The following is a 55611-nucleotide window of genomic DNA, read 5'->3' as shown; positions in this document are numbered from 1 at the left end:
CCTGTGCCCCGATCATGTGTTCAACCATGGACGGCAGGAAGTTTTTGTAGCCGTTGACCAAGAACGGATCGAACGTTGAGTTCGGGAGTTTGCTGTCCCAGGTTTGGTTACGCAGGTCGTTGATGGTCAGTTCGTTTGAGGCTACGGCTTTGGCCAAGCCGTTGAGCATGCCCATGCCGATTTCCAGGTGATTGCCCTTGGGCTTTTCGAGCTCTACGACGTCGGGGGATGCGTAGATGACCTTGTAACCAGTGCCGTAGGTGTCGCCAATCTGGAAAGCGCGGTACTTGGGTTGGTCCGGTCGGCATAGGGTTTTGAACACGCCTGGGACGACGGTATAGCGGAGCTGGCCGTTGTCGTCGGTGTCGGCGCGTAGGCCTTCTACGAAGTCTTCGTAGCTGAAGCTTTGGTGGAAGGTGACGAAGCGGACGTCGCCTTGGGCTACCAGCTGATCGAAGCGGCTTTTCAAGGCTGCGCGGTTTTGGGCGTTGGCCTTGAGGTGAGCGGGGTCTAGGATTTCGAGAGTGCCCGCAATGGTCGCGTAGGTTTTCCCGGTGCCTGGTGGGCCGAAGAAAATTTGATTGAGCGGGGCCATTGCGGAACGTCCTTGTAGGAAAATTCCTAGCACGGTAGCCAAATCGCCAGTATTGGTAAAGACTGCTCGCCGCTACGAATGTCCAGCCCCCGAGGCTGGACCGCACCCGCGATATGAAATGGACTTTTGCCTTCGATGAAAAATGCAGAAACCTCTACGCTCCTGACCTTCACGTTTCAAAACTGGACCGTGGTCACCTCAATCCTAGGCGTGGTGATCGTGGTGATCGCAACGTTGTATGTGTACCGACGCTCGGGGTCTTTCTTCTTTTTGAGGGATCGAGTTTGGAGGTTTTTTGACGGCAAACAAACGTTCGACGATCCGCGTTTTGAGAAAATGCGCAAGCGCGCCAGAGAGCTTGAGTTCTTCCGATTTGAATTCAACATTCCAGTAAAAAGCTTCTCGGACGCTGAGCGGGCTGAAAAATGGATCACCCAGCATCAACTGCCTATCAACGATGTGTCCCTGTCGAGAAGCATCATTAATTGGGATGATTTCGCGGATATTCGGCTTAGGACCTACCTGACGACGCAGAACATATTTACCTTGCTGCGGGTGTGCGTGATCACGCTTTTTCTGCTGACCATCGCCTCAACGCTGCTTATTGCCAATCCTTTTGTGCTGATGCACTTCAAGCAGAACGGCCCCAGCTTTTATGTCGCAAAAAACCAGGTGTATCTGGAAATAGGGGCAGCACCCTTGACGGTAGCGGATTGCAGCTCCGCAGAGAAGCTTGCTCCCTTCACCACCAAGGACTTCACCAGCAATCGGCTGGATGTGTTGTGCCAGATCCTTCTGCCGCCGTTCAGCGATGGGCATGAAGGCAGAATTGCTGACCAGCGAGAGATTTCGGCCTTATTGACCGCAGAAATATTCGCCTGCCTTGTGTTCGCCATTCGCCTGCTTGCCAAGGTCAAGGCCGCGAGGAGACTTGAGCGGCAAATCAGCGTTAGAAATGGTTGTGTGGCTTGTGCGGTGCGTAGGCATGGCATTCCGGAGTATGAGGCGAAGAGGCTTCTGGGGCAGCATTCGTGAATGCGGTGCCACTCGGTTGGAGGGAGCTGGCTCGCGCCACTGTCACGATGACTCTGTAGCCGCTGCCGTCAGGCTGCGCTGGCCTTGATCCACGCTGCAGATCTTCAGTGTACTCAATGGCCAGCGCAGCCTATCGGCAGCGGCTACAGGTCGTTGGTGCCGACACGATCGTTGCAGTTATAGGTGATTTGCAGATTTGTTCGCTGCGGCCCTATTCCCGAGCTTCGCCCGGTCCCACAAGATCTGCGTGCCATCCACGACCCGGTTTGGACTCTTGCCGCAGCTCCAAGACTTTCGAAATCTGCAATGTGGGAGCGGGCTCTGCCCGCGAAATGGCCAACGCGCAGTGACTGACTAACTGCAGCAGAGACCACCCCCAGACAAGCCGGTTGCGGTTACAGATGGTTCTGCAAGCTGGCCTGCATGCCGCTACCGATCAACAGCCACATCACAATCCGAACCTTCCGCGCATCCAACTCACCCGCCATCAAAACACCCCGCGCCTGCAGGTCAATCTCCCCACCCACAAACCCATAACTCCCCCGAGCCGTAGCCCCCTCCCCCGTCCGCGTAGCCACCACTACCGGCATCACCTCGGCAATCTCCCCCAACCGCACCGCCCAATCCTGCGACACATGCCCTGCCCCAAACCCATTCACCACCAACCCCGCATACCCCAACCCCACGATCTGATCGAGCAGCAACGTATCCCCATCCAACGTCGCCTCCAGCAACGCCACCTTATGATCCGTGCGCACAGGCACCGGCAACGCCTGTCGCACCTGCAGCGCCTGGCGATACCGCACCTGCCCTTCCACCACCGAGCCCACCGCCCCATACCCCGGCGACGTAAATGCATGAATCGCCAGCGCATGGGTTTTACGCACATGCCGCGCCCCATGCACATCCTCGTTCATCACCACCAGCACCCCACGCCTGCGGCTGGCCGGGTCCAGCGCGGTGATGGCGGCATTGAGCAGGTTCCCCGGCCCGTCTGCGCTCACGTGGGAAGCCGGCCGCATCGCCCCGGTGACAATCAGCGGTGCATCGTGCGGCCACAGCAGGTCGAGGAACCACGCGCTTTCTTCAAGGGTATCGGTGCCCTGGGTGATGACCACGCCCTGCGCGCCCGCCTGCACCTGGGCGTCGGCCCAGTGCAGTACGTCGAGCAGTTGGGCAAAGGTGAGCGAGGCGCTGGGGATGAGGTGCAGGGTTTGCGCATGCACTTGGGCCAGGTCGGCGAGGGGCGGCACGGCCTGCAGCATGGCTTGTGCGTCGACGGCGGGCGTGACGCCTGCATCGGGTTGGCTGGCCTTCATGCTGAGCGTGCCGCCCAGGGCGCCGATGGCCAGGCGTGGCAGGGAGGGGGCTTGGGTCATGGGCGCTGTTTTCCTTAACGTGGGGCGGCGGGGTGGTGCCGGTAGCCGAGCATGCCATCGTACAGGTCGCAGCGGCGGTCGCGGTGCAGGTCGTTGAGGGTGTTCCAGATGGGGGCGCTGCGGGCGGACACCAGGTCGACGTCGGCGTAGAGGATGGTTTCTTCGTCGGGCGGGGCGACGTTGCCGATGGGCCAGCCGTTGGTGCCGGCGATCAGTGAACAGCCCAGGAAGCGTTCGCCGCGGTCGACGCCGATGCGGTTGGCGGCGGCGATGAAGACGTTGTTGACGTGGGCGGCGGTCATGGTGAGGTAGCTGGCCATGCATTTGCCGCTGGCGTCGAACAACGGTGGGGGCGTCCATACCCAGTTGTTGAGGCTGCAGATAATGTCGGCGCCTTGCTGGGCGAGCAGGCGGGGCACTTCCGGGAACCAGATGTCCCAGCAAATCAGCAGGCCGATGCGGCCGATGGGGGTGTCGAATACCGGGAAACCGAGGTTGCCGGGGGTGAACCAGAGTTTTTCCTGGTGCCAGAGGTGGGCCTTGCGGTATTTGCCGATGAGGCCGGTGGGGCCTAGCAGTACGGCGGTGTCGTAGAGGTGGGGGCCGTCGAGTTCGGCCAGGCCGGCCGCCAGGTAGATCTCGTGTTCGCGGGCGAAGGCGCGCAGGGCGGTGATGGTAGGGCCGGTTTCCAGGTTTTCGCCGTGGGCGAAGGCTTCGGCGCGGGTGGTGAAGGTGTAGCCGGTGGTGACGAGTTCGGGGAGGACGATGAGGGTGGCGCCGGCTTCGGCGGCTTTTTGGGCTAGGGCCAGGGTGTGGCAGAGGTTGGTTTCACAGTTGTTGAGGCCGACCTGGGGGTCGCATTGGATAACGGCGATTCGGACGGGGCTTACGGCTTGAGACACGGAGGACATGGGGGGCGCTTTCCTTGTTTTTGTCATTCGTATGGATACGTCCTATTATTAGAAGACATCCATTTGAATGTTCAAGTCAGCGCTTTCCCTAATTAGTGTGTGAAATTTCCGAGGCTTCAGGTGCGCCCTCCGGTACCGTAATACCGGAGGGCCAGGAGCTGATGTCAATAGCGATACTGAGGGTAGTCCGCCAAGCTAAACCCACCGTGAAAAGTAGCGCCTGTTCGGTCGCAGATATGAATCACTGCATCGATCGCTCCGCGCAAGGCAGGCTCTGTCCAACCGGCATCGACTGAAAATGACTCTCCAGAGAAATAGACCCCGGATGCGCCCGCGTACTCACGGTTGTAGGCCATTAAACTGACCGCATCCCCATATGCCCCCGCCCGATATAACTTGGCGCAACCGAGAGCGTTCTGGTCAGTCACCCATCGCTGAACGCGAGCGTGTTCAAGGTCCAGGTAAGGCGATATGGCGGTCTGAATGTTGCTGCAGCGCATCAACATTCGATCAAGCTCCGCCGCGCATTTGCGCACCAGCTCCACGTCATTGAACGTTGCCAACTTGGTGGCGTCGTCCTCCCAGGTGTAACTCAGCAGCAGACAGTCGTAGGCGTATGCTTCGTTGTAGCGATAGGCATAAACATCGTGAACGAAGCTGTCGGTCACGAGGATTTGCGGGATCGTCGTGTTTTTGCTGAGAAAGCTCTTTTTCAGCGGCACATAAACCTTGCAACTGGTTTCCCAGTGGGCCGTTTTATAGGCAGTGATAATCTTGTGGGGCAACATCTCCTGTGTGAAGCCCGAGAGCTGGATCCGTGTCTCGATGATCCATGATGGGAGCGTGACAATAACGGAATCGAAATCCTCGGTCCTGACCTGCGAAGCGTTCGGATTGGTCACGTGCCAGTCAAAATGCACACGGGTTTTTCCGTTTTCCAGCTTAGTCAGCCCCGTCACTCGGCTATCGGTCAACAGCCCTGCGCCACGCGCAAGGCAGTGGTCGTAGAACGAAAGCGCACCCTGCTCTGCCCCCATGAACATGAGGCATTCGTCCATGGCAACCAACCCGATGTAGGTGGGCCTTTCAAACTTTAGACCTTCGGTGTCATAAATCGAAGGCGTCCCCAAGTACGGCGCCGGTAACGGGACACCTTGCTCATTGACTCGACCATGAACCAATTGAAGGTGGCTGCTGAAGCCAAAAATTGCAGTGCGCAATGGATACAGGCAGCACACATCATAAAAGGCGCCCCAGCTTCCGTCGCCTATACCGATGGAGTAGAAAATCGCCGATTCGTCAGCCGACATTCCCAGACCACCGAAGTCACCTGGGGCCGTCTCAGCCCATGCCTCTATCGCTGGCTCAGTGACTAGTTGGCGGAAAGACATGTGTTCATAGCGGGCAACGATTGCCGCCCACAAGGCCTCCCAGCCCGACGTACCATAGATAGCGGCCACCTTGTCTGTCATACGTTTGGCGAATGCGTGCCACTTTTCATAGACGTTCTGAAGGGTTGCCGTCGGCGGCGGGCTAGTTCCTTCTGGATTCTTCCAGATGAGTAGGGTCGGCTCTCCCTCACCACTCACTTGGCCTTCTCGCAGGTATATTCCAGTGGAAGCAACCCACGGGGTGCCTGGGTTCGGGAAGTCAGAGAGCTTCAGATCGAACTGACTGGCGTAGTAGGCCATGAGCGATCGACCGTCCCTCGGGTGTTCCCCAACACGGTTGAAGAGGGGCATGCGCATGGCGCCCATCTCGAACGGCGTTGACGGAACCGAGCTGGATGGCTGGGTATCAAGTGTAAGGTGGCGACCGCCGATCCGTCTGGATTGCTCGATCAAGGTGATGTCCGTGAACCCGCAGCGCAGCAGTTCACGAGCGGCAGTCAGACCGGTAACCCCTGCACCAACGATGCAGATTTTATGCTCCTTCTGAGTGGCACTGGCGATTCCGCCTGGTTGCTCGACAAGACGGCGGTAATCAAAACACAAATCCGGTGGCCCAGGAAATCGGCCAGCCCATGGCGCTGGGGAATGTTTGAAAAGGGCTGGCGTTTTGGCAGGGTAATCGTAGGAAGATCCAATGGTCATGATCGACACTCCTTGTCGTTAAATGGGGCAAGCGCCCAGAGGGTTGGACGTGCCGAGCCATTTATGCCGAGCAGGGAAAGAATTTCAAAAGAGGAAGTTCGGCTGCATGTTTCAACGGCGACTAATCAGAGCTCTGGGATCCTGCTTGTCGCATCGAATGGACAATTTCGGTTTTGTAACGAGTGATAAATCCAAGCGCCACGAGAATCGACTTCGACATTTTCTGCCACTCAAAGCATACATCGCAGCTTTCCCAGCATCAGGGCTGGTTGCCCACAGCTTGAACGATCCATGTCGGCGGTCCCGTAGCCAGCCACCCGGCATCACGTAACCCAGCAGCACACACTCCCCGAACAAACTGCATAATACCCGTCTCTCCCGCCCACCGGATTTCCCCCCGTTGCCAGCCTTATCTTTCGAAATCAGCGACCTGGAAACCTTGGCAGGCCCAAAAGTCTTTGCTCGCGGCCACCAGTATTTCGTTTCCAATCGAGTTCAGCCGATTGCCATGTCCACTGAACGGGCGGTTGCTCACATCGCGGGATCAAGCCTTTACAAGACAACCCTGTATTTTGACCATGGTGAACTTGATGTCGACTGCACCTGCCCACACGCCGAGGACGGTTTCTTCTGCAAGCACGGGGTTGCTTTAGGCTTGACATGGTTGGCGGCGCCGCACCTGGAAGCGAGTGGCGACGAACCGGCGTTAATCCGCCGCTGGCTTGAAGAGCAACCCCACGCCGCATTGGTTGAGCTGCTGATGGGCTTCGCCGATCAAGATATCCATTTGTGGCGCAATTTACGCTCTGCCTCACAGGTATTGCAGCCGCATAGCGCATCTGACCTGCGCCGCCTCATTGATGACATTGCCCAACCACAGGGTTACCTGGACTGGGGTAGCGAAAGCAAATTGGCTGCCGATGTCACTCATCTCGTCGAGATTCTTCGAAATCAACTGAGCACCGACAACCTCCAAGCATTGCCAGCGTTGTGTGAGCATGCGATTCGCTGCGTGGTGTCGCTGACAGAGGAAATTGCCGAATCCAATGATGAGATTGAATTCAATTTGACCCAACTGCAAAGCCTGCATCATGAGGCCTGCACGTTGGTCAAGCCTGATCCTATGGCGCTGGCGGAGCAGTTGCTTGAACTGGCACTAGCGTCGGACATGTACGTTTTCCAGGATACCTTCGGCACCTATGCGGACGTTTTGGGCGAGCCCGGCAGACAGCATTTTCAGCTTTTGCTTCAACAGCGCTGGGCGCAATTGCCCGCCATTACGAAAAAAGAAAAAGACCATAAGGACCACAACTACGCGGTCCGCGAACGGCTAACGGCAATAATGAAAAAGACGGCTAGGCAAGCGGGTGACATCGAACAGCTTATAGCCATCGTGGGTAAAGATCTTTCTACTCCAAATCGCTACCTGGAACTGGCAGAACTGCACCTGGAAAACGGTGCTGCTGGTGTAGCGACTCAGTGGGCTGAAGAAGGGTTAGCGCAATTTTCCGGGCTACACGCCACACAACTGGAGGCGTTTGTGATTGAACGCTACGTGGAAAGTGACCGATGTGATGAAGCTCAAGACATGGCGTGGACACTGTTTTGCCGTAGCCCTTCGCTACGCAACTATCAACGTCTTCATGGTATTGGCTGTGCGTTGGGACGCTGGCCAGAGCGACGACTAGCCGCGCTGCACTGGCTCACAAAAAGGCCTGGGGATCGTTATGCCTCAGGTTCATTGCCCGACCCATCCATACGACTTGAAATCGCCTTGTGGGAGCAAGACTTGGCGGGGGCCTGGGATGCCTTTTGCGCAGGCCCCTGCCGAATTTCGTTGGCATTGCGCCTGGCAGATCTTCTGGAAGCAACCACGCCCGGCCAGGCCGTGGCCATCTACCAACGCATACTGGCCTCGCAGGTGGCGCTGACCTGCAACTCGGGCTATGAAGCAGGCATGCAGATGGTAGCCCGGCTGGCGCACGTGATGTCGGCCGAGGCGTTCGCGGAGCTTCGAGCGAATTTACACCGTCAGTACAAGGCGAAGCGAAACTTCATCAAGCTATTGGACGCTTTTGCATCTCCAAAGTAAGCATCGCTGCATACCCTACGATTGAGCGTAATGCCGGTGGTGATAATGGTCTGTCAATCGCCCCACCTTCTGGTGCAGCTGCGCATGGCCACCGCCCAGCGCAGCCTCAACCCCCACCTAAGGCGCCACCACCACCCCCTGCCCCACGTCCACCTCATCCAGCACCACAAACCCATCCACCTTCGCATGGGCAATCAACTTCGCCCTGACATTCCGTGCGTTGGCCTTCTTGCCGCTGGCCGTAATCGCCTCCCACCAAAGCGCCGCCACCCCAGCCACATGCGGGCAAGCCATGCTGGAACCGCTCAGGGTTTTAAGGCCGCCGCCCGGCCAGGCAGAGGTGATGCCTACGCCCGGGGCGCTGAGGGTGGCGTGGCAGTTGGAGAAGTCGGCCACTTTGAAGTAGGCGCCGTCGCGGCCCACGGCGGCCACGGACAGGACGTCGTCGGCGGCGGCCGGCAGGGAGGCTGCGATGCGGTATTCGGGGTCGGTTTGCCGGCGGCTTTCGTTGCCGGCGGCGGCGATGACCAGGGGGCTGGTGCCGAAGGCGGCGCGGGCTTTGGTCATGGCCATGATGGCGTCGAACATGCGCAGGTTGGCGCGGTAAGTTTCCAGGGCGTTGGAGGTGGCCAGCTGAATGGGCCAGCCATCGGCAGCCATGAGCTTGACCATGCCGGTGAAGTCGAAGCCCAACGACAGCGAGATGATGTCGGCGCGTTGGTCCAGGGCCCACAGCATGCCGTCGAAGACCATTTCCGAGCTGCCTTTGCCATCATCAGCCAGCACTTTACCGATCAGCGCGCGGCTGACCCCGGGCGCCACACCGATGCGTGCACCCAGGCCGCTGCCGAATATCGTGCCGGCGCAGTGGGTGCCGTGGCCTTGGGCATCACCGTTGCCAGAGCCGCTGAAGTCCTTTTCTATCAGCTCTATGCCGGCGAATGCCGGGTGGCTGGCGTCGATGCCGGTGTCGAGCACGGCCACGCTGACGCCGTCGCCGGTGTACTGGCTGTTGGTAGCGCCCACGGCTTCGGCGCCCCAGCAAGGGGCGGTTTGGCTGGGCCTGGCCGTTTTCGGCTTGATGAGGTGGGTGGGCATTTTCGGGGCCACCAGGGTCACGTCCGGTTCGGCGTTGAGTTCGGCCAGCGCGTGAGCCGGAAGGCGTTCCAAGGACAAGCTGGGTTCGGCGGCCTCTTCGCCGCCGGCCAGGCTGGCGAAGCCGTAGGTGGAGCTGGGCGCCTCGCGGCGCAACACGATGTACTCTCTCATGATGACGGTCCTTGTCATGACGGGTGGGATGCCTTCGGGACCATAGGCGTCACCCTCCTCGTACGGCAGAGGGAAAGCATTGATCAATTGCCGCGCCTACAGGAAGCCCTGGGTGCACGCACTGGCCACGATCAACAGGCCAATGAACGGCACGATCAGCACCGTGCTGATGGCCATGGCCACCACGTTGGCCACGAACGGGTGCATCCATGCTGGCAGCTTCTGCGCCAGGCCATCGGCCAGGGGTGGCGCCAACAGCGCGCCCAGCACCGCGCTCAAGGCCACCACCAACGCGCTGCCGCCGTGGGTGAGTATGGCGGCGGGCACCACGCAGACCATGGGGATGTAGGTGGGGTACCAGCCTTTGGTCATCCAGTGCCCACGCCACAGGTAAATGCCGATGGCCGACGTCAGCAATTGCCCGGCGATGATTGGTAGCAACAGGCCGGTGCCGTACACCGGGCTGTCCGGGTTGAGCGCCCAGGCCAGCAGTACGCCGGCGAGCAGCCCCAGGCTGGCCAGCTCATTGCCGAAGAACGGCGCTTCGGAGAAGTCGGCCAGCACCCGGCGCATGCCCCAAATCAGGCCGTAATGGCTGGGCGGTACGGGCGGTTGCGGCGCTATTGGGGGGTGGCAGGAAGTCATCAGGGCCGGGAACCACTTGCACGCCAGGAACACCACTGCGCTAGCCAGGGCCATGCCCGATACGGCGCCCACCACAGCAGGTATTTTCAGCGGCACGCAGACGTAATTGACCAGCAACAGGCTGGCAGGCGTGACCAGCAACGCACCGAATACCGCGCCATTGAGTGCCACTTTCCAGCCGGGGCCGTACAGCAGCACCAGGGCCGCGGGCAATGACACAAAGGCCACGAAGGTGGGTTGCCAGGTGTCGGCGTCCAGGGTCCAGCCCCACAGCAGGTTGCTCAGCAACAGGCTCAGCAGCGAACTGGTCACCAGCCACGGCCACAGGCCGCTGCCGTAGCTGATGGCAAAGCCCTGCCAGCGCTTGCCGGTGCTGTTGGCCCACCAGGCAAGGCCGGCGCCGGCCAGCAGGCCGATGCCGGCGAATTCGTGTTTGTAGAAGGCGAATTCGCTGATGTCACCCATGCCCCAGCGCAACCATGCGCCCGGTTGGTTCAGGTTGCCGACCATGTCGGCGTAGGTGGGCCAGTTGGCGTCCAGCACCAGGGCATGGGAGAGGAACAGGCCGGCAATGAAACTCAGGCCGGCCACGGCCAGCAGCAGGCAGAGCACCACCCGGGCCTGGATGGGCGGGGCGGGGCTAAAGGTATCGGTCGACATGGACGGTCCTTGGCAGATTGTTTTTATGGATGACAAAACCATGAAAACCCATTCAATCGAGTGTAATAAACCGGCTCTTTCCTGAACTGTTGTAAGACGTTTCCCAATAACCCGTTCGCCGACGTTCGGATGCATAAACCGCGCCTGCCACCGTATTCGTAGCGGTACACGCATTCATGTTGCAGACAGGTGAAATGGATTACTGTTGAGTCATGTCCTCGCTGGCGTGCTGGGGGCACGAGTGCCTTGCCATTGGGCGCTCGAGCGGCTTGTGCAGTGCACTTGGGCTATCATGAAGAGGGATGTACGGGTATTTTCCGGCCACCACGGCGACCGGATCTGCTGACTTGCAACGTCCATTCCCGTCACGGGAGCGAAGCTCAACCGCCCACGCGAACAACCGCCGTAGGACTTTTCATCGGGCAGGCATCATGAACATCAATCGGATCAAACGCAGTGTGCTTATCGGCGTACTCGCTGCCGCCACCGGGCTGTCGGCGCCGGCCTTTGCCGACCATGGCGGTGGCGGAGGTGGTGGCTGGCATGGCGGCGGGGGCGGTTGGCATGGCGGCGGCGGTGGGTGGCACGGTGGTGGCTGGGGCGGCTGGGGCTGGGGACTGGGCCTGGGGCTAGGCCTGGGTTACACCGCTGCGGTGGTGTCCAGTTCCTATTATTACCCCCCCAGCTATTACTACCCGGCCACGACGTATTACTACCCGGCCCCGACCTACTATGCCCCGGCGCCCGCCCCTGTCTATCAGGCCGTGCCGGTGCAGGCCTCGGCACCGCCCCCACCGGTACAGCAGGCGGCTTCGGACTGGTACTACTGCCGCACCAGCCAGGCGTACTACCCCAATGTACGTAGCTGCAACGTACCTTGGCAGCAAGTGCCGGCCACACCGCCTGGGCGTATCAACTGACGGCGTAGGGTGCAATCGATTCACCTGTAACCGCTGCCGGCAGGCGGCAGCGGTTACAGGCGTTTGGGCGGGAGGTGAATGTCGGCCAACAAAAAACCCGCCGAAGCGGGTTTAGTGTCCTGGCCATTCCAACATCCGTGTCGGGCTGCATCCTTTCAATGGCCAACCATCCCTGGCCCTGAAGCGCCTCCTTGGCTTCAGTTGTTGGATCCAGAATATCGATCCAAGGGCTGACTCGGAAGAGGAGATTGCTGTGCGCGCGTGTAAGCCTTTCGCTATACATCTCGTAACACGAGCCTGAATGGGATGGAGGAAGGGGGTGATTTCCATGTGGTCTGCTGCTGACAAATGGGCGGCAACCGTCTGGTAAGGGACGTGGCTATATTCCGCCGAAGCCTTGGAACCCTTGAAGTAGAGACCTGCGCGGGCTTCATGATGTGCGCACGCCTCACGAGAACCCGGCCATCGGCGTGCTGCTGTGCGCCAGCAGTGATGATGAGGTGGTGGGATAGGCGCTGAACCGTTCGCTGCCGCCCGCGCCTATCGCCGAATACCAGGCGCAGTGACGGGCCACACGCTTGCTGCAAGCCAAGCTGCAGGAGTTCTACCGCTTGGACAGCGGCCAATAAAAAACCCGCCGAAGCGGGTTCTTTTGTGGCCCTTCAACGTCCTGTCGAAGTGCATCCGTGCTGACCTGTCATCCGTGACTGAGGCGCTTCCTGCGCTTCACCTGTGTAGCTAGATTAAGCCTGTGGCCGCCATGGCAACAGAGGAGATCACCGGCAGCGCGTGTAAGCCTTTCGCCATGGCCAGCGTAAACACGCGGGTTCAGCGGCCGCAGCACTGCTTGTATTTCTTGCCGCTACCACAGGTGCAGGGGTCGTTACGGCCAATCTTCTGCTCGATGCGCACGGTGAGTGAATCGGCCGGCTCGTCGTCGGTGCGCTGTTCGGCCCAGTAGGTGTGCAGTTCGCGGGCCGCGTCGGCCAGGGCCTGGGGGAGATCGCCAGGGGCGTTGGCCGGGCTCTTGTCAGCGTCCAGCTGGCTGAAGATAAAGTTCAGCGCGGCGGTGGGTGCTTCAGGCATCTGGCTCCAGCCGCTGACCAGCGTGGTGGCGCCGCGCAGGTAGCCCACGCACCAGTCCAGGCAATCCAGGCCCTGGCCATCTTCGGTTTGGTTGAAGAGGGGGTGGTACTGCTCGGGGTGGTCGATGAGCATCAGCGCAATCTGATTCATGTGCTGAATCAGGGCGTCGAAAAAGGTCTGGTAGGTGTGCTCGCTTTTCCATTTTGGCAGGTCGCCGCCGCCCCAGAACGACAGGTACCAGGCGTCGAACCGAATCGCGTCCTTGTAGGACACCACCGCCGTGAAGAAGCCGTCCATTTCCGACACCGTGCGCACGCTGGACTCGATCGCGAACGCGTCCAGCTGGTCCTGGATGAAGTGAAATTGTTCGGCGGTCAACGGGTCGTTGCTGATGGTGTAAGCCATGGCGGGTGTCCTTTGGGGCGAAGAGGCACATTCAAGGTTATCAGGGTGAAACGGCAGGCAACAAAAACCAGGCAACAAAAAAGGGCGACCCTTTCGGATCGCCCTTTTCTCACCGCCCAGCAGAGCGGATTTTGTTTGGTAGGCGCGATTGGACTCGAACCAACGACCCCCACCATGTCAAGGTGGTGCTCTAACCAACTGAGCTACGTGCCTGCTGTGGGGCGGCATTCTACGGATTTACGGGAAGCTGTCAACACGGGCGTGCGCATTTGTGACAACGGCCCCAGACAGGGGGCTACACTGACTACCTGGAACGCTGACTCAGGGAGCTGTCTCGTGAAAAAAACCATAGCGTCACTTGCCCTTTGCTCTGCCTTTTTTGCGCTTTGCGCCTGCTCGCCCGACCCCAACGCCCCGAAAGTGGACTACCGCACGCTATTGACCACCGACCGCCAACTGGACGCCCCCAAGGTGCAGGAAGCGCGTGCCAAATGCGCCGCCATGCCGGCCGGCCAACAGAACGACAACGACTGGTGCGCGGCCGTGCGCAAGGCCGCCGACTGCGCCAAGGAAAACCTCTGCCCCGAGAACTGACGCAACCCTTGCGCCTTGGCCACGCTTCACGCACGCTTTGTTGCGCCGCGCCCGGCCCCTAGCGGCGCGGCTGCCCAGGAGTATTCGATGTTTCGCACGTTTTCCCACGCCGCGCTGATAGCTGCGGCCCTGGCGCTGGCCGCACCGGCCATGGCGCAAACCCACAGCCACGCCAGCAAGCACAGTGCACCGGCCAAGAAACCGGCCAGCGGGCCGAAGGTGACGATGCTCAAGGGCAGGTTCAGCTTCACCCTGCCGCCAGGCTACGTGGCCAGCGCCATGGACGCCGGCGACGAGCAGAGCGGCACCAGTGGCGCCAAGGGCACGATGTACCAGAGCGAAAAGGAAAAACGCGTGGTCATGGCCAGCGAAGGCCCAACGCCGGACCAGGCGAAGGTGGGCGACTACGACGCCGCATTCCTCGACGCCGCCGTGCAAGACTTCGTCAAGCAACAGAGCGCCGGCCTCACCGACTTCAAGAAGACCGGCGAGAAAGAATTCACCGTGAAAGGCCTGGCCGTGCGCGAAATCGACAGCACCGCCACCCAGGGCGGTGGCCCCACCCTGTCCACCACCTTTCTGGCGGGCTCAGGTAGCAGCATGTCGATCGTGCAGGTGATCTCGCGGGCGGATGACCAAAAAGGGCATGAGGCGCTGGTGAAGAGAATCGCCAGCGGTAAATGAGGCGTAGCTGCCGCAGGCTGCGAAGGCCCGCGCAGCGGGCCCACGATCGACAGTGCGCCGCCAAAGCTACTGCAAACCTTTTCGCAGCCTGACAACGGATGGCCGCCCCGCAACTCCGGGTGGCTAAATCACCTCAATGCAAGCAGCACTGCTTGAACTTCTTCCCGCTGCCACACGGGCAGGGGTCGTTACGGCCTACCTTCTCGCCCACGCGCACGGGTTCGCCAGGGGTGCGGTGGCCCAGCCAGTAGGCGTGCAGGGTGAGTGCGCCGATGCAAACCATGTCGGCCGCTTCTTCGACGTCAATTTCTTCGTCGGCTTCATCGTCGTAGGTGTGGATGAGGATGCCGGCCAGCAGTTCCTGTTCTTCTTCCGGCAGGCCAGGCCAGCCGTCGCCCATGACCACGCCACGCTCGTAGCCAAAGCACCAGTCTTCAACGCTGAGGGTGAAGTGGCCGTCTTCGTGTTCATCTTCCATGAAGATGGGCGAGAACTCTTCGGGGTTCTCGATCAGCTTGCCGGCAATTTCGTTCATGTGCTGGATGACCAGCCCGATGAAGCGCTCCACCTGCTGGTCGTTTTCCCACTTGGGCAGGAACTCTTCGCCACCCCACAAAGCCGCGAACCATTCCTCGAACGGGATCATGGTGGGGCCCGACACCAGGGCCGTCAGGTAACCGTCCAGCTCCGAGGTGTTCCACACCGAAGTTTCGCTTTTGTGCAGCTCAAGCATCGACTCGAGAAATTCCCATTGGGCGTCGGTCAGGGGTGCATCGCTTGGAGTATTCATTGAATTGGGCCGTGGAGAGATGAGTAACAGTGTAAGTCGATTTACCGCCCAACGTAGTCCGTTGGGCTAGGTGAAGCGCGCCATTATGACGGCTCAAGGTGTCAGGCTTGCCCAGGTTCACGGATTTATTTTGCGGAATCAACGAAGTGTCATAAAGCCATCACAGAGGGCTGCTACAACCGCTGGCGTAGTTTTCATAAGAGTCAGCCGCCGTGAATCTTCGTTTCGCTTTCCGCCGCACGCCCTCCCACCGCCCCGCGCTGCTGCGCCGCCTGAGCATTGGCAAGCGCCTGCTGGCCAGTTTCGGCCTGTGCGCCGTGTTGCTGGCAGCCGTTGGCGGCCTGTGTTTTACCGCGATTCAGCATATTCGCCATCAGGGCGAGTTGATCGAGCAAGGGCCGCTGTCGAGTATTGCCCAGGCCGATGCCATTGCTATTGACCTGGCCAAGATGCGCACCGAAGCGGCGCTGCTGCTGGTGTATGCCAACGACCCGGCGGAGTTGGTGAACCGCAAGATCAACCTGCAGCAACTGAGCGCCGAGGTGGACCAGGGTTTCACCCAGTACCTGGCCAAGGTGCCGGAAGGTACCGAGCGTGACTCGATCAAATTGCTGCAGGAGGCAGCCGGGCAGTTTGTCGGCCTGTTCAGGCAGGCCATCGACCTGGTGGAGCAGAAACAACTGAACGAGGCCACCAACCTGTCCAACAATGCCTTGGCCAACCAGGGCGCGCTGATGGACATGCAGGTGCAATTGCTGCGCGAACTGAACAAGCAAACCACCGCTCAGGCCTTGGAAAACACCGCCAGTACCTCGGCCAAGGTACAACTTGCCCTGCCGCTTGCCATCGGTGTGGCCCTGGCGCTGATGTTGCTGCAAGCCTGGCGCCTGAGCGTGAGCATCACCCGGCCGCTGCGTCAGGCACTGGACGTGGCCAAGACCGTGGCCGCCGGCGACCTCAGCCAGCCCGTGGTTGCCCACGGCCAGGACGAAGTGGCGCAGTTGCTGCAAATGCTCGGGCACATGCGCGATCAGTTGCACGCGGTGATCCAGCAAATTGGCGGGGCCGTGGGCCGGTTGAACTCGGCCACTCAGGAAATGGGCGCGATCATGCACGACAGCGCCCTGGGCCTGCAGCAGCAGTACAGCGAGATTGAACAGGCGGCTACCGCCGTCACCCAGATGAGCCAGGCCGTAGAGGAAGTAGCGGGCAACGCCGTGGAAACCTCTACCGAATCACGCAGTTCCAGCAGTGCCGTACGCCAGGGCCAGATGCAACTGGACGAAACCATGGCCGACATCGGCGCCCTGGCTGACCAGGTAGAGCAGGCCAGCCTGCGCGCCCAGTCCCTGGCCACCGAAACGCTGGGCATCAGCAAGGTGCTGGAAGTGATTCGCAACGTGGCCGACCAGACCAACCTGCTGGCGCTCAATGCCGCCATTGAAGCGGCGCGCGCCGGTGAGGCCGGACGCGGGTTTGCCGTGGTGGCCGACGAGGTGCGCGGCCTGGCGCACCGCACCGGCGCGTCAACGCGGGAAATCGAGCAGATGATGGACGGCATTCACCACGGTACCGGGCAAACCGTGCAGGCCTTGGCCGAAAGCGCTGCACAGGCGGGGCGTACACGCGAGCGTGCGCAGGTGGCCAAGGACGTGTTGGGCAGTATTTCGAAGTCGGTGGCCGGTATCGACGAGCGTAACCAGGTGATCGCCACCGCCGCCGAACAGCAGGCCCAGGTAGCGCGGGAAGTGGATCGCAACCTGGTGCGCATCCGCGACCTGTCTATGCAAACGGCCACGGGCGCTGCTCAGACCAGCACCGCCAGCCAGGAGCTGGGCCGTCTGGCTGTCGAGCTGGACGGCATGCTGGCGCGCTTTTCCTTATAGACCCCACTGCCCGCGTAGCCGCTGCCGACGGCTGCGCCTACAAAGGCAACGGTCAGTTGGCCGGCAACGCCAGCTTCACCCCACCCGGGTGCTGGGCAATCACGCTGTAAGGCAACACCGACCACTCCGTGCCTTCACACATGCGCGCCGCCCGGGCGAAGCTTGGGCCAAAGGCGATGCCCTTGTCGGTGAAGTGCCAGGTGGGGAAGTTCCACACCTCGGGGTCGGTATAGTCGCAGTCGTTTTCGTCAGTCGGCTTTTTCATCTCGTTGGGGTACAGCTGCTTGAGCTGCTCCACCAACCACGGCGCCAGAAACTTCTCGCGGTAGGCCGAGAACTTGTCAAAATCCACGTCAGCTTCTTCCGACTGTTGCGCGCCTTCGCGGTCGTCGTAGTGAAACGCCGGGCCCTCGCCTACCCACAACACGTCCTCCAACGACAACGGCTTGCCATGGGCCACATCAAAATTGATGGGCGCATCGCCGAAGTCCGGATGTGCGCCGCCGCAGTAATAGCTGGTGTAGACACTGACGCTCACCACCGCCGGTGACAGAAAAGTCGGCGTGACAGTCTGGTCGTATTCGCCCTCACCGAAGCGAGTGCTGCCCAGCATGCACTCGTGATAGCTGACCACTTCGCTCCACAGCCGCGCGCGCAGCATCTGGTTCACCTGGGTCAGCTGCGGCTCCGGGTAGCCGGAAGCCACTTCGAACAACTGGATCTTGGCGATCGGTTCGCCTCGCCACTGCAGGGGGTAGCCCATGAAGGTCTGGTGCTTGCCATTGACCAGCGGCAACTGCAACAAGCGCAGGAAATCATACGGCGCGTTGTCGTGCATCTGTACCCAGAAAGGGTCGGAACCGGCCGGGGTGTCCGGGACCTGCGCCGGTTTGAGCACGACCTTCAGCGCCTTGCCGTCCGCCTTTTGCCACTGGCCGTCCCAGCCATCGTCGGCCCGGTGCTGCAAGTGCAGTTGCGGGCGCGGGGTGTCGCTGTTGTCGTCCAGGCCTTCATTTAGGGTCAGTTGGTCATCGACCAGCGTGCCCGACAAGGCCAGGTCGCGGTGGTATTTCTCGTAGAAATAGCGGCCGCTGACCTGCTCAGGGTTGCTCATGTCCAGGTCGACCACAATCGGCATGGCCCCCAGGGTGCCGGTATACACGTCGGCCTGGACCGCACCGGCCAGCAAGCTCAGGGACAACACACACGGGCGCAGCCATCCATTGGTCATGGAGAAAATCCTTACAAGGCGATACGCCGATTATGGCTGAAGGCTGGCCGTACCGAACAGCTGCACCGCAATCAATTCGCCGCGTTCCTCCACCAGCTTCAACGGTGCGGTGCCACCGGGCATCTGCACGCGGACCTGGCCGGCCTGCACCAGCCCCACCTGCCAGGCAGCGCAGGCCACGGCGGTGGCGCTGGTGCCCGAAGACTCGGTGGCACCCTCACCACGCTCGAACACCCGCGCCGCCAACTGCTGAGGCCCAAGCCAGGCCGCCCATTGCAGGTTGATGCCCGCCGGGCAGGGCAACCCGTGCCCCTGCCCGCCGTCCTGTGCGAAGGCAATAGTGGTGAGCTGGGCATCAAGCACGGGGGCGCGCAATTGCGCCATGCTCGGCAAGGCCGCCGGGCTGTGGAGCCAGGTCACGCAGTGAGGGTTGCCGATGCGCACGAACACACTGTGCTGCCATTGGTCGTCAATGGCTACCAACGGCGGCACCGTATACGCCGGACGATCATTGAAGCGGCTGGCCTGCACACCCACGGCCGCCACGGCCTGGCCGCCGAACGCCGGCACACCCAGGGCCAGCCAGAAGCCCTGCACACCCTCTACCCGAGCCGGTTCAACGCTGACCGGTACTGGCGAGGGCGCGTCACTTTTGTCATGGTGCACGTTCAGGGTAAAGCCCTGCCCGACCGGCACCAGGGCCTGATCGCTCAAGGCCTGGGCGAAAATGGTCAGGCCATTGCCACTGCGCTCGGCCAGGGTACCGTCGGTATTGACGATCAACAGGTCGAACGCGTCCCCCTGGCCGAATGGCCCCACCAGCAAACCGTCGCTGCGGTGGGCCTTGGCGTGGGCTGGCCGGGCACCCGCAGGCCTGTCGCACAGCGCCGACACCGCTGCCGACGTCCACTGGCTGCGCTCACGGGCCGCCTGGGCGGCACTGGCCGGCACGGCGATACCCAAGCTGCGCAAATGTTCAGGTGAACTTACTACGTAGCGATTGCCACGCGCGTCATACAACATGGGACAGCCTCGCAATGACTGGAAATACACCGACATTACCGGGAAACGCACCCGCTGAGTACACTGGGTGTTGCGCAGCCACCATTGCCCGGGAGGCCCAATGTCTTCGCTGATCCGCCGTCGCTGGCGCTCACTGACTGCCTTGGTGCTGGTACTCGCCGCCCTGCCCTATGGCTGTTCGCGCCTGGCCTACAAGGAGCGCGAGCTGCTCTACAGCATCCAGCCCGGCACCGCCAGCTGGTTCAGCGGCCTCCCCGCCGGCGTGCAGCAGATGAACATCCCACTGGACAACACCCAGCACCTGCACGCCTGGTGGTGGCCGGCGGCGCAGAAGAATGCGCCCGCGGCGCTGTACCTGCATGGCACCCGCTGGAACCTCACCGCCCAGGTACGGCGCATTACCGAATTGCGCAGCCTGGGCTTCTCGGTGCTGGCCATCGATTACCGGGGTTTTGGCGACAGCCCCGGCGGCCTGCCCTCCGAGGCCAGCGTGTACGAAGACGCCCAGGTGGCCTGGCAACGCCTGGTGCAGTTGCAACCCGATGCCGGCAAGCGCTTTATCTACGGCCACTCACTGGGTGGCGCAATTGCCGTGGACCTGGCCCGGCGCCTGGCCGGGCAACAGGGGCCCCAGGCTGCCGGGCTGATCATTGAGTCCACCTTCACCGACCTGGGCGATGCCGCGGCCGCCGTGGCCCACACCTCGCTGCCGGTGCGCTGGATCATGTCCGAGAAATACGACTCCATCGACAAGATCGGCAACGTGGGCGTACCGGTGCTGATTGTCCACGGCACCGATGACCGCTACGTGCCGCCCCGCTTCAGCCAGGCCCTATACGACGCAGCCCACGGCCCCAAACAGCTGCTGCTGGTGCCCGGTGCCACGCACCTGAACAGCATGACCTTGGGCAGCGCCGACTACGCCCGTGCGCTGCACCAGTTGTTCGGTGTGAAGGCCACGCAAGGCGCGGGCTGAGGCAACTTTTCCGCTGCGCTAACGGTCACTGCTAAAGGCATATCCGCCGTTCACGTGAAGTGGCCCCATGGACAACCAGCACGGTAAGACCCCCGGCCTGTCGGCCGACGAAGAACAGGAAGTCCAGGAAAACCAGCCACCGCGCGCGGCGGTGCTGCATGAAATCATTCGCGCCCAGGGCGACCATGAACTGGAGCGCAATGTGGCGGCCCTGTGGTGGTCGGCCCTGGCGGCAGGGCTGACCATGGGCCTGTCGCTGATGGCCATGGGGCTGTTGAACTCCCGCCTGCCCGACACCGAGGCCAGCAAGGTCATCGCCAGCCTGGGTTACTCGGCAGGTTTTCTGGCAGTGATTCTGGCACGCCAGCAGTTGTTTACCGAAAATACCCTCACCGCCGTGCTGCCGCTGATGAGCCACCCAACGCTTGCCAACGTCGGGCGCCTGTTGCGGTTGTGGGGTGTGGTGCTGGCTGGCAACTTGGCCGGGACCCTGCTGGTGTCCTACGTGATGCTGCACCTGCCCATCTTCGACGCCAAGACCGACGTGGCCTTTCTGGACATCGGCCGCAAGGTGATGGAAAACGATGCCGCGCAGATGTTCGCCAAAGGCATCGTCTCCGGTTGGATGATCGCCACCATGGTATGGATGATCCCCTCCCAGGAAAGCGCGAAGATGTGGATCATCATCCTCATCACCTACCTGATGGCCCTGGGCGACTTTACCCACATTGTGGTGGGTACGGCGGAAGTGTCTTACCTGGTGTGGGCCGGGGAATTGGGCTGGAAGGATTTCCTGCTGACCTTTGCCGGGCCCACCCTGGCAGGCAACATCATTGGTGGCAGCTTTATCTTCGCGCTGATCAGCCACGCGCAGATTCGCAGCGACAGCAGCACGCCGCCGCCGTCCCGATCCGGGCCCTGAGGCCCCGGCTATCGTCGCCCTTGTGGCCTGGCGGCAGCGGCTACATCAAGACACGGAAACCGGGTCGCCCAACGCGGCTTCGCCCTGCCACCAGGCTCCGCCCTCTTGCGGCGCGCGCAGGTTGACCCGCTCGCCCATCTGCGGCGTGCTGACCGGCACGCCGCGGGCGTGGGCCAGGGCCACGATGCGCTGGAAGGGTTCTTCCCAATTGTGCGACGAGAGGTCGAAGGTGCCGTTGTGAATCGGCAACAGGCAACGCCCGCGCACGTCCAGGTGCGCTTGCAGGCTTTCTTCAGGCTGCATGTGCACGCTGGGCCAGTTGACGTTGTAGGCCCCGGTTTCCATCAACGTGAGGTCAAACGGCCCGTAGCGCTCGCCAATTTGCCGGAAGCCGTCGAAGTAGCCCGAATCACCGCTGAAGAAGATACGCAGGTTCGGCTCCATGATCACCCATGACGCCCACAGGGTACTGTTGCTGTCGAACAGGCTGCGCCCGGAAAAATGCTGGGTGGGCGTGGCAGCGAAACGGGTGCCGGCTACTTCGGTTTCCTGCCACCAGTCCAACTGCCGCACTTTGGCGGCCGGGATGCCCCACTCGATCAACCGGTCGCCCACGCCCAGGGTGGTGAGAAAATACTCGGCCTTATCGGCCAGTTGCCGTATGGCGCCTTCGTCCAAGTGATCGTAATGGTCATGGGACAGGATGACCGCGGTAATCGGCGGCAACTGCTCGATGCTCAGCGGCGGCGGGTGAAAGCGCTTTGGCCCGGCCCATTGCACCGGCGAGGCGCGCTCGGCGAACACTGGGTCGGTAATGAAGAACCGGCCGCGCAACTTCATCAGCAAGGTGGAATGGCCCAGGCGCCACAGGCTGTCGTCCGGGGCAGCCAGCAGTTGTTCACGGTCCAGGGGTTGCACCGCAATCTCCTGACGCGGCCGGGTGCCCGGCGGTTTGCGCAGCAGCAGGTACTTCACGCCGATGCGCAATTTCTTCAGGAAACCGTCCTTGGGCAATACCTTGAGGTTGCGATACTGACCGTCGACGCGTCGCGAAGCCTGGGACTCTTCGATTGCCGCAGCTTCACCGGCGCTCGCTGAAGATTGACTCATGTTCACTGGTACTCCGAGGATCAGGCCGCATGAATGCCGCCTGTTTTCAGGTGCTCACAAGCCATAGAGAATACCCCTACAGCCCCGTACGGAAAGCCCTTACATGTCGCAAGGCATGTCCTTACGCCATCGGCGGAACGAATAACCGCTGAAATGGCTTGCAAGGCCACTGCCAATCTCCACATTATTTATGCGATAAACCGCACAAACTGTACAAATAAGCCAACCCTGTACACGCACACGGCTGCCTTCAGCCTGGTAACTTGAGATTATGGAAAACCGAACGGGCAAAGGGCTGTCATTTGCCAAGCGCATTTATGCACCACGGGTACTGGGTACGGCCCTTTGTCTGATCAGTGTGCTGGCAGGGGTTTACCCCCTGTCGCCACCGGGCTGGCTGCTGGGGTTGCTGGCGGTGAACGGCCTGGTGTGGCCGCACATTGCCTACCAGTTGGCGCGCAGGTCCCCGGCGCCCTTTGAGGCGGAGCGGCGCAACCTGCTGTGCGACGCCCTGTTCTGTGGATTTTGGGTCGCAACTCTGCATTTCAACCCATTGCCCTCCATTACCCTGCTGTCCATGGTCACCATGAACAACGTGGCCGGCGGCGGCTTGCGCCTGTTTGTTCACGGCCTGGCCGCCCAGGTGCTGGGTATGCTGGTGGCCATCACGGTATTCGGCCTGGGCTGGGCGCCGCAGTCCAGCCCGGCACAGGTGCTGGCCTGCCTGCCCATGCTGACCCTCTACCCGCTGGCCGTGGGCTGGGTGTGCTACCGGCTGGCCATTCAACTGTCCGAACACAAACGCACCCTCAGCACCCTCAGCCGCACCGACAGCCTGACCGGGCTGCTCAACCACGGCGCCTGGAAAGACGCGCTCAACAGCAAGTTTCGCCATTGCCAACGCGACCACAGCCAAGCGGTACTGGCGCTGATCGACATTGACCACTTCAAGGACATCAACGACACCTTTGGCCACATTGTCGGCGATGAAGTGCTGCGCCACCTCAGTGTTCAGTTACAGCGCAACCTGCGCGACACCGACCTGGCCGGGCGCTACGGCGGCGACGAGTTCTGCGTGATCCTGCCGGGCGTCACCATCGCCCAGGCCACCGAGGTCATGGAACGCCTGCGTCAGGTGTTCGGCGATTACCGCCACCATCAAGTAGAGCGCTTGCGGGTGAGCTTGAGCATTGGCCTGGCGGCCTGCCGCGTGGAACTGTGCGACCCGGCCGCTTGGCTGGATGAGGCCGACAAGGCGCTGTACGTGGCCAAGAACACCGGCCGCAACCGGGTCAATATCTGCGCGGCGGACTTGTTGTTGCTCAATTGAGCAGCAATCGGACGACCGGCAGGAACATTCGGGATCCATCTGCTTCTATTGATCAGGACGTCTCCGTGCTGTGCGCCCTCCGCTCCGGCATGTGCCACAAGGATGCGCCCGATCAATGGACATCACCCACGCTGCGTCGCGTCACCCAGTGTTTACCCGCAAGCTGCTCAGCGTTCTGGCGTGCCTGTTTGCCCTGACCCTGCTGGCGGCCATGGCCATGCTGGTGCAAATTGCCAACGGCCTGAATGCCGATCAGCAGCAGCAAACCCTGTTCTACGCGCAAAAAGCCCTTGAAACCCGACAAGCCAACTCGGCCAGCCTGGTTACCAGCTATGCCGTTTGGAACACCGCCTTCCAGCACCTTGACGGCGCCGTCGACGTGCAATGGGCCTACAGCCAACGCAACCTGGGCCCCCCGCTCTACACCCAGAACGGTTACGAAGCGGTGTTCGTGGTAAACAGCCACAGCACCAAATACAGCCTGTACCTGGGCCAATTAAGCAACGCCGAGATCGGCGACTTCATTTCCACGCCCCTGCGCCCGTTGGTGCAGCAGGCCCAGGCCGCCACGTCGGGGGCGACGGCGGTGAGCCAGGTGGCCCTGTTCAACGGCTGGCCGGCACTGGTGAGCGCCTCGCCCATTCTGCCCGATGACGACAGCACCCAACCGGCGCCGGCCGACACCTCGGTGTTGCTACTGGTTGACCTGCTGACCCCGGCCAAACTCCAGGCCCTGGGCAACGGCTATGGCCTGCAGAACCTGGCTATCCAAAGCCACACTACCGGCGCGCCGGGCCAGCCACGGCTGGCGCTGGGCCACAGCGGTTATGACCTGACCTGGTCCGCGCCGCAGCCCGGCAACCAACTGCTCTGGCAAGTGCTGCCAACCCTGGTGGCAGCCTTTGTGGTGCTGGCGCTGTTGATGGCCTGGTTTTTCCGCTACGCCCTGCGCACGGCACGGCAGATCGAGGAGGGCTATGGCAGGCTGCACCAGACCAACCGTGCGCTGGAGGCCAGCGAGGAACGTTTCCGCGCCGTGGCCGAAGCCGCCTCGGACTGGATCTGGGAAACCGACGAGCACTGCCGGCTCAACTACCTTTCCGGGCGTTTCGCCGTGGTCACCGGCTACACCAGCCAGGACTGGGTGAACCACACCATCGACCAACTGCTGCAATGCGAAACCACGCCCCTGCAAGGCTGGTTGCACAGTTTGCCCCGGACGCCCTCCGCCTCCAGCCTGCGCTGCGCCTACCGGGACCAGGCCGGGCAACTGCGCTATTGCCGGTTGTCAGCGCGGCCCATCCTGTTTGAAGGCCAGGTGGTGGGCTACCGCGGCACCGCCAGTGACATCACCGACGAGGTGGCGGCCCACGCGCAAATACAGCACCTGTCGATGCACGATGCCCTCACGGGGCTGGCCAACCGCAACCAGTTGTGCCACTACTTCGAGCAATTGCGCCTGCAACCCAGGCCCCCGCCGCTGACCCTGATCGTGCTCGACCTGGACAGTTTCAAGCCCATCAATGATTCCCTGGGACACCCCGCTGGCGATGCGGTGCTGCTGGAAGTGGCGGCGCGGCTGCGCGAGTGCACCCGCGCCAAGGACCTGGTGGCCCGGCTGGGCGGCGACGAATTCGTGCTGGTGCTGTGCGGGCTGGATAGCCGCGAGGAAATCGACCGTTTCTGCGCGCGCCTGATCGACAGCCTGCACCAGCCTATCGACTACCCACTGCAACCGCTGCACGTGGGCGCCAGCCTCGGCATTGCCCAGTCGCTCAAACAGGGCTTGGACGCCACCGAGCTGGTGCGCTGCGCCGAGCTGGCGCTGTACCAGGCCAAGGCCGACGGCAAGAACACCTGGCGCTATTTTTCCCCACACATGCACGAGCAAATCCAGTACCGCCGCCAACTGGAACACGACCTGCGCCTGGCCGTGAAAAACCAGGAGTTCGTGCTGCACTACCAGCCGCGCTACCGGCTGACCACCATGGAGATCGTGTCGGTTGAGGCGCTGGTGCGCTGGCAGCACCCGATTCACGGCCTGCTGCAGCCCGACACTTTCATCCCCCTGGCCGAGCAGACCGGGCTGATCGTGCAACTGGGCCGCTGGGTATTGCGCGAAGCCTGCGACGCGGCGCGGCTATGGCCAGAAACCTTGGTAGTGTCGGTCAACCTGTCTGCGGCGCAGTTCTCCCGCAACGATGTGGTACGCGACGTGCGTGATGTGCTGGTGCAAACCCGCCTGCCAGCGCAGCGCCTGGAGCTGGAAGTGACCGAAAACGTGATGATGAACGACATCGACAACGCTCTGGGCACCCTCACCGCCCTCAAGGAATTGGGGGTGAAGCTGAACATGGACGACTTCGGCACCGGCTATTCGTCCCTGGGGTACCTGCGCACCTATCCGTTTGACAGCCTGAAAATCGACAAACGCTTCATCGCCGCCCTGGAAAGCACCGACCGCGACCGCGCGGTGGTACAGGCCATTATCAACCTGGGCAAGGCCATGGGCCTGACGGTGACCGCCGAGGGCGTGGAAAACGAACAGCAGCTGCAAACCCTGAGCAACAACCACTGCCACGAAGTGCAGGGGTACTTCATGAGCCGCCCCCTAGACCGCCAGGCCCTGACCCGGCTGCTGGGCAACAACAACGCTCAAAAAACCGCGCTGCCCAGCCCTGCACTGCCCTGACGCCCCGTTGGCCAAACACCTGGGGTGTCGAGCGGTGAACTAATTTCAACAAGCGCTCGATTTGCTTGTCATACTTTGGGACATTTCACCCTCATTCATTTCATCTCACCCAGCAGTGGAATTCCCATGGCCAATACAATGGCAGCCGATATCGCCACCATCGGCCGCATCGACGCCGTTCCGGCCATCCTTCAGGTTATCTGCGAAACCACCGGCATGCGTTTCGCCGCCGTGGCGCGGGTTACCGAAAGCCACTGGACCGCCTGCGCGGTGCTGGACGACCTGAACTTTGGCCTGGGCGTGGGCGGCGAGCTGGACCTGGTGACCACCCTGTGCCATGAGATCCGCTCCAGCCACCAGACGGTGGTGATCGACAAGGCCAGCGAAGACGCTCAGTACTGCAACCACCACACCCCGCGCCTCTACCAGTTCGAAAGCTATATCTCGGTGCCGGTGTTCCGCACCGATGGCAGCTTTTTCGGCACCATCTGTGCGTTGGACCCGCGCCCGGCCAACCTCAAGCAAAGCCCCATTCAAGCGATGATGGAATCGTTCGCGCGGGTGCTGGCCATCCAGTTGGAGAATCAGGAAAGCCACCAGCGCACCGAAGACGCCCTGACTCGCGAGCGCCAGATCGCCGAGGTGCGCGAGCAGTTCATCGCCGTGCTGGGCCACGACCTGCGCAACCCGCTGTTCGCCATCAGCGCCGGCGCCGAGTTATTGCTGCGCAAGGCTGTGGACGACAAGAGCCGCGGTATCATCCAGCACATTCTTGTGGCCGGTCAGCGTGCCGCCAAACTGGTGGAAGACGTGCTGGACTTTGCCCGTGGGCGCCTGGGCAGCGGCATCACCGTCAACCTCGTCGAACGCCATGACCTGGGCGACGCGCTGCGGCATGTGGTCAGCGAAGTACAGCGCGTGCATCCGCAGCGGCACATCGATGTGCACGTGGGGGCCGTGGACGGGCTGCGCTGCGACCGCGACCGGGTGGCGCAATTGCTTTCCAACCTGGTGGCCAACGCCATTCACCACGGCGCCGAACAAGGCCCGGTAACCGTCAGCGCCGATATTCGCGACACGGCATTCGTACTGTCGGTGCACAACCTGGGCGAGCCCATCGAGGCGGCCATCCAGGCGCAACTGTTTCAGCCCTTCGCGCGCCGCGCCGGCTCATCGCCACAAAGCGGCCTGGGCCTGGGGCTGTACATCGCCAACCAGATCGCCCTGGCCCATGGCGGCCACATGGAGGTGGTGTCGACTGACGAGGCTGGCACGCGGTTCACCTGCCACCTGCCGCTGCAACCGGTCAGGACGCTGCGTCCGGCTCCGTGAGCTGACGCGTCACCAACGTCACCAGCCGGTCCAGGCTCTGCCCCCAGCCATCATGAAAGCCCATTTCATCGTGGGCCTGGCGGTCGGCGGCGCTCCAGTGCAGGGCGCGGGCGGTGTAGCGCGTCTTGCCGTCCACGTCCTCCAGGCTGATGACCGCCGTCATGAACGCACGCGGTGACGGCACCCAGCCGGGGCCGAAGGCATCGGTGAAGACGATGCGGCTGGGCGCCTGTATCTCCAGGAACACGCCCTGGCTGGGGTACTCGCTGCCATCGGGGGCGCGCATGACCGTGCGGAACAGGCCGCCCACCCACAGCTGCATTTCGCACACCGGCGTGGTCATGCCATGAGGCCCCCACCACTGGCACAGCAACTGCGGTTCTATCCAGGCGCGAAACACCGCGCTGGGCGGGGCATCGATGAGGCGGGTAATCGACAGTTCAAATTCCCCGGGCGGGGTATGCAGGGGGTGAAGGCTCATTTTATTGTTCTCCTTCGTGGGCAATAGGCAACTATGGCGGTAAAACCGCACGTTCGCGAAAGCGCAAATAGGAATAAAGTCGCAGTTACTAAGATCCGATGCTGCACTGGCGTGCCATTTCGGCGACGATAGCCGCATCACTTGCCCAACCGGAACCATTGCCGTGACCACCCGACTGGTGTGCTACCGCGAACTCACCCCCGCCCAATGCGAACGGCTGCTTGATATCCGCGTGCTCGACGAGCAAAAGCCGTTTTGCGGCGACATGGAAAGCGCCCTGTACACCCTGTTGCACCGCCCCAGCCCCAGCGTGCGCGGCTTCGCGCTGCTGGACCAGGACGTGCCAGTGGCCTTCCTGCTGCTCAAGCGCCCGCCCTTTTTACCGCCCTGGGCCCACGACGACGCAGCTACCCTGCACGCCTTGCAGGTGGACCATCGCCAACAGGGCCGTGGCCATGGCACGGCGTGCCTGACGGCGCTACCCGGCGTGGCGCTGCGAGCCTGGCCCGGCATTCGCCAACTGATGTTGTCGGTGGACGAAGGCAATACCACGGCGCTGGCGTTATACACGCGCCAGGGCTGGGTGGACCGGGGCACCGCCTACCGCGGCCGTGTCGGCTTCGAGCGCTGCCTGAGCCTGGCACTTGCAAAGCGCTGATCCATGTTACAAGTTCACGCTTTTTTGACGGTACGCCCGCTAGATTTTCCAGCCCGCATGGGCACACGTTTTGTAACAGCAAGTTGAAGGCGAGGAGCAGTGAAGATGGTGGCGAGTCAGGGCAGACGGTTTCAAATCAGTTCAACACGCCTGGTGTTGCTGTTTTCATTGGCCATGGTGGTGCTGTACAACCTGGCGACCTGGGAGGCGTTGAGCAACCTTATAACGCTTGAGGGCGTCAAGCGGGCCGGCTTCTACCTGTCCTTCGGCCTGTTCCTGTGGGCCACCTTCACCTTGTTGCTGACCTTGGCGTCGTTCCGGCCCCTGCTCAAGCCGGTGATCACCATTGTGGCGATCAGCTCCGCGGCCGCCGCCTATTTCATGAACAACTACGGCATCGCCATCGACACGGTGATGATCCAGAACGTCATCGAAACCAACCCTGGCGAAGCCAAGGCGCTGCTCAGCCCGAAACTGTTCGGCTACCTGCTGGTGCTGGGCGTGTTGCCTTCGGTGCTGGTGTGGTGGCTGCCGGTACAGTACCGGCGCTTCTTCCCCGGCCTGCTGAACAAGGTGCTGGTGATCATCGCCTGCCTGCTGGTGGTGGCGGCCTCGGTGGCAGCGTTCTACTCCACCTACGCGCCTATCTTCCGTCAGCAAGACAAGCTCACCCACTTCATCAACCCCACCAACTACATCTACGCCGTGACCAAGCTGGCCAAGTCGCACTACTCGGTGAAAGAGGACGTGGTGGTGCAGCCAGTGGGTGCGGACGCGATGATGAGCGCCGACGCCAAGGCGCGGCCGAAGAAGAGCCTGATGATTTTCGTGGTGGGTGAAACCGCCCGCGCCGACCACTTCTCGCTCAATGGCTATGGCCGCGAAACCAACCCCGAACTCAAGAAGCTGGATATCCTCAACTTCACCCGCGTAGCGTCCTGCGGCACGTCCACGGCCGTGTCGGTACCGTGCATGTTCTCCAAGTTCCCGCGCAGCGACTACAGCGACAAGAAGGGCAAGACCTACGAGGGCCTGCTGGATATCCTGCAACGTGCTGGCGTGCAAACCGTGTGGCTGGACAACAACAGCGACTGCAAGGGCACCTGCCTGCGCATCCCCCACCACGACATTCCCAAAGACCAGAAGAGCCCGTTCTGCGACGGCACCACCTGCCTGGACGAGTCACTGCTGGTGGGCCTGCAGGACTACATCAACGGCCTGAAGGATGATGCCATCATCGTCCTGCACGCCGACGGCAGCCACGGCCCTGAGTACTACGACCGCTATCCGAAGGACAAGGAACAGTTCCAGCCGGTATGCCGTACCAACCAACTGGGCAGCTGCAGCCACGATGAACTGATCAACGTGTACGACAATACCATCCTGTACACCGACTTCTTCCTGTCCAAGGTGGTGGACCTGCTGAAACAGAACCAGGACAAGTACGACACCTCGATGATCTACGTGTCGGACCACGGTGAATCGCTGGGTGAAAACGGCATGTACCTGCACGCCGCCCCGTACGCCATTGCCCCAGAAGCGCAGACCCACGTGCCCATGGTGATGTGGTTCGGCAAGGACACCCTGGCCCAGGAAGGCATCGACCGCACCTGCCTGAAAGCCAAGCAGGACGAGGGTGACCTGAGCCACGACAACATCTTCCACTCGGTGTTGGGCCTGTTCCAGATCCAGACGGGCGTGTACCAGTCTGGCCTGGACATGTTCCACGACTGTCGCCGCGCGATGACTGCGGCCCAGTAAGTGGCAAAGGCTGCCGATCAGTCCTTGATCGGCAGCCAGATTTCCAGCCGGCCATTTCCGGTGGCCGGCTCGTAATCGTCGCTGTAGCGCTCGAACTCCGGCGCATCCGCCGCCTCCAGGCCCGAATTGGGCAACCATACCTGCCAGATTGCCTGGAAGGTCTGGCCCAGCCCGGAAATATGGCCCTGGTGTTCGAACACCGCATAGCGCTGGGGCGCCAGCTTGATCCAGCGAAAATCCTGGGGCAGGCCTTGCTCGGTTTCCACTTCCACGCCGGCAATGTACTCAAAGCCGCCTACCCCGTCCGGGTTGCAGCACACCCCGTAGCTTTCATGGCCCGACTGCCCTGGCACCTTGCCCAGGAACGGCACGAACTCGCGCCACAATGCCTCGATGCCACTGGTGGTGTCCTGGGTGAAGCGGTCGGACAGCCCGGCGATGATCATCGGCCGGCCCTGTTCGTAGCGCACCGGCTCAATGGCGGTGGGTTCAATACCTGTCATGAATACCTCTCGCATCCCTGATTAATCTGCAATCACCGTAGCAGTAACCCGCTCGCGCACAAAAACAGTTGCTGTTACCGGGCGCAGGGTGATCTGCCTTGCGGGGTATTTGCCCCTTGCGTTAACGTTCTGACCTCTCAACCCCCGGAAAAGTCGGCATGAACCTGATAACCGAAGACTGGCACGCCGGCGCCGTGGTGGAAGCGTCCTGGGTGCGGGCCGAAGCCGCCAGCTTCCCGCGCCATACCCACGACGAATATGTGCTGGGCACCAACCTGACCGGGGTGGAGCATATCTGGCTGGACGGGCGTTCGCTGGAGGCGCCAGCCGGCAGCATTACCCTGTACAACCCCAATGCCATGCAGGCCTCGCAATTCAGCCCACAGGGCGTGGAATACATCAGCCTGCACCTGGCGCCCCACGCCATCGACCGGGTGGTACGCGATAACAACCTCGCCGGCAACACGTTCGAGCAGGGCGTGTTCCATCACGCCGCCCTGCACCAGGCCATCCTCGACTTCGCCCGTACGCCCACGGGCCAACGCGCCGAGCACGAGGAGGCGTTCATTGGGTTACTGTGCCAATGGATGCAGCCTGGCCCCGGCAAGTCGGGCGAGCAGCACGCCAGCGTGCAGCGCTGCATGGCGTACCTGCGCGACTGCCTGGGCGAGAAAATAGACCTGCAAGCGCTTGCCGCCGTGGCGGGCCTGAGCAAATACCACTTCGTGCGCTGTTTCAAGAAACAGACCGGGTTGGGCCCGCTGCAATACCAGATGCAACTGCGCCTGCTGGAGGCGCGCAAACGCCTGCGCCGCCAACAGCACTCACTGGAGATTGTCAGTGAACTGGGGTTCTACGACCAAAGCCACTTCATCAACGCCTTTCGCAAGGTGATGGGTGTCACCCCGCACGCCTACGCCCAGGCCTTCAAGACAAAAGCCCGCGGCTAGGCGGGCTTTCGTCGGTGCTGGCCAGCGTCAGTGGCCGAATACGTTAGACTTTTTCGCGCGTTTCTCAGCGCGTTTCTCGTCAGCGGTCTTGGTAGGTTTCTTCTTCGCAGCCTTTTTCGAATCCATGCCTTTCATGCCGAGCACTCCCCTGTTGGGTGGATGGTTCTATTAGGTATAACACCTGCGCCAAAGCACGCCGGACTATTTACACCGCGGCCATGGCGGGTGCGTGGCCCAAAATGAACTCCTGATACCCGGAGCCGATGACGTATAGGGCAAACCAGGCAAAGATGCCCGCCGATGCCAGGTAGGAATAACGCAGCAGGCGGTCGCCCAACAGCTTGCCCCCCTGGCTGGCCGCCGTGCAGATCACCGCGCACCACAGCACCCCGGCACAGAAAAAGCCGCCCAGGAACTGCACGGCGCCCATCAGCCCACCGCCTCCGGAACGGGAGATCAGCGTACCGCCCACGGCCGCAAACCAGAGAATGGCGCTGGGCGACGACACGGCCAGGAAAATCCCGCGCAGGAACGCCTTCAAGCCCGAACCACCCGCCGCAGCCTGGCCGGCGGCCACTTCACTGTCATGGCGCCAGGCGCTGATCAGCATCTTCACCGCGAAATACACCAGCAGTACCGACCCGCCCAGCCACAGCGCCCACCGCACCCAGGTGTACTGCAACAGCACCGTCATGCCCACCAGCGCCAGAATCGCGTAGGCCAGGTCCCCGAAACAGGTGCCCAACCCCAACCAGAACCCTTGCAGGTAACCGCGCTGCATGGCCAGGGTAATCATGGCGATATTGGCCACACCAATGTCCAGGCACAGGGAAAGACTCAACAGGAAACCGCTGGAGAACTGCATGTGACGCATCCGTAGGAGGGGTAAAACGTGAGGGCATTAGGCCAGAACGTGGGGGCGAATGTATTGGAAGAAATTGCGGCGAGGACGAACACCCCCCAACGCGGTCTACTCTGTGACAGGACAACGTCTTGAAGGAGCCAGTCATGGCCAAGGACACCGCGCCCGCCCTGGGCATCCGTACCCTGGCGGTTCACGCCGGGCAAACACCTGACCCCAGCACCGGTGCTATTGCCACGCCCATCAGCACGGCATCGGCCTATTCCTATGGTGATTTCGACACCGGCGAGCAGCGCTTCAGCGGTGAGAGCCCAGGCTATTTGTATAGCCGTTTCGCCAACCCCACAGTGGCCGCGCTGGAGGGCAAGATGGCGGCGCTGGAAGCCGGCGAAAGCGCCGTAGCCTTTGCCAGCGGCATGGCAGCCATTTGTTCGACGCTGATGGCGCTGGTGTCCAGCGGCGACGAGCTGATTCATGTGGGCACGCTGTACGGCGGCACCGAAGGCGTGATGCGCACCCTGCTGCCACGTTTCGGCGTGCACGCCATTCATGTCGCCAGCGCCAGCGAACTGCAAGCGGCCATCACCGACAAGACCCGGCTGATCTTCACCGAAACCCCGGACAACCCTATGCTCGGCATCGTCGACCTTGCGCAAACCGCGCGCATCGCCCAGGCACATCAGATACTCACCGTTGCCGACAACACCTTCGCCACCCCTTGCCTCACCCGGCCATTGACCCTGGGCATTGATGTGGTGGTGCACTCGGCCACCAAGTTCATCGGCGGCCATGGCGACGCCACCGGCGGCGTGGTGGTGGCCAGCCGAGCGTTGGTAGACAAGATTCGTGGCGTGGGCCTGAAGCAGTTTGGTGGCTGCCTCAGCCCGTTCGAGGCGTCATTGCTGATTCGCGGCCTGAAAACCCTGCCGCTGCGCGTGGAGGCGGCGTCCTTGAGCGCCGAACGTATTGCCTGGCTGCTGGACGAGCATCCGGCGGTAGCCACCGTGTTCTACCCCGGCCTGCCCAGCCACCCCGGCCACGCCGTGGCAAGGCGACAAATGAGCCGTTTCGGCGCGCTGATGGCGTTCGAACTCAAGGGCGGCAAGGCCGCAGCGCGAACCTTCCTTGACAGCCTGGCCCTGGTGACCCAAGCCGTGTCCCTGGGCGATACCGACTCGCTGGCCTGCCACCCGGCGTCCACCACCCACAGCGCGGTGGCCGAGGACATACGCCGACAGTACGGGGTAACGGACGGACTGGTGCGCTTGAGCGTGGGAATCGAGGATGTGGAAGACTTGCTGCGCGACATACAGCAGGCGCTGGATGCGTTGTAATGGCTGTTCGTAGGCGCTGCCGCCAGGCTGCGCTGGCCCTCCGATCACTGCAGAGCTCCAGTGAGGCTCAGGGCCCGCAGCCTGGCGGCAGCGGCTACAACCGGCGATCACCAACCGGCGCTTAAAAGCGGGGTATCAGGCGTTGCGACGCAGCAGTACGACAGCGAAGATCGCCACCCAGATGGCCGAAACAAACGCGTTCACACGCTCATACAGGCCGTGACCCACCAGGTTCTTCGCCGAAATGGCAACCATGGGCACTGTCACCAGGGCGACCAAGGTGAGGGCCATGGACAAGAACGCCAAGCCGCGAAAGCCTTGCAGCCGCAAACCCAGCCACGCCCAGATGGCACCGGCACCGATCAGGCTCCAGGCCATGACCAAGCCGGCCAAATGATGAATCTGCTGGGTAGTGGAAGGTGCATCAAGCGAGCAGCCGGCATCGCAGGCAAAGTCGCCGGTCACGAAACTTGCCAAACCGTGCAACACAATCAACAGGCCGCTGAACCGCGCCAGGGCCGACTGAGGAAATGTCTTGTAAACACTTACCCCAAACAAAATGAATAACAGACCAAGCGGAAAGTTATTAATGATCGGCGCTATAAAGTGCGTCGGTGCATCCACCGCACCCAACACACTCATGGACTGTTCAAACTGGCTGTAATCGGGATACAGGCTTCCCAGGATCAGCAGTGCCAGTGCCAACCAGAACGGGATGGCCACGCCGGCCATATACAGCGGTTTCAAGGGCAGGGATTTCAAGCGAACACTCCGCGGGCAATAAGTGGCGTGGACCTTACTACAGCCGGCATGGCCACGTCACGGCCCGCCGCCCTCGCACACGACGCAAGGGCCGGCGGCCGCTGCCTCAGTTGTTCTGGCAGCCGTTGCCCATCACCCGGTATTCAACGGTGTGGCGCTCGCCCTGATGGTCGAGATAAGTCATCGACGCCGGTACCACTTCACACACATCGGGAATCGAGGTCATACTGACAACCTTGGCGATATCCAGGTGAGTACCGTAGGTATATTCCTGAACACTGTTGTTCTGCGCAGCGGGCAATGTCGCAGCACCGGCAGCCGCCGAGAACGCGAACAGCGCACCTATTACAAGACTTTTCATGGTAGAGGCCTTTAAAGCAATCACGCTGATTGACTTCATTTGCCGGGTGGGGCTGGAAGAAGTTGTTACACACTGAGTGAAACGTTTGGCGTAACACGAAGTACCGTATCCCGGCTGTTTCATGTTTCAGCGGGGACATATATAGAATACAACTTCCCTACCGGGAATAAAGCAAAAGGCACGACATGCTCTGTTGCGGAAACTGCAATAATGAACCTCAGCGCACTGATTACCTCCCCCTGGCGCCGGATCGGTGGCCGCTGCTGAACAAGTTCTACCGCGAGCAACGCTCATCCATGCGCGGCGATAAGACAGCCCAGGCTTGGGTGGCGCGCGAAGGTGACATTGTTGCGGCCTTGAACCTGGCCCCGGTAGTGGGTGGCCAATGGCTGACCGGTTTGCTTGTGGCCCAGGATCAGCGTGGCCGTGGCGTCGCGCGGGCGTTGATCGAGCAGGCAACGGCCAGCGTGGAAGGCACTGTGTGGCTGTTTTGCGACCCGGAACTGGCAGCGTTCTACCAGCGCCTGGGGTTTCGCGAGCATTACGACCTACCCCAGTCCTTGGCCGAGCGGCTAGTGCGCTACCAGCGCAACAAGGCGCTTATCGCCATGGCAAAAACCCCGTAAACACGATGGGCGGCCTCGGGCAATGACGTGCTAGCCTGAGATTATCGTCTCTCAGCTCACAAGGATTGTCATGAAACGCCTACTGCTTGCCGGCCTGGCTGCTGCCTGCGCCGCCCCCGCCTTCGCCCTGACCCTGGCCGCCGTAGCGCCGCCTTCCACCGTGAGCGACAAGACGTTCAACAGCGCGCTCAAGGGCAGTTGGCGCGACCCGGCCAACAGCGCCCGCGACCGCTATCGCCACCCTCGACAGACCCTGCAGTTCTTCGGCCTGCGCCAGGACCAGTCGGTCATTGAGATCACCCCTGGCAACGGCTGGTACAGCGAAGTGCTCGCCCCGCTGCTCAAGGACCACGGCCAGTACACCGCCGCCGTGCAGTCATCCGGCAGTGCCGATACCCTCAAGCAGAAATTTGCCACCGATGCGCCCCACTACGGCAAGGCGCAATTGCTGACCTTCGACCCCAAGTCTCCGAAATTCGGCCCCGACGACTCGGTCGACACCGTGCTGACCTTCCGTAACGTGCACAACTGGGTCATGGCCGACAACGCCAAGGCGATGTTCCAGGGCTTCTACCAGGTGCTCAAGCCCGGCGGCACCCTGGGTGTTGTAGACCACCGCGGCAAGCCCGGCGAAACCGTGGACCAGATCAAGACCAGCGGCTACCTGCCCACCGACTACGTGATCAAGTTGGCCACAGATGCCGGGTTTACCCTGGTGGGCCAAAGCGAAGTGAACGCCAATCACAAGGACACCAAGGACTACCCACAAGGGGTGTGGACCCTGCCGCCCACCTACAAACTGGGTGACACGAACCGCGCCAAGTACCAGGCCATTGGCGAATCGGACCGCATGACCTTGCGCTTCATCAAACCGGTCGCGGTGGCGCGGGAATAGCTGCCGCCTGTACTGTCGACTGTCTGTGGGGATGGCTGCGAAAAGGTCCGCAGGACTCAGCGGTATCATGTGGATCAGGGGCCCGCTGTTCGGGCCTTCGCAGCCTGGCGGCACTTTCTACTGGGTAGATGGCCAGGGGTTAGTCGTCGGCTGAGGGGTCGAGGCCGGGGAACAGCACCTCGGTGAAACCGAAGCGGCCGAAGTCGCTGATGCGCGACGGGTACAAACGCCCGATCAGGTGATCGCACTCGTGCTGCACCACCCGCGCATGAAAACCGCTGGCCACGCGCTGAATCGGCTGGCCTTGGGGGTCGAAGCCTTCGTAGCGAATGTGCGAGTAACGGTCCACTACCCCACGCAACCCGGGCACCGACAAGCACCCTTCCCAGCCATCTTCGGTGGCCGGGTTCAAGGGTGTGATCAGCGGGTTGATCAGGATGGTCTGCGGCACGGGCTCGGCGTCCGGGTAACGCTCGCTGCGCTCAAAGCCGAAAATGACCAGTTGCAGGTCAACGCCGATCTGCGGCGCCGCCAGGCCCACGCCGCCCACATGCTCCATGGTCTGGAACATGTCGGCAATCAAGGCGTCCAGCTCAGCGCTGCCGAACAGTTCGCCGGGCACCGGCTGGGCCACGCGCAGCAAACGCTCGTCGCCCATTTTCAAGATGTCACGAATCATGGTGAGGCAATTCCCCGCTCAGGCCTGTTCGGGGTCCGGCTTGATCGAGTGATCGCGTCCAAGACCCGAAACGTGCTTTTTATCATCTTCAGCTTCGTCCTCGGGAAATTCCTTGTGGCCTGGCTCCTTGCCCTCTTCGGACATGTGCTCGATCACAGCATTCATTTCCGCGCCCAGCAGCAGCACCGCCGCCGAAATATAGAAGTACAGCAACAGCACGATGATCGCACCGATGCTGCCGTACATGGCGTTGTAGTTGGCAAAGGTTTTCACGTAAAAGGCAAAGCCCAGCGAGGCGACGATCCACACCACCACGGCCAAAACCGAACCTGGGGTAATGAAGCGAAACTTCTGCTTCACGTCCGGCATCACGTAATAGATCAACGCCACGGCCACCATCATCAGAATCACGATCACCGGCCAGCGCGCCACGGTCCACAGGGTCACGATAAAGTCTTCCAGGCCGATCTGCCCGGCCAGCCAACCCATCACCTGCGGGCCCAGCACCATCAGGGCCGCCGCAGCCAGCAGCATGCCGGCGATGCCCACGGTGTAGAAGATCGACAGGGGAATGCGTTTCCACACAGGCCGCGCCTCCACCACATCGTAGGCCGCGTTCATGGCACTCATCATCAGCCGCACGCCGGCCGACGCCGTCCACAGGGCGATGACGATACCGAACGACAACAATCCACCCTTGGACTGCTGCAACTGGTCGATCACCGGGTTCACCGAATCCAGCGCCTGGGGAGGCAGCACCAGGCCGGCCTGCAGGCGCAGCCAGGAAAAGAAATCCGGCAGGTGCAGGAAGCCGATCAAGGCAATCAGGAACAGGATGAAGGGAAACAGCGAGAACAGCATCTGGTAGGCCAGTGCCGAGGCATAGGTGGACATTTCGTCGTCGACGAATTCCTTGACCGTGCGCACCAGCACCGTGTGCAGGGGCAGTTCACGCAATTCCGGAAAAATCATAGCGTCTCCTTTCGCCGCCAATTCAGGGAGGGTACAACAAGTGAAACGCCAGAAGACCTGGCCTGGGGCGCAGGTTTTACCTTAAAACAGCCTAGATCAGGAAACCGCAACGGTTACCGGCGATGTCCGGACAGCACAGCGGCCATCCGAGGATGACCGCTGTAATGGTTCAGACCGCAAGCAAGCCGATTAGTGCTTGTCCAGCTTGTCCTTCGCTTCACCCACGGCATGCTGGACTTTGCCCTTGGCCTTGTCGGCCGCGCCTTCTACACGCAGCTTGTCATTGCCCGTCAACTTGCCGGCCGCATCCTTGACGCTGCCCTTCGCTTCGTTAACCGCGCCTTTCACTTTGTCTTTAGTGCCACTCATGGTATTTCTCCTCGGAGGAAAGTACAGGTGTCTAAAGTCGACATAAGGTTGACTGACCGCTTTGCTCCAGAGTTTCAAATTTTTTTGTCGGTATGGCTTTACCCGATGAACTGCACTGGGCGAACATCGACCGGATTCACCCGCACCGGCCGCCAATCGCGTTTTGCATCTACTAGACTCGTGGCGCCTTTCGCCATGCGAACAAAACAACAGTGTTTTTCCCGGAATCGATACTCATGCGTGTTTCTCCCGTTTTGGCAGCCTTGCTGCTGGCCCTGCCCGTGGTCACTGCCCACGCGGACGAGGCAACCCCGCCGCCGGATGCACCGCAGACCCTGGCGGTCACCAGCTACGCCGACGACGGCAAGGATGGCACCCTGCGCTGGGCCATCGAGCAGAACAACCAGAACCCCGGCCATTACCGCATCGAGATTCAGGCGGTGGGCAGCGCGCCGTTCGTGATCAAGCCCGCCTCGGCCCTGCCTGACATCAAGGGCCCGGTGGTGATCGAAGGCACGGCCTGGAAACACACGGGTGATTTCATTGCCATCGACGGTTCGGCCTACGTTCAGGGCGACACGGCCAAAGCCTGCCCGGGCGCTGTGGCCGGCCAGTCCGGCGCCAACGTGCGTACCCTGAGCAACCCCGGCCTGACGGTGCGCGATACCCAGGGCGTGGACATCAGCGGCCTGGAAGTGCGCAACTTCTGCATCGGCATTCTGCTCAACCGCGCCAGCAACAGCGTGGTGCATGACAACCGCGTCCTCAACAATCGCGGCGGCGCCGGCATCATGCTGAGCGGCGACGACGGCCAGGGCAACGCCACGGCCAACACCACCAACAACAACCATATCCTGCGCAACCAGTTGATCGACAACGGCGATGGCCTGGAACTGACGCGCGGCGCGGCATTCAACCTGCTGGCCGACAACCTGTTCCGCGCCAACAAGCTGACCCCCGAAGCGTCCCAGGGCGTGGAGATCATGCAGGCCAGCGACAACACGCTGTCCCACAACCGCTTTGAAGGTTACTCCGACGGCGTGCAGATCAACGGTGGCGACCGCAACTACCTGGGCGGCAACGTATTGAGTGGCAACTCCATCGGCATCAGCGTCACCGGTGCCGACAACCTGCTGGACGGCAACCTGATCCACAGCAACCGCATCGGCATTGCCCTGCGCCCAGAGGCGGTCAGCCACAACACACGCATCACGGCCAACCGCATCTGGGACAACAGCCAGGACGTGAAGCGCTGCCAGAGCGGCGGCGCCTGCATTCCCACCCAGCGTTCCGGCGCAATCGTGATTGGCGTGCCGGGCCCGGATAACGCCACCTTCGTGGGCAACCGCGGCACGGGAGTGGAAGCCGGCAAGGCAGTGGTGTGCGCAGCCAAGGGGCCGGCGGTCGCCGACTGCCAGCAACTGCCCAACCACAACCAGCCCACGCCCAAACTGCGCGCCATAGCCGCCGGCCGCCTGCACGGCGAAGTGACCGGCGAACCCAACGCCCGTTACCGCGTGGAAGTGTTCGGCAACGCCAAACCCACCGAAACAGAAGCGGCAAATTTCCTCGGCGAGGTGTACGTGTCCACCAACGGCCGCGGCGTTGCCAACTTCAGCTTCCCGCTGGACGTGAAGGAAGCCAACCGCTCCTTCACCGTCACCGCCACCAGCCCGGACGGCGCCACTTCCGAGCTGAGCAAGGCCCTGCCCCGCTGACGCCTGACCGGCGCCCTGGTCGCTTTTGGCGCCAGGGCGCAAGGTTTGCCTTTATGTTTGCGCGTTTTACCCCGAGAATGCACCGCGTATTCAGCCACGGCGCTGACGCTTCTTTTGCGTAGGACTTCTATGAAACTCGACAAACCCCTGGCCATCGCGCGCCGCAACAAAGAACTCGGCGGCGCGGTGCTTGGTGTCAACAACTGCCATTTCACCCTGCACGACGCTCGTCGCAACATTTTCTGGTTCGACATTCCGGTCGCCCGCCTGGCGATCGGGCAGTACGAATGGATTCACATGCTCATGCACACGCCGAGCACCGACCAGTTGCTGCACCTGAAAGTGCCGACCGCCTATTTGCGCGAGAAAATCGAAGGGTTGGTGGTGCGCAATGAAGGCAAGCGCAAGTCCACGGTGAGCCTGGAGTTGAGCGCGGACAAGGATTCGTTCCTCAAGGACGTACGCCCGGCTGGTGCCGGTGTGGGCTTTGCGCAGTTCCTGCAGGCCTGATCTGCCTTGTAGCTGCAACTGCCTTCTGTGGGAGCAGCCGTCTCTGTGGGAGCGGGTTCTACCCGCTCCCACAGAGGCTGTTCATCTGCTGAAGGTTGCGCCAGGGCGTCATGCCCATCTGGACGTCACCCACACCCCCACCGCCGCCGCCAACGCCGACACCACCACCCCCCACGCCATATCAATGAACACCAGCAACGGCGGCCAAGCCACGATCGTTGCCCAGTTGGTCAGGTCGTAGGTGCCATAGGCAATCAGCCCCAGCATCGCCCCTAACCCCAGGCCGCGCCAGACGCTGCCCGCGTTCACCCCTGGCCACACCGCAAACACCACCACCCCCAGCGCGTACAGCAGGTAAAACCCTGCCGCAGGCCCAAGCAGCGGTTTGTCGCGCATCAGCGAACCGAGCATCTGTTTGTAGGTGGGGGACATCAGTACGCCCAGCCAGAGGGCGTCAAGGACAAGGATGACCAGAAGGGTGCTGACGTAGGCGATCAGGGCTTTTTTCATCGGTACACTGCCTCGAAGGGGGTCTTACAGTGTAGGCCCAACGCCGGCGCAAAAAGTTCACGCCGGGTGTCTAGCCCAAGGGCTTCAGGTCAATTCAATGCGGTCGGCATGAATCACCAGCTTGCCTTCCTTGTAGAGGGCGCCGATGGCCTTCTTGAAGTTGCCCTTGCTCACGCCGAACAGGCCGCTGATGACCGCCGGGTCGCTCTTGTCGCTGACCGGCAGCACGCCCTGGTTCGCACGCAACTTGTCGAGGATCTGGTTGTGCAGGCTGCTGACCAGTTGCTCACCTACCGGTTGCAGGCTGAGGGCAATCTTGCCGTCGCTGCGCAGCGCCTTGATGTAACCCTTTTCTTGCTTGCCCGAACGCAGGAACTTGAACACTTCGTTCTTGTGAATCAGGCCCCAGTGCTTGTTGTTGATGATGGCCTTGAAACCCATGTCGGTTTCCTCGGCCACCAGCAGGTCAACTTCCTGACCAACACTGTAGTTGGCAGGCAGTGTGTCCAGGTAGCGGTCCAGGCGGGCGGTGGCGGTGATGCGCTTGGTGCGTTTGTCCAGATAGACGTGCACCACGCAGTAGTCGCCCTGCTTGAGCTCGCGCTTTTCCTCGGAGTACGGCAGCAACAGGTCCTTGGGCAGGCCCCAGTCAAGGAACACGCCGATGCTGTTGATTTCGACGACTTTCAGGCTGGCAAACTCGCCTACCTGGACTTTCGGCTTTTCCGTGGTGGCCAGCAATTTATCTTCGCTGTCCAAGTAAACGAACACATTCAACCAGTCTTCATCTTCACTGGGAATGTCTTTGGGAATATAACGGTTGGGCAGCAGTATTTCGCCATCGGCGCCGCCGTCCAGATATAAACCGAAGTCCGTATGTTTTACCACTTGCAAACTGTTGTAGCGCCCGACTAAAGCCATTTCAAAAAACCCTCGTTACGTGGGCGCATTCTACCCCAGATCCCCGCCTGCCGCTGCCTCGCCGATGCACCCCTTGATTTTCAAGGCGTTGCCGGCCCCGCTCGTCAGACCGCTGGTCGCGTTGGTACGGGCCGGCATGCCAGAACTCGCCAAAAACCCTACTACTTTCTTGATAAAACAAACGCTTAGCGCTGTTTGCCGACATTAAAGCAAGCGATTGACAAAATACCATTCAGCCGCTTTCACGCCAATATTAGCCCAGCAATTAAAGAGGGTTTCCGGTATAATCAGTGGCCGTATTGAAATTGCACACAGGTGAATGGCAGCCATGCGCGTAAAAGCCTCCAACAGCAAAGCCAAGCCCGCTCCGGCCGTGGAAACCAGCGAATCGATCAACGACCAGATCGCCGCCTTCCTCAAGTCCGGTGGTGAAATCCAGCAAATCGCCAAAGGCGTCAGCGGCCAGACCTTCACACCGTCGCGCCACATCAGCCTGGGCAAGAAGTAACCTGTGTTGCTCCTCTGAGGCTTGTGGGCTGCCCGGCCCACCGCCTCCGCTCTACCCCCCTCGCTTAGCTTTTCTGCCAATCGGTGCATAATAAACCGACGAACGGCATCAGTACGGATGTTTTCGCCGGTATGCTTTGCCCCTCTAGATCAGGCCTTCCAGCCCGGGAGGAGCATGATGCTCAAGCCCAGCCTTCTCGCCATTGCCACCTTGTTGGCCACCCAGGACGTGAGCGCGCAGTTATTGCAGCGTGACCTGGGCAACTACAACCTGCAATTCGGCACCAGCCCCGCCCGCACCATGGCCCAAGGCCTGGTCAAGCCGGCCACCTCCGACACCGTGCACGGCGGCCTCGACGTGAGCAGCGACAGCGGCTGGTACTTTGGTCAATGGACCCCCAGCATGGGCCTCACCGCGGCCACCAGCATGGAAATCGACACCTACACCGGCTTCAAGAACTCATTCACCCAGCACTTGGGTTACGAGGTAGGGGTCATTCACTACACCTTCCCCGACCTGGCCACCAGCGACAGCCACGAGGTATACGCCGGCCTGACCATTCTCAATACCCGCTTCGGCGCAGCCTTCAGCGATGACCCCGGCCGTCACGACAGCACACTGTTCGCCGACCTGGGCAAGCTGCCGTTGCTGGACTTCGGCGTGCGCATGAAAGTCGGCAACCACCAGCTCGACACGCCGTACACCATTGGCGACGGCAGTGAAGTGCGTGGTTTCAGCGACTGGTCGGTGCAACTGTCCCGCGCCTTCATGGGCGTGGACCTGAATCTCATCTACAGCGGCTCCAGCCTGGGCGGCGCCTCGTGCGAGGCCTATTCGGGGCAGAACACCTCGTGCGATGGCACCCTGTTGCTGCAAGCCCAGCGCTCACTGTTCTAAGCACTTGATGGGCCGTGACTTTGTGGGGGCTGGCGGGCAAGCCAGCTCCCACAGACATCCTGAAATCAGCGTCATTCATTGTCGCGTTGCTGACGGCGATACGGAAACACGTCGATCACCTTGCCATCCATGATCGCCCCCTGCAGCCCCTTCCAGTAATCGGCATCGTACAGCTCGCCATGCAACTGGCTGAACAGCTTGCGCTGGCCCGCGTCAGCGAACAGGAACGGCGGGAACTCTTCCGGAAACACATCGTGCGGGCCAATGGAGTACCAGGGCTCCGATGACATCTCGTCCTCGGGAAAACGTGCTGGCGGGATGTAGCGGAAGTTCACTTCGGTGAGGTAGCTGATCTCGTCATAGTCGTAGAACACCACGCGACCGTGGCGGGTGACGCCGAAGTTCTTCAGCAGCATGTCACCGGGAAAGATATTCGCCGCCGCCAGCTGCTTGATGGCCAGGCCATAGTCCTCCAGGGCTTCGCGCACCTGCGGCTCGTTGGCGCTTTCCAGGTACAGGTTCAGCGGTGTCATGCGCCGTTCGGTCCAGCAGTGGCGGATCAGTACCGTGTCGCCCGTGACCTGTACGGTGGACGCGGCCACGTCCAGCAGCTCGGCCAGGCAGTCGGGGTCGAACTTGCTTTTCGGAAAGCGAAAGTCAGCGAACTCCTGGGTATCGGCCATGCGCCCCACGCGGTCGACGCTTTTTACCAACCGGTACTTCTCGATGACGGTGTTGCGGTCGACATTCTTGGACGGCGAAAAGCGGTCCTTGATGATCTTGAACACAGTATTGAAGCCCGGCAGGGTGAACACCGACATGACCATGCCGCGCACGCCAGGGGCCATGGTGAAGCGGTCATCGGTGTTGGCCAGGTGGCGGATTAATGCACGGTAGAACTCCGACTTGCCATGCTTGTAGAAACCGATGGAGGTGTACAGCTCGGCAATGTGCTTGCCCGGCAAAATACGCTTGAGGAACCCGACGAATTCGGCGGGCACCGGCACGTCCACCATGAAATAGGACCGAGTGAAGGAAAAGATGATCGAGACCTCGGCCTCGTCAGTGATCAACGCGTCGATACGGATGCCCTGCCCTTCACGGTGCAGAAAAGGGATTGCCACCGGCCATTGTTCATCCCGGGTATACAGGCGGCCCACCAGGTACGCGCCTTTGTTGCGGTATAGCACCGAAGAAAACAGCTCCAGTTGAAGCTCGCCGTCCTTGCACACCCAATCGGGCAGGTGGCTGCGCAGGTGGGTTTCCAGGCGCTTGATGTCGCCCGGCAGGTCGGCGTATTCCACGTCGAAACGATAATCGCCGAACACCTTCTCCAACATGCCGGCCAACTGGCCTTCGGGCTGGTAGATGCGCGTCTGCGCCGCCCGCTCGCCACGCAGCGAAGGGCGCGTGGTGTGAATGAACATGCAGCCATCGCTGATCAGGTCATGGCTGAACAGGCCGCAAAAGATCGAGTTGTACCAGGTTTCGGCCAGCTCATCGTCGAAGCGCAGGTCGATCAGGCTGATGTAGGCGCTCTTCACCAGCGGCCAGAGGCTGACGTCCCTCAGGGCGGCTTCTTCGAAACCTGTGCGCAGGGCGGCCACGGTCTGGGCGACTTTTTCTTCGTACAAATTGATACGCGCAGCCGAGGCGTCCTGGATGTCCTGCCAATGCGCCTGCTCGAACCGCGCGCGAGCGCCATCGGTGATCAGGCGAAAGCGTTCACGGTAATCATCGAAGCCATCGAGGATAGTACGGGCGATGTCGGTGGCCGGCCATTGATGCGCCATGGGTCTCAAGCCTCTGCGGGGGGCGTCTGAAAACCAAAGCGTAGCCGCTGCCGCCAGGCTGCGCTGGCCCTGTGTTTCAACGCAACTCTCACGGTTGCCAAGGGTTGGGTACTCGAGGAGACTTGCGCCCCTGCCAACCGGATCAGGAGATCCTGCGTGAAACCTGCCTCCCTCATGAACATGTTGCTGCTGGCCGCCGTCTGGGGTGCCAGCTTTCTGTTCATGCGTGTCATCGCCCCGGTACTGGGCGCCTTTCCCACCGCGTTTTTCCGCGTCGGCATTGCCGCCACCGGCCTGGTGGTTATCCTTGCCCTGATGCGCGTGAAATGGGACTTCCAGGGCAAGCTCAAGACCTGCCTGCTACTGGGCATGATCAACTCCGGCATGCCCGCCACCCTGTACTCGGTAGCCGCGCAAGTGCTGCCGGCGGGTTACTCGGCCATTTTCAACGCCACCACGCCACTGATGGGGGTGCTCATCGGCGGGCTGTTCTTCCATGAGCGGCTGACGCCCATCAAGCTGCTGGGCGTGTTCGCCGGCCTGTTCGGCGTGGGCATCCTCACCCGCGCGGGCCCCGTGGCCTTTGACCTGCAACTGGCCATGGGCGCCCTTTCCTGCCTGCTGGCCACCACCTGCTACGGCTTCGCCGGCTTCCTGGCCCGGCGCTGGCTAGACCAGCAAGGCGGCCTGGACCCGCGCTTGTCGGCCCTGGGCAGCATGCTCGGTGCCACGCTGTTGCTGACGCCGCTGTTCGCCGCCAGCGTGGTTATTGCACCGCCGGCCAACTGGGGTGGCTGGGAAGTCTGGGGGTCGCTGCTGGGCCTGGGGCTGGTGTGCACGGCCTTTGCCTACATCCTGTACTTTCGCCTGCTGACCGACATCGGCCCGGTGAAGTCCAGCACCGTGACCTTCATGATCCCGGCGTTCGGTGTGTTGTGGGGGGCGTTGCTGCTGGGCGAGCCGCTGTCGTGGGCGCACCTGTATGGCGGGGTGTTGATCGGGGTGGCGCTGTATCTGGTGCTGCGGCCTACAAAGCCCGTGTAGCCGCCCACGTAAAGTGGGCAAGCTGCCAACGTTTGAACCCCGGTCTTGATCAGCCCAGGATCTCCTTCAGCCGGTACCACGCCATGCCCAGCGCCAACAGCGGCGAGCGCAGGGCCTTGCCGCCCGGGAAGGTCATGTGCGGCACTTTGCTGAATACGTCGAAGCCGTGGCTGTGGCCAGCGTGAATGGCCTCGGCCAGCAGTTTCGCCGTCCAGTGGGTGACGTTGACCCCATGCCCGCTGTAGCCCTGGGCATAGTAGACGTTGGGGTATTGGCTCAGTCGCCCTACCTGGGGGAAGCGGTTGGCCGTGATGCCGATCATGCCGCCCCACTGGTAGTCCAGCTTGACGTTGGCCAACTGCGCAAACACCTTGAGCATCTTCGGCCGCATGTAGGCGCCGATGTCCGCCGGGTCTTTGCCCGAATAATGGCAGGCGCCGCCAAACAGCAGGCGGCGGTCGGCCGTCAAACGGTAGTAGTCCAGGCCCACCTTCTGGTCGCACAAGGCCAGATCCTGAGGAATCAGGCTTTGCGCCACCTCGCGGCTCAACGGTTCAGTGGTGACGATGTAACTGCCGGCGGGCAGCACCTTGCCACTGAGCCGTGGCTCCAGGTCATCCAGGTGCGCGTTGCAACCCAGCACCAAGTGCCCGGCCCGCACCGTACCACCGGCGCAACGCACCTGCACGGTAGAGCCGTGAATGATCTCCAGCGCCGGGCTGTGCTCGAAGATGCGCACGCCCTGCGCCGCGGCCAGCCGCGCTTCGCCCAGTACCAGGCGCAGCGGGTGCAGGTGGCCTGAGCCCATATCGATCAGGCCGCCCGCGTATTGGTCCGACGCCACCACCTGATCCATTTGCGCCGGCCCGACGATGCGGGTTTCGTGGGTGTAGCCAATGTCGCCCAACCAGCGCTGTTCGTCGGCAAATGCCGCGAACTGCGCGGGCGTGTTGGCCAGCTCGCAGAACCCCCAGCGCAGGTCGCAATCGATGCCGTTGGCTTCGATGCGCTGACGCACCAACGCCACTGACTCGATGCCGGCCTGTTCCAGGTAGCGCACGCCTTCCTGGCCTACGTAGCGGGCAAAACCGTCGACCGCGTGGCCAATGCCACGAATCAACTGCCCACCGTTGCGGCCACTGGCGCCCCAACCGATTCGCCGCCCTTCCAGCAGCACCACCGACAAACCGCGCCCGGCCAGTTCAAGGGCCGTGTTGACGCCGGTGAAGCCACCGCCAATCACGCACACATCGGCCACCAGATCCTCCCCCAGGCAGGGGTACTCAGGCATCTGGCCAGCAGTGGCCGCGTAATAGGACCGGGCATGTTCTGATTGCATCGCCATCACACTTCTCGCTTTTAGCGGTTTGACTTTATATCGGTCCAGTCGCGGGTCATCAAACGCATGATGGCCGGCGTCGGCGCGGTGGAAATGTACAATTTATCCAGCACTTCCTGAGGCGGGTACACCTCGGGGTTGCTCAGCAGGTCGGGGTCCATGTACTGCTTGGCCGCGATGTTGGGGTTGGCGTAGCCCACGGTGGCGCTGACCTTGGCGATGACCTGCGGGTCGAGCAGGTTATTGATGAAGGCATGGGCCTCTTTCACGTCAGCCGCGTCGGCCGGAATGGCCAGCAGGTCGAACCACAGGTTGGCGCCTTCCTTGGGAATGGCGTAGGCAATGTGGATACCGTTCTTGGCTTCCTTGGCGCGGTTGGCGGCCTGGAACACATCACCCGAGTAACCGAAAGCCACGCAGATGTTGCCGTTGGCCAGGTCCGACACGTACTTGGACGAGTGGAAGTAGGTCACGTACGGGCGCACTGCCTTGAGCTTGGCCTTGACCTTGGCGTAGTCCTCCGGCTTGCTGCTGCGCGGGTCCATGCCCATGTAGTTGAGCACGGCCGGCATCACTTCGTCGGCGGAGTCCATCATCGATACGCCGCACTTGGAGAGTTTTTTCATGTTCTCCGGTTCAAACAGCACGGCCCAGGAATCGATGTGGTCGACGCCCAGCACTTCCTTGACCTTGTCAACGTTATAGCCAATGCCGTTGGTGCCCCACAGGTAAGGCACCGAGTGCTCGTTGCCCGGGTCGTTCTTTTCCAGCAGGGCCATGAGTTTGGGGTCCAGGTTCTTCCAGTTCGGCAACTGCGAGCGGTCCAGTTTCAGGAACGCCCCCGCCTTCACCTGGCGCCCGAGAAAATGGTTGGAGGGCACCACCACATCGTAGCCGGTGTGGCCGGCCAGCAACTTGCCCTCCAGGGTTTCGTTGGAGTCGAATACGTCGTACACCACTTTGATGCCGGTCTTGGCGGTAAAGTCTGCCAGGGTCGTGTCACCAATGTAGTCGGTCCAGTTGTAGACACTGACACTGCCTTCGGCATGCGCGCCGGTGGCGCACAACAGCGCCAGTGCTGCAGGAAGCATGGATTTCAGTAAACGCATTCGACTCACTCCTTGGGAAGTTTGGAGCTGCAAGCTGCAAGCAAAGACGATCCACGTAGCTCGTCTTCACGCGTACGGCTCTGGCTTGCGGCTTGCGGCTTGTAGCTTTGTAGCTATCTCAGACGCTCAGCAGCAGGAACTCGCGTTCCCAAGAGCTGATGACTCGCTTGAAATTTTCATGCTCGGCGCGTTTCACCGCGACATAGCCACGCACGAATTTCTCGCCCAGGTACTGGATCACCGTGTCGCATTCTTCCATGTGGGCCAATGCGTCCTCGATAGTGATGGGCAGGCGCAGGTTGCGGCGCTCGTAGGCGCGGCCTTCCACCGGTGCGCTGGGCTCGATGCCCTCGACCATGCCCAGGTAGCCGCACAGCAGGCTGGCGGCGATAGCCAGGTAAGGGTTGGCGTCGGCGCCCGGCAGGCGGTTTTCCACGCGCATGGCTTCGGGGCTGGCGTCTGGCACGCGCAGGCCCACGGTGCGGTTTTCCTCGCCCCACTCCACGTTCACCGGTGCCGAGGTGTCGGGCAGGAAGCGGCGGAACGAATTGACGTTGGGCGCGAACATTGGCAACAGCTTGGGAATGTACTTCTGCAGGCCGCCAATGTGGTTGAGGAACAGCTGGCTCTTCTCACCCTTGTCATTGACGAAGATCGGCTTGCCGGTGGCGATGTCGATCACGCTCTGGTGCAGGTGCATGGCGCTGCCCGGCTCGTCGCCGACCGGTTTGGCCATGAAGGTGGCGGTGACGTTGTGCTTGAGCGCCGCCTCACGCATGGTGCGCTTGAAGATGGTGATCTGGTCGGCCAGGTCCAGGGCATCGCCGTGACGGAAGTTGATTTCCATCTGCGCCGGGCCGTCTTCGTGAATCAGCGTATCCAGGTCCAGGCCCTGGGCTTCGCACCAGTCGTAGACGTCTTCGAACAACGGGTCGAATTCGTTGGCAGCATCGATGGAAAACGACTGCCGGCCACTTTCGGCACGGCCCGAGCGGCCCAACGGCGCGCGCAGGGGCAAGTCCGGGTCTTCGCAGCGCTGGGTGAGGTAGAACTCCATTTCCGGCGCCACGATAGGCTGCCAGCCTTTGTCGGCGTAGAGCTTGAGCACTTTCTTCAGCACGTTGCGCGGCGACAGTTCGATGGGGTTGCCATGCTTGTCGAAGGTGTCGTGAATCACGATGGCCGTGGGCTCGATGGCCCATGGAATCACGTAGATCGACGAAGGGTCGGGGCGGCAGATCATGTCGATGTCGGCCGGGTCCAGCAGGTCGTAGTAAATGTCGTCGTCGACAAAGTCCCCGGTTACCGTTTGCAACAGCACACTTTCCGGCAGGCGCATGCCTCGCTCATTCAGGAATTTGTTGGTGGGTGCTATTTTGCCGCGGGCGATGCCGGTCAAGTCGCTGACCACACATTCAACCTCGGTAATCTTGTGATCTTTCAGCCAACTGGACAGTTGGTCGAAGGGGGCATTCATAAAGACCTCGTCGTTATTTTTTGTTAGCGCCGGTATTGCATGTTTTTTGCATCACTTCACTGAAGCATGGGGCATCTCTTCCCCTTGGGCGCGTTCCCTTATATCTTGCGCATGCAGCTTATAACCATCTATCCACTTTACGCACGCCTAAATGCACCAACATGGTGCGCCAGGTTACCGCATGACAGAGCCCAACCCGCTTAACGTCCAGGCCTTCAGCACCGGCAGTTTCGCCGAGCAAATCCAGGTAACCCCTGGGTGGGTGCAGGACTATCAGCAAATGTCCCCGGGGCACTTTCGCGGGCAGATCCGCTACCTGGACCTGCACGGCGTGGAGATTTACGAAGAAGGCATGAACACCCGCGTCGAGCAGCATTTCAACGCGCCCAAGGGCTCGCTGGCGTTCTGTTTCGACCTGAGCGAGCAGTCGCTGTACCTGCTCAATGGCGAGAGCCGCAACATCTGGATCACCCCGGAAAACTACCGCGAAGTGGCCGTGGTGTTCGGCCCGCAGTTCGTTCGCGAGCACGGCCTGGACAGCGCTCGGCTGGAAGGCCTGTTCATGGCCCCGCTCAGTGGCGGGCAGAATACCCTGTTCACGCGTTGGTTGAGCAGCACGCTGACGCGCCTGGCCCAGGCAGACCTTGCCCCCGACCGCGAGGCCTTGACCGCGCAGTTGCTGGACGACTGCCTGTTCATCCTCGACAACGCTTCCCCTGGCCTGGACGGCTGCGCCCTGCAACGGCGCGCCGGCGAGCGGCGAATCATGAAGCGGGTGTTCGAATGGGCCGCCGATGTGCCGGACGAAACCCTGAACCTGGTGGAACTGGCCAGCGTTGCCGAAGTGTCCCTGCGCCAGCTGCAACAGGCGTTCAAGGCCTACACCGGCATGGCGCCCGCCCTGTGGCTGCGGCTCAAGCGCCTGAACAATGCCCATCGCGAACTGCTCAAGGCACGGGGCAACACCACCACAGTGGCCGAGGTGGCGATGCATTGGTCGTTCTGGCACCTGGGGCGGTTTTCCAGCAGCTACCGGGCGCTGTTTGACGAACTGCCCAGCGAAACCCTGAAACGCAAATACTGATTTTTTGTGGGGGCTGGAAGCCGATTTAGGAACACCACCAGCACCAGCCCCGCAAGCCCCAGGCACAGGCCGAACAACCGCGTCAACGAGTGACGACGTTCCACCAGCACCGCCGTGAGGATCGGTTGCACGCCCATCACCGTGGCCATCACCCCCGGGGTTACTTTCAGGCTCAGCGCCAGGATGTAGAAGATCTGGTAGGCGCCCAACAGCACCAGCCCGGTGGCTATGGCATAGCCCAGGCCCTTGCCGGTGGTGGGCAGGCGCAGCTTGAGCAAAGGGATCAATACCAGCAGGGCTACCAGGGCGATGGCAAATCGGCACAGCAGGAAGGCAAAGGCCGAGGCGTGGGCAAGGCCCCATTTGGAAAAGATGGCGCCACTGCTCCACAGCAATACGAACAGCACGGTAGAGGCCGCCGAGGCCACGGAGTCTTTGGAAAAGGTAAACATGTGATGCACCTGTCATTCGGGCCAATCAAGGCCAGCGCGGCAAAAAGCCGGGTTCAGTGTGTGTAGATGCGGTGCTTCAGACCGCAGAGACCACGCCAGGAGGGGGCGCAACGGTTGCGCACACCGGCGTCTGAACGACAGGAGGGGAATAGTGGCTGATCATGACTGGCTGCTGGTCCGCGCGCGGCACGCCGACAGCGTGAGCTGTGCGGGTGTTGCTGGCGAGGAAGCGGGCATCGGGCATGAGAAGCTCGGAGAATTTTCGTGAGGCTCGACTATAACCATTGGTCGCTTGTGCACGCAACCCCCGTCAGGCTGCGAAAAGGTCCGCAGGACCTTCGGCGGTGTCATGCCGCAAGCACGGAGCTCGAAGGTCGGGGCTTGCTGCAACTCTTCAAACAGGCGGGGATGGGTGTGCCCCTCAAAGGCAATGGCTCTAGCCTGGGCCATTGGCGTCAAACTGATCAGTCACCGCCCATGGGACAAAGCATCCTGCCCCATGTGAAGATAGGCGCACCGCTTCTCATACAAAAAGGACTGACCGATGCGCACAAAGCCGTACTGGGCCACACCGAAACCACCCGCATCATGGCTGCTGCCCGCGCCGAGGCGCTGCAGAACCACTGGGCCGTGACCATCGCCATCGTCGACGACGGCGGCCACCTGCTGGCGCTGGAACGCCTGGATGGCGCGTCGGCCAGCACGGCTCACCTGGCGCCCGCCAAGGCGCGCACCTCGGCCATCAGCGGCCGCGAATCGAAGTATTACGAGGAGCTGGTCAACAACGGCCGTAACTCGTTCCTGTCGGTGGAGATCATGACCTGCCTGGAAGGCGCGGTGCCGATCATCCACGACGGCCAGGTGATTGGCGCGGTGGGTGTGTCGGGGGTGAAGTCGGAGTTTGATGCTCAGATCGCCCGTGCCGGCGTTGCCGTGCTGGGCTGATGCAGCACAGGCCCCGGCCGAACGGCCGGGGCGCAGGGCTTAGCCGAACAGCCAGTAGCCCAGGGCGGTCAGGACCACCACCGCCAGCACTGGCCGCATCACGCGGTAGGCCTTGGGGTTGGCGCGCTTGAACTTCTTCACCTTGCCGGCGATGCCGTCGCTGAAGCGCTTGCTCCAGGCATAGGCCTGGTTGATGCCGCCCACGCGCTCGTCGTCGACGTTCTGTGGCGCGGTGGCACGCCCCAGGAAAGCGCTGACGCTGCGGTTGACGCGGCCCATCAAGCGGCTGCTGAGCGGACGCTCGACGTCGCAGAACAAGATGACGCGGGTGAAGTCGGTTTCGTTCTTGACCCAGTGCACGTAGGTCTCGTCGAACATTACGTCTTCACCGTCGCGCCAGGCATATTCCTGCCCATCGACAAAGATGCGGCAGGCGTCGGAGTTGGGCGTGGACAGGCCCAGGTGGTAGCGCAGGGAACCGGCAAACGGATCGCGATGCGGGTTCAGGTGGCTGCCGCCGGGCAACAGCGCGAACATGGCGCCCTTGACGTTGGGAATGCGGCTTACCAGTTCCACAGTCTTGGGGCACAGGGCCACGGCCGACGGCAGCGGCTGGTCATACCATTTGAGGTAGAAACGCTTCCAGCCCTTCTTGAAGAACGAACCGAAACCGGCGTCGTTGTTCTTCTCGGCAGCACGAATGTAGCCCTCGTCGAACAGGTGCATGGCCTCTTCGCGGATGGTTTCCCAGTTGTCTTTCAGCAGGTCCAGCTCGGGAAACTTGCTGCGGTCCAGGTAAGGTTTGGACGGCACGGCGGAGAACAGGTACATCAGCGCGTTGTACGGCGCGAAGAACGCGGAGTGGTTGACGAACTGACGCAGCACCGGCAGGCGCGCCTTACCGCGCAGATGCACGTAGAGGATGCTGCAGACAAACAGCATCAGCACAGCAACCTTGACGGCGAGTGAAAGGGTCATGCAACAACTCCTGGAATGGGCAGTCCGCCATGATAAACCCTGGAACGCTGCCTAAACAGCCATTCCGGACGACATTCATTATTGCGCGGACGCCAAGGCCTGGCATTGCGCCAAGTCAAAGACCTGAAACAACTGTGGGAGCGGGCTCTGCCCGCGAAAGGAACACTGCGATGGCCTGTTCGCGGGCAGAGCCCGCTCCCCCATTCTGACTCGGCAGAGAGGTTACTGCTGATTCTCGGCCTCGGTGAACAGGTCGGCGAACAGCATGCTCGACAGGTAGCGCTCGCCCGAGTCCGGCAGGATGACGACGATGGTCTTGCCCTGCATTTCCGGCTTCTCGGCCAGGCGCACGGCAGCTGCCATCGCCGCACCGCAGGAAATGCCGCACAGGATCCCTTCTTCCTGCATCAGGCGCAGGGCCATGGCCTTGGCCTCGTCATCGCTGACCAGCTCCACCCGGTCCACCAGCGACAGGTCGAGGTTCTTCGGCACGAAACCGGCACCAATGCCCTGGATCTTGTGTGGGCTGGGCTTGATTTCTTCACCGGCCAACGCCTGGGTGATTACCGGCGAGCCGATGGGCTCCACGGCCACCGACACGATCGACTTGCCCTGGGTATGCTTGATGTAGCGCGAAATACCGGTAATGGTGCCGCCGGTGCCCACGCCGGCCACCAGCACGTCAACCGCGCCGTCGGTGTCGTTCCAGATTTCCGGGCCGGTGGTTTTCTCGTGAATCGCCGGGTTGGCCGGGTTGCTGAACTGCTGGGGCATGAAGTAGGTGTCGGGGTTGGCCGCAGCCAGCTCTTCGGCTTTTTCGATGGCGCCCTTCATGCCCTTGGCCGGCTCGGTCAGCACCAATTCGGCGCCCAAGGCCTTGAGCACCTTGCGCCGTTCGATGCTCATGGACGCCGGCATGGTCAGCATCAACTTGTAGCCACGGGCAGCCGCCACGAAGGCCAGGCCAATGCCCGTATTGCCCGAAGTGGGCTCGATGATGGTCATGCCGGGCTTGAGCTTGCCGCTGCTTTCAGCGTCCCAGATCATGTTGGCACCGATGCGGCACTTGACCGAATAGCCGGGGTTGCGCCCTTCGATCTTGGCCAGCACGGTCACGCCGCGCGGGGCGATGCGGTTGATCTGCACCAGCGGTGTATTGCCGATGGAATGCGCGTTGTCAGCGAAGATACGGCTCATGGCAGAGGGTCCTTATGCACCAGCGTAAAAATTCAAGGGTAAGCCCGGTGGCCTGACGAGTCCAGTGCGAACGGATCCGGTGGCCGCAGGTCAATGCCTGTATACGGTCTCGGACATTCGCATCATGAAACGTCGCTACAGTTGGCCCATCGGCGCCCTGGCAGTCATCGTGCTGCTGCTGATTGCGCTGCACATCGCCCTGCCCTATGTGGTGCGCAATTACCTCAACGACAAGCTGGCGGACATGGGCGCCTAC

General features: G+C 61.7%; 52 protein-coding genes, 1 tRNA gene and 3 pseudogenes (2 of these 56 cut by a window edge). 27 read left to right on the top strand and 29 right to left on the bottom strand.

Annotated elements, in window-relative coordinates:
- Positions 1–595, bottom strand: the beginning of a protein-coding gene (locus tag PMM47T1_RS03510; protein WP_008365832.1) for an McrB family protein. 953 nt of this gene lie to the left of the window's left edge; only the first 595 of its 1548 coding nucleotides appear in the window; the start codon lies at positions 593–595; its stop codon lies off the left edge, out of view.
- Positions 596–730: 135 nt separating this feature from the next.
- Here PMM47T1_RS03510 and PMM47T1_RS03505 point away from each other — a divergent pair, with 135 nt between their 5' ends.
- Positions 731–1630: a DUF6216 family protein gene (locus tag PMM47T1_RS03505; protein ID WP_008365830.1), complete on the top strand. Its 900-nt coding sequence runs from the start codon at positions 731–733 to the stop codon at positions 1628–1630.
- Positions 1631–2025: 395 nt separating this feature from the next.
- Here the strand turns inward: PMM47T1_RS03505 and PMM47T1_RS03500 are convergent, their stop codons facing one another.
- From PMM47T1_RS03500 to PMM47T1_RS03490, 3 genes are all read right to left on the bottom strand, one after another.
- Positions 2026–3009, bottom strand: a complete 984-nt coding sequence (locus tag PMM47T1_RS03500; protein WP_008365828.1) for an asparaginase — start codon at positions 3007–3009, stop codon at positions 2026–2028.
- A 14-nt stretch (positions 3010–3023) separates the two neighbouring features.
- Positions 3024–3920 carry a nitrilase family protein gene (locus tag PMM47T1_RS03495; protein WP_008365826.1) on the bottom strand — a complete coding sequence of 299 codons (897 nt, stop codon included), beginning with the start codon at positions 3918–3920 and terminating at the stop codon, positions 3024–3026.
- Between the two features lie 164 nt (positions 3921–4084).
- A complete protein-coding gene (locus PMM47T1_RS03490; RefSeq protein WP_008365824.1) occupies positions 4085–6013 on the bottom strand; it encodes a flavin monoamine oxidase family protein in 1929 nt (642 codons plus the stop codon).
- 400 nt (positions 6014–6413) lie between these two features.
- On the opposite strand from PMM47T1_RS03490, the gene PMM47T1_RS03485 reads away from it, so the two are divergent.
- Positions 6414–8105: an SWIM zinc finger family protein gene (locus PMM47T1_RS03485; RefSeq protein ID WP_043300653.1), complete on the top strand. Its 1692-nt coding sequence runs from the start codon at positions 6414–6416 to the stop codon at positions 8103–8105.
- A gap of 117 nt (positions 8106–8222) precedes the next feature.
- On the opposite strand, the gene PMM47T1_RS03480 is transcribed toward PMM47T1_RS03485, so the two are convergent.
- Positions 8223–9374, bottom strand: a complete 1152-nt coding sequence (locus PMM47T1_RS03480) for a S8 family peptidase (RefSeq protein WP_008365820.1) — start codon at positions 9372–9374, stop codon at positions 8223–8225.
- A gap of 96 nt (positions 9375–9470) precedes the next feature.
- The gene (locus PMM47T1_RS03475; RefSeq protein WP_008365818.1) at positions 9471–10679 is read right to left on the bottom strand and encodes a hypothetical protein; all 1209 of its coding nucleotides are present in this window, start codon (positions 10677–10679) and stop codon (positions 9471–9473) included.
- Positions 10680–11110: 431 nt separating this feature from the next.
- Between PMM47T1_RS03475 and PMM47T1_RS03470 the strand changes: the two genes are divergently transcribed.
- Together PMM47T1_RS03470 and PMM47T1_RS30250 are read left to right on the top strand one after the other, a co-directional pair.
- Positions 11111–11599 carry a hypothetical protein gene (locus PMM47T1_RS03470; RefSeq protein ID WP_008365816.1) on the top strand — a complete coding sequence of 163 codons (489 nt, stop codon included), beginning with the start codon at positions 11111–11113 and terminating at the stop codon, positions 11597–11599.
- Positions 11600–12039: 440 nt separating this feature from the next.
- Positions 12040–12228 (top strand): annotated as a pseudogene (locus PMM47T1_RS30250) (PDDEXK nuclease domain-containing protein); the annotation flags it as partial.
- Between the two features lie 199 nt (positions 12229–12427).
- Here PMM47T1_RS30250 and PMM47T1_RS03465 read toward each other — a convergent pair.
- Positions 12428–13090: a UPF0149 family protein gene (locus PMM47T1_RS03465; RefSeq protein ID WP_008365814.1), complete on the bottom strand. Its 663-nt coding sequence runs from the start codon at positions 13088–13090 to the stop codon at positions 12428–12430.
- A 136-nt stretch (positions 13091–13226) separates the two neighbouring features.
- Positions 13227–13303, bottom strand: a tRNA-Val gene (locus PMM47T1_RS03460).
- Positions 13304–13426: 123 nt separating this feature from the next.
- Here PMM47T1_RS03460 and PMM47T1_RS29665 point away from each other — a divergent pair.
- Positions 13427–13684: a hypothetical protein gene (locus PMM47T1_RS29665; protein WP_157212942.1), complete on the top strand. Its 258-nt coding sequence runs from the start codon at positions 13427–13429 to the stop codon at positions 13682–13684.
- Positions 13685–13771: 87 nt separating this feature from the next.
- Positions 13772–14368: a hypothetical protein gene (locus PMM47T1_RS03455; RefSeq protein ID WP_008365812.1), complete on the top strand. Its 597-nt coding sequence runs from the start codon at positions 13772–13774 to the stop codon at positions 14366–14368.
- A gap of 133 nt (positions 14369–14501) precedes the next feature.
- On the opposite strand, the gene PMM47T1_RS03450 is transcribed toward PMM47T1_RS03455, so the two are convergent.
- The gene (locus PMM47T1_RS03450) at positions 14502–15158 is read right to left on the bottom strand and encodes a UPF0149 family protein (RefSeq protein ID WP_043300652.1); all 657 of its coding nucleotides are present in this window, start codon (positions 15156–15158) and stop codon (positions 14502–14504) included.
- 212 nt (positions 15159–15370) lie between these two features.
- Here PMM47T1_RS03450 and PMM47T1_RS30775 point away from each other — a divergent pair.
- Together PMM47T1_RS30775 and PMM47T1_RS30770 are read left to right on the top strand one after the other, a co-directional pair.
- Positions 15371–16189: pseudogene (locus PMM47T1_RS30775) on the top strand (MCP four helix bundle domain-containing protein); the annotation flags it as partial.
- A complete protein-coding gene (locus PMM47T1_RS30770) occupies positions 16169–17044 on the top strand; it encodes a methyl-accepting chemotaxis protein (RefSeq protein WP_443216079.1) in 876 nt (291 codons plus the stop codon). The pseudogene PMM47T1_RS30775 and the gene PMM47T1_RS30770, both read left to right, overlap by 21 nt.
- 52 nt (positions 17045–17096) lie before the next feature.
- Here the strand turns inward: PMM47T1_RS30770 and PMM47T1_RS03440 are convergent, their stop codons facing one another.
- Positions 17097–18275, bottom strand: coding sequence for a hypothetical protein (locus PMM47T1_RS03440; protein ID WP_008365808.1), 1179 nt, complete (start codon positions 18273–18275; stop codon positions 17097–17099).
- Between the two features lie 30 nt (positions 18276–18305).
- The gene (locus tag PMM47T1_RS03435; protein WP_008365806.1) at positions 18306–19298 is read right to left on the bottom strand and encodes a diaminopimelate epimerase; all 993 of its coding nucleotides are present in this window, start codon (positions 19296–19298) and stop codon (positions 18306–18308) included.
- A 100-nt stretch (positions 19299–19398) separates the two neighbouring features.
- Between PMM47T1_RS03435 and PMM47T1_RS03430 the strand changes: the two genes are divergently transcribed.
- Entirely contained in the window at positions 19399–20274 is an 876-nt protein-coding gene (locus PMM47T1_RS03430) for an alpha/beta hydrolase (protein WP_008365804.1), read from the top strand.
- A gap of 67 nt (positions 20275–20341) precedes the next feature.
- Entirely contained in the window at positions 20342–21196 is an 855-nt protein-coding gene (locus PMM47T1_RS03425; RefSeq protein WP_008365802.1) for a formate/nitrite transporter family protein, read from the top strand.
- A 45-nt stretch (positions 21197–21241) separates the two neighbouring features.
- Here PMM47T1_RS03425 and PMM47T1_RS03420 read toward each other — a convergent pair whose 3' ends face one another.
- Positions 21242–22306 (bottom strand): MBL fold metallo-hydrolase, encoded by a 1065-nt coding sequence (locus PMM47T1_RS03420; RefSeq protein WP_008365800.1) that lies wholly within the window; start codon positions 22304–22306, stop codon positions 21242–21244.
- 271 nt (positions 22307–22577) lie between these two features.
- On the opposite strand from PMM47T1_RS03420, the gene PMM47T1_RS03415 reads away from it, so the two are divergent.
- The 3 genes from PMM47T1_RS03415 to PMM47T1_RS03405 all read left to right on the top strand — a co-directional run bounded on the left by PMM47T1_RS03415 (position 22578) and on the right by PMM47T1_RS03405 (position 27660).
- On the top strand, positions 22578–23636 hold the full coding sequence (locus PMM47T1_RS03415) for a diguanylate cyclase (RefSeq protein WP_008365798.1): 1059 nt from the start codon (positions 22578–22580) through the stop codon (positions 23634–23636).
- Positions 23637–23751: 115 nt separating this feature from the next.
- Complete coding sequence (locus tag PMM47T1_RS03410) at positions 23752–26328, top strand: bifunctional diguanylate cyclase/phosphodiesterase (RefSeq protein ID WP_008365796.1); 2577 nt, start codon at positions 23752–23754, stop codon at positions 26326–26328.
- A 126-nt stretch (positions 26329–26454) separates the two neighbouring features.
- Complete coding sequence (locus tag PMM47T1_RS03405; protein ID WP_008365794.1) at positions 26455–27660, top strand: GAF domain-containing sensor histidine kinase; 1206 nt, start codon at positions 26455–26457, stop codon at positions 27658–27660.
- Here PMM47T1_RS03405 and PMM47T1_RS03400 read toward each other — a convergent pair.
- Positions 27635–28141 (bottom strand): SRPBCC family protein, encoded by a 507-nt coding sequence (locus PMM47T1_RS03400; protein ID WP_008365793.1) that lies wholly within the window; start codon positions 28139–28141, stop codon positions 27635–27637. The two genes, PMM47T1_RS03405 and PMM47T1_RS03400, sit on opposite strands and share 26 nt — an antisense overlap.
- 163 nt (positions 28142–28304) lie before the next feature.
- On the opposite strand from PMM47T1_RS03400, the gene PMM47T1_RS03395 reads away from it, so the two are divergent.
- Positions 28305–28799 carry a GNAT family N-acetyltransferase gene (locus PMM47T1_RS03395; RefSeq protein WP_008365791.1) on the top strand — a complete coding sequence of 165 codons (495 nt, stop codon included), beginning with the start codon at positions 28305–28307 and terminating at the stop codon, positions 28797–28799.
- Between the two features lie 105 nt (positions 28800–28904).
- Positions 28905–30560: a phosphoethanolamine transferase gene (locus PMM47T1_RS03390; protein ID WP_008365789.1), complete on the top strand. Its 1656-nt coding sequence runs from the start codon at positions 28905–28907 to the stop codon at positions 30558–30560.
- 17 nt (positions 30561–30577) lie between these two features.
- Here PMM47T1_RS03390 and PMM47T1_RS03385 read toward each other — a convergent pair whose 3' ends face one another.
- Positions 30578–31063 (bottom strand): GyrI-like domain-containing protein, encoded by a 486-nt coding sequence (locus tag PMM47T1_RS03385; RefSeq protein ID WP_050990378.1) that lies wholly within the window; start codon positions 31061–31063, stop codon positions 30578–30580.
- 158 nt (positions 31064–31221) lie between these two features.
- On the opposite strand from PMM47T1_RS03385, the gene PMM47T1_RS03380 reads away from it, so the two are divergent.
- Positions 31222–32013, top strand: a complete 792-nt coding sequence (locus PMM47T1_RS03380) for a helix-turn-helix transcriptional regulator (RefSeq protein ID WP_008365784.1) — start codon at positions 31222–31224, stop codon at positions 32011–32013.
- Positions 32014–32218: 205 nt separating this feature from the next.
- Here the strand turns inward: PMM47T1_RS03380 and PMM47T1_RS03375 are convergent, their stop codons facing one another.
- A complete protein-coding gene (locus PMM47T1_RS03375) occupies positions 32219–32878 on the bottom strand; it encodes a LysE family translocator (protein WP_008365783.1) in 660 nt (219 codons plus the stop codon).
- Between the two features lie 143 nt (positions 32879–33021).
- Here PMM47T1_RS03375 and PMM47T1_RS03370 point away from each other — a divergent pair, with 143 nt between their 5' ends.
- Positions 33022–34209, top strand: coding sequence for a trans-sulfuration enzyme family protein (locus PMM47T1_RS03370; RefSeq protein ID WP_008365781.1), 1188 nt, complete (start codon positions 33022–33024; stop codon positions 34207–34209).
- 135 nt (positions 34210–34344) lie between these two features.
- On the opposite strand, the gene PMM47T1_RS03365 is transcribed toward PMM47T1_RS03370, so the two are convergent.
- Both PMM47T1_RS03365 and PMM47T1_RS03360 read right to left on the bottom strand, forming a co-directional pair.
- Positions 34345–34971, bottom strand: a complete 627-nt coding sequence (locus PMM47T1_RS03365; RefSeq protein WP_008365779.1) for a DUF998 domain-containing protein — start codon at positions 34969–34971, stop codon at positions 34345–34347.
- Between the two features lie 106 nt (positions 34972–35077).
- A complete protein-coding gene (locus PMM47T1_RS03360) occupies positions 35078–35332 on the bottom strand; it encodes a DUF2790 domain-containing protein (protein ID WP_043300651.1) in 255 nt (84 codons plus the stop codon).
- A 185-nt stretch (positions 35333–35517) separates the two neighbouring features.
- Between PMM47T1_RS03360 and PMM47T1_RS03355 the strand changes: the two genes are divergently transcribed.
- Together PMM47T1_RS03355 and PMM47T1_RS03350 are read left to right on the top strand one after the other, a co-directional pair.
- A complete protein-coding gene (locus PMM47T1_RS03355) occupies positions 35518–35958 on the top strand; it encodes a GNAT family N-acetyltransferase (RefSeq protein WP_008365774.1) in 441 nt (146 codons plus the stop codon).
- 70 nt (positions 35959–36028) lie between these two features.
- The gene (locus PMM47T1_RS03350) at positions 36029–36853 is read left to right on the top strand and encodes a class I SAM-dependent methyltransferase (protein ID WP_008365772.1); all 825 of its coding nucleotides are present in this window, start codon (positions 36029–36031) and stop codon (positions 36851–36853) included.
- 139 nt (positions 36854–36992) lie between these two features.
- On the opposite strand, the gene def is transcribed toward PMM47T1_RS03350, so the two are convergent.
- The 3 genes from def to PMM47T1_RS03335 all read right to left on the bottom strand — a co-directional run bounded on the left by def (position 36993) and on the right by PMM47T1_RS03335 (position 38873).
- Positions 36993–37532, bottom strand: coding sequence for a peptide deformylase (gene def / locus PMM47T1_RS03345; protein WP_008365770.1), 540 nt, complete (start codon positions 37530–37532; stop codon positions 36993–36995).
- A gap of 18 nt (positions 37533–37550) precedes the next feature.
- On the bottom strand, positions 37551–38504 hold the full coding sequence (locus PMM47T1_RS03340; RefSeq protein WP_008365769.1) for a YihY/virulence factor BrkB family protein: 954 nt from the start codon (positions 38502–38504) through the stop codon (positions 37551–37553).
- Positions 38505–38693: 189 nt separating this feature from the next.
- Positions 38694–38873, bottom strand: a complete 180-nt coding sequence (locus PMM47T1_RS03335) for a CsbD family protein (protein ID WP_008365767.1) — start codon at positions 38871–38873, stop codon at positions 38694–38696.
- A 236-nt stretch (positions 38874–39109) separates the two neighbouring features.
- Here PMM47T1_RS03335 and PMM47T1_RS03330 point away from each other — a divergent pair, with 236 nt between their 5' ends.
- Together PMM47T1_RS03330 and PMM47T1_RS03325 are read left to right on the top strand one after the other, a co-directional pair.
- Positions 39110–40591: a right-handed parallel beta-helix repeat-containing protein gene (locus PMM47T1_RS03330; RefSeq protein WP_008365765.1), complete on the top strand. Its 1482-nt coding sequence runs from the start codon at positions 39110–39112 to the stop codon at positions 40589–40591.
- A 129-nt stretch (positions 40592–40720) separates the two neighbouring features.
- Complete coding sequence (locus PMM47T1_RS03325) at positions 40721–41101, top strand: hypothetical protein (RefSeq protein WP_008365764.1); 381 nt, start codon at positions 40721–40723, stop codon at positions 41099–41101.
- 108 nt (positions 41102–41209) lie between these two features.
- On the opposite strand, the gene PMM47T1_RS03320 is transcribed toward PMM47T1_RS03325, so the two are convergent.
- Both PMM47T1_RS03320 and PMM47T1_RS03315 read right to left on the bottom strand, forming a co-directional pair.
- Positions 41210–41611, bottom strand: coding sequence for a DUF2177 family protein (locus tag PMM47T1_RS03320; RefSeq protein WP_008365762.1), 402 nt, complete (start codon positions 41609–41611; stop codon positions 41210–41212).
- Positions 41612–41695: 84 nt separating this feature from the next.
- Positions 41696–42532 carry a CvfB family protein gene (locus PMM47T1_RS03315; RefSeq protein WP_008365760.1) on the bottom strand — a complete coding sequence of 279 codons (837 nt, stop codon included), beginning with the start codon at positions 42530–42532 and terminating at the stop codon, positions 41696–41698.
- Between the two features lie 319 nt (positions 42533–42851).
- Between PMM47T1_RS03315 and PMM47T1_RS03310 the strand changes: the two genes are divergently transcribed.
- Positions 42852–43040, top strand: coding sequence for a hypothetical protein (locus tag PMM47T1_RS03310; protein ID WP_027977102.1), 189 nt, complete (start codon positions 42852–42854; stop codon positions 43038–43040).
- Between the two features lie 177 nt (positions 43041–43217).
- Positions 43218–43937: a TorF family putative porin gene (locus PMM47T1_RS03305; protein ID WP_043300650.1), complete on the top strand. Its 720-nt coding sequence runs from the start codon at positions 43218–43220 to the stop codon at positions 43935–43937.
- Positions 43938–44008: 71 nt separating this feature from the next.
- On the opposite strand, the gene aceK is transcribed toward PMM47T1_RS03305, so the two are convergent.
- A complete protein-coding gene (gene aceK, locus PMM47T1_RS03300) occupies positions 44009–45730 on the bottom strand; it encodes a bifunctional isocitrate dehydrogenase kinase/phosphatase (protein WP_008365756.1) in 1722 nt (573 codons plus the stop codon).
- Between the two features lie 174 nt (positions 45731–45904).
- Here aceK and PMM47T1_RS03295 point away from each other — a divergent pair, with 174 nt between their 5' ends.
- Positions 45905–46774 (top strand): EamA family transporter, encoded by an 870-nt coding sequence (locus tag PMM47T1_RS03295; RefSeq protein WP_043300648.1) that lies wholly within the window; start codon positions 45905–45907, stop codon positions 46772–46774.
- A 49-nt stretch (positions 46775–46823) separates the two neighbouring features.
- Here PMM47T1_RS03295 and PMM47T1_RS03290 read toward each other — a convergent pair whose 3' ends face one another.
- From PMM47T1_RS03290 to PMM47T1_RS03280, 3 genes are all read right to left on the bottom strand, one after another.
- Positions 46824–48113: an NAD(P)/FAD-dependent oxidoreductase gene (locus PMM47T1_RS03290; RefSeq protein ID WP_008365752.1), complete on the bottom strand. Its 1290-nt coding sequence runs from the start codon at positions 48111–48113 to the stop codon at positions 46824–46826.
- Between the two features lie 20 nt (positions 48114–48133).
- Positions 48134–49222 carry a polyamine ABC transporter substrate-binding protein gene (locus PMM47T1_RS03285; RefSeq protein WP_008365749.1) on the bottom strand — a complete coding sequence of 363 codons (1089 nt, stop codon included), beginning with the start codon at positions 49220–49222 and terminating at the stop codon, positions 48134–48136.
- A gap of 118 nt (positions 49223–49340) precedes the next feature.
- Positions 49341–50699: a glutamine synthetase family protein gene (locus PMM47T1_RS03280; RefSeq protein ID WP_008365748.1), complete on the bottom strand. Its 1359-nt coding sequence runs from the start codon at positions 50697–50699 to the stop codon at positions 49341–49343.
- A gap of 181 nt (positions 50700–50880) precedes the next feature.
- Between PMM47T1_RS03280 and PMM47T1_RS03275 the strand changes: the two genes are divergently transcribed.
- Entirely contained in the window at positions 50881–51783 is a 903-nt protein-coding gene (locus tag PMM47T1_RS03275; protein WP_008365745.1) for a helix-turn-helix domain-containing protein, read from the top strand.
- Between the two features lie 29 nt (positions 51784–51812).
- Here the strand turns inward: PMM47T1_RS03275 and PMM47T1_RS03270 are convergent.
- Positions 51813–52235: pseudogene (locus PMM47T1_RS03270) on the bottom strand (EamA family transporter); the annotation flags it as partial.
- A 477-nt stretch (positions 52236–52712) separates the two neighbouring features.
- On the opposite strand from PMM47T1_RS03270, the gene PMM47T1_RS03265 reads away from it, so the two are divergent.
- Positions 52713–53180 (top strand): GlcG/HbpS family heme-binding protein, encoded by a 468-nt coding sequence (locus tag PMM47T1_RS03265; RefSeq protein WP_081492610.1) that lies wholly within the window; start codon positions 52713–52715, stop codon positions 53178–53180.
- A 39-nt stretch (positions 53181–53219) separates the two neighbouring features.
- Here the strand turns inward: PMM47T1_RS03265 and PMM47T1_RS03260 are convergent, their stop codons facing one another.
- Positions 53220–54158: an aspartyl/asparaginyl beta-hydroxylase domain-containing protein gene (locus tag PMM47T1_RS03260; RefSeq protein ID WP_008365740.1), complete on the bottom strand. Its 939-nt coding sequence runs from the start codon at positions 54156–54158 to the stop codon at positions 53220–53222.
- Between the two features lie 222 nt (positions 54159–54380).
- Positions 54381–55355 (bottom strand): cysteine synthase A, encoded by a 975-nt coding sequence (gene cysK / locus PMM47T1_RS03255; protein ID WP_008365739.1) that lies wholly within the window; start codon positions 55353–55355, stop codon positions 54381–54383.
- Between the two features lie 124 nt (positions 55356–55479).
- Between cysK and PMM47T1_RS03250 the strand changes: the two genes are divergently transcribed.
- On the top strand, positions 55480–55611 hold the 5' end (the start) of the coding sequence (locus tag PMM47T1_RS03250) for a DUF748 domain-containing protein (RefSeq protein ID WP_008365737.1). The gene runs 945 nt beyond the window's last position; only the first 132 of its 1077 coding nucleotides appear in the window; the start codon lies at positions 55480–55482; the stop codon falls past the right edge of the window.

This window comes from Pseudomonas sp. M47T1, assembly GCF_000263855.1.
Classification (GTDB): Bacteria; Pseudomonadota; Gammaproteobacteria; order Pseudomonadales; family Pseudomonadaceae; genus Aquipseudomonas.
This window is presented reverse-complemented; position numbering and strand designations above follow the sequence as displayed.

What these genes read in the sequence shown, in the direction of transcription:
- PMM47T1_RS03505 (WP_008365830.1), top strand. Translation starts at nt 731, where the DNA reads ATGAAAAATGCAGAAACCTCTACGCTCCTGACCTTCACGTTTCAAAAC.
- PMM47T1_RS03500 (WP_008365828.1), bottom strand. Translation starts at nt 3,009, where the DNA reads ATGACCCAAGCCCCCTCCCTGCCACGCCTGGCCATCGGCGCCCTGGGC.
- PMM47T1_RS03495 (WP_008365826.1), bottom strand. Translation starts at nt 3,920, where the DNA reads ATGTCCTCCGTGTCTCAAGCCGTAAGCCCCGTCCGAATCGCCGTTATC.
- PMM47T1_RS03490 (WP_008365824.1), bottom strand. Translation starts at nt 6,013, where the DNA reads ATGACCATTGGATCTTCCTACGATTACCCTGCCAAAACGCCAGCCCTT.
- PMM47T1_RS03480 (WP_008365820.1), bottom strand. Translation starts at nt 9,374, where the DNA reads ATGAGAGAGTACATCGTGTTGCGCCGCGAGGCGCCCAGCTCCACCTAC.
- PMM47T1_RS03475 (WP_008365818.1), bottom strand. Translation starts at nt 10,679, where the DNA reads ATGTCGACCGATACCTTTAGCCCCGCCCCGCCCATCCAGGCCCGGGTG.
- PMM47T1_RS03470 (WP_008365816.1), top strand. Translation starts at nt 11,111, where the DNA reads ATGAACATCAATCGGATCAAACGCAGTGTGCTTATCGGCGTACTCGCT.
- PMM47T1_RS03465 (WP_008365814.1), bottom strand. Translation starts at nt 13,090, where the DNA reads ATGGCTTACACCATCAGCAACGACCCGTTGACCGCCGAACAATTTCAC.
- PMM47T1_RS03455 (WP_008365812.1), top strand. Translation starts at nt 13,772, where the DNA reads ATGTTTCGCACGTTTTCCCACGCCGCGCTGATAGCTGCGGCCCTGGCG.
- PMM47T1_RS03450 (WP_043300652.1), bottom strand. Translation starts at nt 15,158, where the DNA reads ATGAATACTCCAAGCGATGCACCCCTGACCGACGCCCAATGGGAATTT.
- PMM47T1_RS30770 (WP_443216079.1), top strand. Translation starts at nt 16,169, where the DNA reads ATGCTCGGGCACATGCGCGATCAGTTGCACGCGGTGATCCAGCAAATT.
- PMM47T1_RS03440 (WP_008365808.1), bottom strand. Translation starts at nt 18,275, where the DNA reads ATGACCAATGGATGGCTGCGCCCGTGTGTGTTGTCCCTGAGCTTGCTG.
- PMM47T1_RS03435 (WP_008365806.1), bottom strand. Translation starts at nt 19,298, where the DNA reads ATGTTGTATGACGCGCGTGGCAATCGCTACGTAGTAAGTTCACCTGAA.
- PMM47T1_RS03430 (WP_008365804.1), top strand. Translation starts at nt 19,399, where the DNA reads ATGTCTTCGCTGATCCGCCGTCGCTGGCGCTCACTGACTGCCTTGGTG.
- PMM47T1_RS03425 (WP_008365802.1), top strand. Translation starts at nt 20,342, where the DNA reads ATGGACAACCAGCACGGTAAGACCCCCGGCCTGTCGGCCGACGAAGAA.
- PMM47T1_RS03420 (WP_008365800.1), bottom strand. Translation starts at nt 22,306, where the DNA reads ATGAGTCAATCTTCAGCGAGCGCCGGTGAAGCTGCGGCAATCGAAGAG.
- PMM47T1_RS03415 (WP_008365798.1), top strand. Translation starts at nt 22,578, where the DNA reads ATGGAAAACCGAACGGGCAAAGGGCTGTCATTTGCCAAGCGCATTTAT.
- PMM47T1_RS03410 (WP_008365796.1), top strand. Translation starts at nt 23,752, where the DNA reads ATGGACATCACCCACGCTGCGTCGCGTCACCCAGTGTTTACCCGCAAG.
- PMM47T1_RS03405 (WP_008365794.1), top strand. Translation starts at nt 26,455, where the DNA reads ATGGCCAATACAATGGCAGCCGATATCGCCACCATCGGCCGCATCGAC.
- PMM47T1_RS03400 (WP_008365793.1), bottom strand. Translation starts at nt 28,141, where the DNA reads ATGAGCCTTCACCCCCTGCATACCCCGCCCGGGGAATTTGAACTGTCG.
- PMM47T1_RS03390 (WP_008365789.1), top strand. Translation starts at nt 28,905, where the DNA reads ATGGTGGCGAGTCAGGGCAGACGGTTTCAAATCAGTTCAACACGCCTG.
- PMM47T1_RS03385 (WP_050990378.1), bottom strand. Translation starts at nt 31,063, where the DNA reads ATGACAGGTATTGAACCCACCGCCATTGAGCCGGTGCGCTACGAACAG.
- PMM47T1_RS03380 (WP_008365784.1), top strand. Translation starts at nt 31,222, where the DNA reads ATGAACCTGATAACCGAAGACTGGCACGCCGGCGCCGTGGTGGAAGCG.
- PMM47T1_RS03375 (WP_008365783.1), bottom strand. Translation starts at nt 32,878, where the DNA reads ATGCAGTTCTCCAGCGGTTTCCTGTTGAGTCTTTCCCTGTGCCTGGAC.
- PMM47T1_RS03370 (WP_008365781.1), top strand. Translation starts at nt 33,022, where the DNA reads ATGGCCAAGGACACCGCGCCCGCCCTGGGCATCCGTACCCTGGCGGTT.
- PMM47T1_RS03360 (WP_043300651.1), bottom strand. Translation starts at nt 35,332, where the DNA reads ATGAAAAGTCTTGTAATAGGTGCGCTGTTCGCGTTCTCGGCGGCTGCC.
- PMM47T1_RS03355 (WP_008365774.1), top strand. Translation starts at nt 35,518, where the DNA reads ATGCTCTGTTGCGGAAACTGCAATAATGAACCTCAGCGCACTGATTAC.
- PMM47T1_RS03350 (WP_008365772.1), top strand. Translation starts at nt 36,029, where the DNA reads ATGAAACGCCTACTGCTTGCCGGCCTGGCTGCTGCCTGCGCCGCCCCC.
- def (WP_008365770.1), bottom strand. Translation starts at nt 37,532, where the DNA reads ATGATTCGTGACATCTTGAAAATGGGCGACGAGCGTTTGCTGCGCGTG.
- PMM47T1_RS03340 (WP_008365769.1), bottom strand. Translation starts at nt 38,504, where the DNA reads ATGATTTTTCCGGAATTGCGTGAACTGCCCCTGCACACGGTGCTGGTG.
- PMM47T1_RS03335 (WP_008365767.1), bottom strand. Translation starts at nt 38,873, where the DNA reads ATGAGTGGCACTAAAGACAAAGTGAAAGGCGCGGTTAACGAAGCGAAG.
- PMM47T1_RS03330 (WP_008365765.1), top strand. Translation starts at nt 39,110, where the DNA reads ATGCGTGTTTCTCCCGTTTTGGCAGCCTTGCTGCTGGCCCTGCCCGTG.
- PMM47T1_RS03325 (WP_008365764.1), top strand. Translation starts at nt 40,721, where the DNA reads ATGAAACTCGACAAACCCCTGGCCATCGCGCGCCGCAACAAAGAACTC.
- PMM47T1_RS03320 (WP_008365762.1), bottom strand. Translation starts at nt 41,611, where the DNA reads ATGAAAAAAGCCCTGATCGCCTACGTCAGCACCCTTCTGGTCATCCTT.
- PMM47T1_RS03315 (WP_008365760.1), bottom strand. Translation starts at nt 42,532, where the DNA reads ATGGCTTTAGTCGGGCGCTACAACAGTTTGCAAGTGGTAAAACATACG.
- PMM47T1_RS03310 (WP_027977102.1), top strand. Translation starts at nt 42,852, where the DNA reads ATGGCAGCCATGCGCGTAAAAGCCTCCAACAGCAAAGCCAAGCCCGCT.
- PMM47T1_RS03305 (WP_043300650.1), top strand. Translation starts at nt 43,218, where the DNA reads ATGCTCAAGCCCAGCCTTCTCGCCATTGCCACCTTGTTGGCCACCCAG.
- aceK (WP_008365756.1), bottom strand. Translation starts at nt 45,730, where the DNA reads ATGGCGCATCAATGGCCGGCCACCGACATCGCCCGTACTATCCTCGAT.
- PMM47T1_RS03295 (WP_043300648.1), top strand. Translation starts at nt 45,905, where the DNA reads ATGAACATGTTGCTGCTGGCCGCCGTCTGGGGTGCCAGCTTTCTGTTC.
- PMM47T1_RS03290 (WP_008365752.1), bottom strand. Translation starts at nt 48,113, where the DNA reads ATGCAATCAGAACATGCCCGGTCCTATTACGCGGCCACTGCTGGCCAG.
- PMM47T1_RS03285 (WP_008365749.1), bottom strand. Translation starts at nt 49,222, where the DNA reads ATGCGTTTACTGAAATCCATGCTTCCTGCAGCACTGGCGCTGTTGTGC.
- PMM47T1_RS03280 (WP_008365748.1), bottom strand. Translation starts at nt 50,699, where the DNA reads ATGAATGCCCCCTTCGACCAACTGTCCAGTTGGCTGAAAGATCACAAG.
- PMM47T1_RS03275 (WP_008365745.1), top strand. Translation starts at nt 50,881, where the DNA reads ATGACAGAGCCCAACCCGCTTAACGTCCAGGCCTTCAGCACCGGCAGT.
- PMM47T1_RS03265 (WP_081492610.1), top strand. Translation starts at nt 52,713, where the DNA reads ATGGGACAAAGCATCCTGCCCCATGTGAAGATAGGCGCACCGCTTCTC.
- PMM47T1_RS03260 (WP_008365740.1), bottom strand. Translation starts at nt 54,158, where the DNA reads ATGACCCTTTCACTCGCCGTCAAGGTTGCTGTGCTGATGCTGTTTGTC.
- cysK (WP_008365739.1), bottom strand. Translation starts at nt 55,355, where the DNA reads ATGAGCCGTATCTTCGCTGACAACGCGCATTCCATCGGCAATACACCG.